At 47.5% G+C, this 57671-nt stretch carries 52 protein-coding genes, 1 tRNA gene and 2 pseudogenes (2 of these 55 running past the window's edge); 39 read left to right on the top strand and 16 right to left on the bottom strand.

Annotated features, from left to right (window positions below):
- Nucleotides 1-844, top strand: the 3' portion of a protein-coding gene (gene hpxK, locus ABU190_RS16910; protein WP_354691909.1) for an allantoate amidohydrolase. The gene continues 401 nt to the left of window position 1, outside the view; only the last 844 of its 1245 coding nucleotides appear in the window; its start codon lies off the left edge, out of view; its stop codon occupies nt 842-844.
- A gap of 296 nt (nt 845-1140) precedes the next feature.
- Here the strand turns inward: hpxK and ABU190_RS16905 are convergent, their stop codons facing one another.
- Together ABU190_RS16905 and fadE are read right to left on the bottom strand one after the other, a co-directional pair.
- Nucleotides 1141-1911, bottom strand: a complete 771-nt coding sequence (locus tag ABU190_RS16905; protein ID WP_041852636.1) for an amidohydrolase — start codon at nt 1909-1911, stop codon at nt 1141-1143.
- A gap of 110 nt (nt 1912-2021) precedes the next feature.
- Nucleotides 2022-4466 carry an acyl-CoA dehydrogenase FadE gene (fadE, locus tag ABU190_RS16900; RefSeq protein WP_354691908.1) on the bottom strand — a complete coding sequence of 815 codons (2445 nt, stop codon included), beginning with the start codon at nt 4464-4466 and terminating at the stop codon, nt 2022-2024.
- 250 nt (nt 4467-4716) lie between these two features.
- On the opposite strand from fadE, the gene lpcA reads away from it, so the two are divergent.
- On the top strand, nt 4717-5298 hold the full coding sequence (lpcA, locus tag ABU190_RS16895) for a D-sedoheptulose 7-phosphate isomerase (protein ID WP_354691907.1): 582 nt from the start codon (nt 4717-4719) through the stop codon (nt 5296-5298).
- Nucleotides 5299-5446: 148 nt separating this feature from the next.
- A complete protein-coding gene (locus ABU190_RS16890; protein WP_041852633.1) occupies nt 5447-6214 on the top strand; it encodes a class II glutamine amidotransferase in 768 nt (255 codons plus the stop codon).
- Here ABU190_RS16890 and dpaA read toward each other — a convergent pair.
- On the bottom strand, nt 6185-6925 hold the full coding sequence (gene dpaA, locus ABU190_RS16885) for a peptidoglycan meso-diaminopimelic acid protein amidase (RefSeq protein ID WP_041852632.1): 741 nt from the start codon (nt 6923-6925) through the stop codon (nt 6185-6187). The genes ABU190_RS16890 and dpaA overlap by 30 nt on opposite strands.
- Before the next feature lie 305 nt (nt 6926-7230).
- Here dpaA and dinB point away from each other — a divergent pair, with 305 nt between their 5' ends.
- Nucleotides 7231-8289: a DNA polymerase IV gene (gene dinB / locus ABU190_RS16880; protein WP_041852631.1), complete on the top strand. Its 1059-nt coding sequence runs from the start codon at nt 7231-7233 to the stop codon at nt 8287-8289.
- Between the two features lie 77 nt (nt 8290-8366).
- Here dinB and pepD read toward each other — a convergent pair whose 3' ends face one another.
- Nucleotides 8367-9824 (bottom strand): cytosol nonspecific dipeptidase, encoded by a 1458-nt coding sequence (gene pepD, locus ABU190_RS16875; RefSeq protein ID WP_110295571.1) that lies wholly within the window; start codon nt 9822-9824, stop codon nt 8367-8369.
- Nucleotides 9825-10082: 258 nt separating this feature from the next.
- Here pepD and gpt point away from each other — a divergent pair, with 258 nt between their 5' ends.
- From gpt to crl, 3 genes are all read left to right on the top strand, one after another.
- On the top strand, nt 10083-10541 hold the full coding sequence (gene gpt / locus ABU190_RS16870; protein ID WP_041852629.1) for a xanthine phosphoribosyltransferase: 459 nt from the start codon (nt 10083-10085) through the stop codon (nt 10539-10541).
- Nucleotides 10542-10649: 108 nt separating this feature from the next.
- Nucleotides 10650-11894 (top strand): esterase FrsA, encoded by a 1245-nt coding sequence (frsA, locus tag ABU190_RS16865; protein ID WP_041852628.1) that lies wholly within the window; start codon nt 10650-10652, stop codon nt 11892-11894.
- Nucleotides 11895-11951: 57 nt separating this feature from the next.
- Entirely contained in the window at nt 11952-12350 is a 399-nt protein-coding gene (gene crl, locus ABU190_RS16860; protein WP_041852627.1) for a sigma factor-binding protein Crl, read from the top strand.
- A gap of 140 nt (nt 12351-12490) precedes the next feature.
- On the opposite strand, the gene ABU190_RS16855 is transcribed toward crl, so the two are convergent.
- On the bottom strand, nt 12491-13243 hold the full coding sequence (locus tag ABU190_RS16855; RefSeq protein WP_071195911.1) for an IclR family transcriptional regulator: 753 nt from the start codon (nt 13241-13243) through the stop codon (nt 12491-12493).
- Nucleotides 13244-13657: 414 nt separating this feature from the next.
- Between ABU190_RS16855 and ABU190_RS16850 the strand changes: the two genes are divergently transcribed.
- The 6 genes from ABU190_RS16850 (at nt 13658) to ABU190_RS16825 (ending at nt 18436) form a co-directional block, all read left to right on the top strand.
- Entirely contained in the window at nt 13658-14050 is a 393-nt protein-coding gene (locus ABU190_RS16850) for a RidA family protein (RefSeq protein WP_047371700.1), read from the top strand.
- 111 nt (nt 14051-14161) lie between these two features.
- A complete protein-coding gene (locus ABU190_RS16845; RefSeq protein WP_354691906.1) occupies nt 14162-14986 on the top strand; it encodes a transporter substrate-binding domain-containing protein in 825 nt (274 codons plus the stop codon).
- 54 nt (nt 14987-15040) lie between these two features.
- Nucleotides 15041-15778: an amino acid ABC transporter permease gene (locus tag ABU190_RS16840; protein WP_110295572.1), complete on the top strand. Its 738-nt coding sequence runs from the start codon at nt 15041-15043 to the stop codon at nt 15776-15778.
- Nucleotides 15775-16419 (top strand): amino acid ABC transporter permease, encoded by a 645-nt coding sequence (locus ABU190_RS16835; protein WP_071195909.1) that lies wholly within the window; start codon nt 15775-15777, stop codon nt 16417-16419. The genes ABU190_RS16840 and ABU190_RS16835 overlap by 4 nt, the downstream gene beginning before the upstream one ends.
- Nucleotides 16416-17153, top strand: coding sequence for an amino acid ABC transporter ATP-binding protein (locus ABU190_RS16830; RefSeq protein WP_071195908.1), 738 nt, complete (start codon nt 16416-16418; stop codon nt 17151-17153). Before ABU190_RS16835 ends, ABU190_RS16830 begins: the two co-directional genes overlap by 4 nt.
- An 11-nt stretch (nt 17154-17164) precedes the next feature.
- The gene (locus ABU190_RS16825) at nt 17165-18436 is read left to right on the top strand and encodes an alanine racemase (RefSeq protein WP_354691905.1); all 1272 of its coding nucleotides are present in this window, start codon (nt 17165-17167) and stop codon (nt 18434-18436) included.
- 165 nt (nt 18437-18601) lie between these two features.
- Here ABU190_RS16825 and ABU190_RS16820 read toward each other — a convergent pair whose 3' ends face one another.
- Nucleotides 18602-19681, bottom strand: coding sequence for a porin (locus tag ABU190_RS16820; protein WP_354691904.1), 1080 nt, complete (start codon nt 19679-19681; stop codon nt 18602-18604).
- A gap of 296 nt (nt 19682-19977) precedes the next feature.
- Here ABU190_RS16820 and proB point away from each other — a divergent pair, with 296 nt between their 5' ends.
- From proB to ABU190_RS16775, 9 genes are all read left to right on the top strand, one after another.
- Complete coding sequence (gene proB / locus ABU190_RS16815) at nt 19978-21081, top strand: glutamate 5-kinase (RefSeq protein ID WP_047371693.1); 1104 nt, start codon at nt 19978-19980, stop codon at nt 21079-21081.
- A gap of 11 nt (nt 21082-21092) precedes the next feature.
- Nucleotides 21093-22346, top strand: coding sequence for a glutamate-5-semialdehyde dehydrogenase (gene proA, locus ABU190_RS16810; RefSeq protein ID WP_169039891.1), 1254 nt, complete (start codon nt 21093-21095; stop codon nt 22344-22346).
- 116 nt (nt 22347-22462) lie between these two features.
- Nucleotides 22463-22538: transfer RNA gene (locus tag ABU190_RS16805), tRNA-Thr, on the top strand.
- A 175-nt stretch (nt 22539-22713) separates the two neighbouring features.
- On the top strand, nt 22714-23928 hold the full coding sequence (locus ABU190_RS16800) for an integrase arm-type DNA-binding domain-containing protein (protein ID WP_354691903.1): 1215 nt from the start codon (nt 22714-22716) through the stop codon (nt 23926-23928).
- A gap of 325 nt (nt 23929-24253) precedes the next feature.
- Nucleotides 24254-24454, top strand: coding sequence for an AlpA family transcriptional regulator (locus ABU190_RS16795; RefSeq protein ID WP_199379298.1), 201 nt, complete (start codon nt 24254-24256; stop codon nt 24452-24454).
- A 149-nt stretch (nt 24455-24603) separates the two neighbouring features.
- Complete coding sequence (locus ABU190_RS16790; protein WP_354691902.1) at nt 24604-24888, top strand: hypothetical protein; 285 nt, start codon at nt 24604-24606, stop codon at nt 24886-24888.
- A 73-nt stretch (nt 24889-24961) separates the two neighbouring features.
- Entirely contained in the window at nt 24962-25264 is a 303-nt protein-coding gene (locus ABU190_RS16785) for a hypothetical protein (protein ID WP_233981293.1), read from the top strand.
- Between the two features lie 90 nt (nt 25265-25354).
- Nucleotides 25355-25606: a DNA-binding protein gene (locus ABU190_RS16780; RefSeq protein ID WP_354691901.1), complete on the top strand. Its 252-nt coding sequence runs from the start codon at nt 25355-25357 to the stop codon at nt 25604-25606.
- Between the two features lie 196 nt (nt 25607-25802).
- On the top strand, nt 25803-27344 hold the full coding sequence (locus ABU190_RS16775) for an RNA-directed DNA polymerase (protein ID WP_354691900.1): 1542 nt from the start codon (nt 25803-25805) through the stop codon (nt 27342-27344).
- 939 nt (nt 27345-28283) lie between these two features.
- On the opposite strand, the gene ABU190_RS16770 is transcribed toward ABU190_RS16775, so the two are convergent.
- Nucleotides 28284-28661, bottom strand: a complete 378-nt coding sequence (locus ABU190_RS16770; RefSeq protein WP_354691899.1) for a hypothetical protein — start codon at nt 28659-28661, stop codon at nt 28284-28286.
- Between the two features lie 633 nt (nt 28662-29294).
- Between ABU190_RS16770 and ABU190_RS16765 the strand changes: the two genes are divergently transcribed.
- Together ABU190_RS16765 and ABU190_RS16760 are read left to right on the top strand one after the other, a co-directional pair.
- On the top strand, nt 29295-29846 hold the full coding sequence (locus ABU190_RS16765; RefSeq protein ID WP_354691898.1) for a DNA-directed RNA polymerase subunit beta: 552 nt from the start codon (nt 29295-29297) through the stop codon (nt 29844-29846).
- A gap of 10 nt (nt 29847-29856) precedes the next feature.
- Nucleotides 29857-30132, top strand: a complete 276-nt coding sequence (locus ABU190_RS16760) for a hypothetical protein (protein WP_049594963.1) — start codon at nt 29857-29859, stop codon at nt 30130-30132.
- A gap of 90 nt (nt 30133-30222) precedes the next feature.
- On the opposite strand, the gene ABU190_RS16755 is transcribed toward ABU190_RS16760, so the two are convergent.
- Together ABU190_RS16755 and mobQ are read right to left on the bottom strand one after the other, a co-directional pair.
- Entirely contained in the window at nt 30223-31035 is an 813-nt protein-coding gene (locus ABU190_RS16755; protein ID WP_354691897.1) for a hypothetical protein, read from the bottom strand.
- Nucleotides 31036-31362: 327 nt separating this feature from the next.
- Nucleotides 31363-32757 carry a MobQ family relaxase gene (gene mobQ, locus ABU190_RS16750; protein ID WP_354691896.1) on the bottom strand — a complete coding sequence of 465 codons (1395 nt, stop codon included), beginning with the start codon at nt 32755-32757 and terminating at the stop codon, nt 31363-31365.
- A 680-nt stretch (nt 32758-33437) separates the two neighbouring features.
- Here mobQ and ABU190_RS16745 point away from each other — a divergent pair.
- The 8 genes and pseudogenes from ABU190_RS16745 to ABU190_RS16710 all read left to right on the top strand — a co-directional run bounded on the left by ABU190_RS16745 (nt 33438) and on the right by ABU190_RS16710 (nt 42276).
- On the top strand, nt 33438-33695 hold the full coding sequence (locus ABU190_RS16745; RefSeq protein WP_354691895.1) for a hypothetical protein: 258 nt from the start codon (nt 33438-33440) through the stop codon (nt 33693-33695).
- Nucleotides 33692-33976: a conjugal transfer protein TraD gene (locus ABU190_RS16740; RefSeq protein WP_354691894.1), complete on the top strand. Its 285-nt coding sequence runs from the start codon at nt 33692-33694 to the stop codon at nt 33974-33976. The genes ABU190_RS16745 and ABU190_RS16740 overlap by 4 nt, the downstream gene beginning before the upstream one ends.
- A gap of 380 nt (nt 33977-34356) precedes the next feature.
- Nucleotides 34357-34595: pseudogene (locus tag ABU190_RS16735) on the top strand (shufflon system plasmid conjugative transfer pilus tip adhesin PilV); the annotation flags it as partial.
- Nucleotides 34596-35227: 632 nt separating this feature from the next.
- Nucleotides 35228-35788: pseudogene (locus ABU190_RS16730) on the top strand (type 4 pilus major pilin).
- 350 nt (nt 35789-36138) lie between these two features.
- On the top strand, nt 36139-37935 hold the full coding sequence (locus ABU190_RS16725) for an AAA family ATPase (protein ID WP_354691893.1): 1797 nt from the start codon (nt 36139-36141) through the stop codon (nt 37933-37935).
- A gap of 13 nt (nt 37936-37948) precedes the next feature.
- Nucleotides 37949-39037, top strand: coding sequence for a DNA cytosine methyltransferase (locus tag ABU190_RS16720; RefSeq protein ID WP_354691892.1), 1089 nt, complete (start codon nt 37949-37951; stop codon nt 39035-39037).
- Nucleotides 39038-40373: 1336 nt separating this feature from the next.
- Nucleotides 40374-41342, top strand: a complete 969-nt coding sequence (locus tag ABU190_RS16715; protein WP_354691891.1) for a retron St85 family effector protein — start codon at nt 40374-40376, stop codon at nt 41340-41342.
- 1 nt (nt 41343) lies between these two features.
- The gene (locus ABU190_RS16710) at nt 41344-42276 is read left to right on the top strand and encodes a retron St85 family RNA-directed DNA polymerase (protein ID WP_354691890.1); all 933 of its coding nucleotides are present in this window, start codon (nt 41344-41346) and stop codon (nt 42274-42276) included.
- A gap of 651 nt (nt 42277-42927) precedes the next feature.
- Here the strand turns inward: ABU190_RS16710 and ABU190_RS16705 are convergent.
- A complete protein-coding gene (locus tag ABU190_RS16705; RefSeq protein ID WP_271851441.1) occupies nt 42928-43416 on the bottom strand; it encodes a MarR family transcriptional regulator in 489 nt (162 codons plus the stop codon).
- A 133-nt stretch (nt 43417-43549) separates the two neighbouring features.
- Between ABU190_RS16705 and ABU190_RS16700 the strand changes: the two genes are divergently transcribed.
- On the top strand, nt 43550-44704 hold the full coding sequence (locus ABU190_RS16700) for an MFS transporter (protein WP_354691889.1): 1155 nt from the start codon (nt 43550-43552) through the stop codon (nt 44702-44704).
- A 213-nt stretch (nt 44705-44917) separates the two neighbouring features.
- Here the strand turns inward: ABU190_RS16700 and ABU190_RS16695 are convergent, their stop codons facing one another.
- On the bottom strand, nt 44918-46561 hold the full coding sequence (locus ABU190_RS16695) for a hypothetical protein (protein ID WP_354691888.1): 1644 nt from the start codon (nt 46559-46561) through the stop codon (nt 44918-44920).
- Between the two features lie 220 nt (nt 46562-46781).
- Here ABU190_RS16695 and ABU190_RS16690 point away from each other — a divergent pair, with 220 nt between their 5' ends.
- On the top strand, nt 46782-46997 hold the full coding sequence (locus ABU190_RS16690) for a hypothetical protein (RefSeq protein WP_354691887.1): 216 nt from the start codon (nt 46782-46784) through the stop codon (nt 46995-46997).
- 158 nt (nt 46998-47155) lie between these two features.
- On the opposite strand, the gene ABU190_RS16685 is transcribed toward ABU190_RS16690, so the two are convergent.
- The gene (locus ABU190_RS16685) at nt 47156-47314 is read right to left on the bottom strand and encodes an STY0301 family protein (RefSeq protein WP_354691917.1); all 159 of its coding nucleotides are present in this window, start codon (nt 47312-47314) and stop codon (nt 47156-47158) included.
- 359 nt (nt 47315-47673) lie between these two features.
- Here ABU190_RS16685 and ABU190_RS16680 point away from each other — a divergent pair, with 359 nt between their 5' ends.
- The 4 genes from ABU190_RS16680 to ABU190_RS16665 all read left to right on the top strand — a co-directional run bounded on the left by ABU190_RS16680 (nt 47674) and on the right by ABU190_RS16665 (nt 50155).
- Nucleotides 47674-48705 (top strand): alpha/beta hydrolase, encoded by a 1032-nt coding sequence (locus ABU190_RS16680; RefSeq protein WP_354691886.1) that lies wholly within the window; start codon nt 47674-47676, stop codon nt 48703-48705.
- Nucleotides 48706-48950: 245 nt separating this feature from the next.
- Nucleotides 48951-49352, top strand: a complete 402-nt coding sequence (locus tag ABU190_RS16675) for a BPSL0067 family protein (protein ID WP_085006185.1) — start codon at nt 48951-48953, stop codon at nt 49350-49352.
- Entirely contained in the window at nt 49339-49701 is a 363-nt protein-coding gene (locus ABU190_RS16670; protein WP_071195890.1) for an STY0301 family protein, read from the top strand. The genes ABU190_RS16675 and ABU190_RS16670 overlap by 14 nt, the downstream gene beginning before the upstream one ends.
- A gap of 88 nt (nt 49702-49789) precedes the next feature.
- Nucleotides 49790-50155, top strand: a complete 366-nt coding sequence (locus ABU190_RS16665) for an STY0301 family protein (RefSeq protein WP_354691885.1) — start codon at nt 49790-49792, stop codon at nt 50153-50155.
- Between the two features lie 111 nt (nt 50156-50266).
- Here ABU190_RS16665 and ABU190_RS16660 read toward each other — a convergent pair whose 3' ends face one another.
- The 4 genes from ABU190_RS16660 to ABU190_RS16645 all read right to left on the bottom strand — a co-directional run bounded on the left by ABU190_RS16660 (nt 50267) and on the right by ABU190_RS16645 (nt 55886).
- Complete coding sequence (locus tag ABU190_RS16660) at nt 50267-53209, bottom strand: two-component regulator propeller domain-containing protein (RefSeq protein ID WP_354691884.1); 2943 nt, start codon at nt 53207-53209, stop codon at nt 50267-50269.
- A 404-nt stretch (nt 53210-53613) separates the two neighbouring features.
- Complete coding sequence (locus ABU190_RS16655; RefSeq protein WP_354691883.1) at nt 53614-54195, bottom strand: histidine phosphatase family protein; 582 nt, start codon at nt 54193-54195, stop codon at nt 53614-53616.
- A 152-nt stretch (nt 54196-54347) separates the two neighbouring features.
- The gene (locus ABU190_RS16650; RefSeq protein ID WP_354691882.1) at nt 54348-55199 is read right to left on the bottom strand and encodes an MBL fold metallo-hydrolase; all 852 of its coding nucleotides are present in this window, start codon (nt 55197-55199) and stop codon (nt 54348-54350) included.
- Nucleotides 55200-55376: 177 nt separating this feature from the next.
- The gene (locus tag ABU190_RS16645) at nt 55377-55886 is read right to left on the bottom strand and encodes a hypothetical protein (protein WP_354691881.1); all 510 of its coding nucleotides are present in this window, start codon (nt 55884-55886) and stop codon (nt 55377-55379) included.
- Nucleotides 55887-56376: 490 nt separating this feature from the next.
- Between ABU190_RS16645 and ABU190_RS16640 the strand changes: the two genes are divergently transcribed.
- Nucleotides 56377-57671: the start of a tetratricopeptide repeat protein gene (locus ABU190_RS16640; protein ID WP_354691880.1), read on the top strand. It continues 2413 nt past the right edge of the window; the window shows 1295 of its 3708 coding nt (coding positions 1-1295); the start codon lies at nt 56377-56379; the stop codon falls past the right edge of the window.

Raw genomic sequence — 57671 nt, 5'->3', positions numbered from 1 at the left:
GCGCTTTAACATCACGCTGTTAGGAAGCCGGGGGCTGACCGGCACCTGGCCGCAGGGCTGGCTGGATTGCGAAGATGCGCAGGGGATAAGCGTGGCGCAGGCGATGGTCAATGCCGGTCTGGAGCCTACACGTATCGCCACGGCGGAACGTGCCCGTGAGGATTTTTCCGCGTATCTGGAGCTGCACATCGAGCAGGGGCCGGTACTTGAGCAAGAAGATCTGCCGCTCGGCGTGGTCACCGCGATCAACGGTGCGCGCAGGTTGACCTGTCGGTTTAGCGGGGAAGCGGGGCATGCGGGCACCGTGCCGATGAGCCATCGTCACGATGCATTGACCGCCGCCGCCCAGTGGATCGGGTTTGTTGAACAAAAAACGCGGGAGTCTGGCCCGGAGCTGGTGGCAACGGTCGGTACGCTGCAGTGTGAGCCCGGTGCGGTGAACGTGATTCCGGGGGCGGTGACGTTGACGCTGGATATCCGCAGCCCGAACGATGATCTGCGGGAGACGCTGTTAAACGCCCTGCTGGATGAGGCCGTGCGCATTGGGCAGGAACGTAGCGTTGGTTTTAGCTACGATATTTTTTACTCCATTGCGGCAACACCTTGTGATACGCATCTGCGTAATGTGCTGGCTGGTGCCGTTGAGGCGGTGCAGGGGCGCGTGCTGTTGCTGCCAAGCGGTGCCGGGCATGATGCCATCGCAATTGCGGAACGCTGGCCATCGGCCATGTTATTTGTGCGTTGTGACAGAGGGATCAGCCATCATCCGGCCGAGAGCGTGCAGCAGCAGGACGTGGCCCACGCGTTGCGGGCATACAGTGAAGCGGTGAGAGCGTTAATGTAATTCACTGTTTCCCAGAAAGAGGGGAAATTATCTTGAAGCCCCGGTAAGCGTCAGCGCCAGCGGGGGTTATTCCCGGATGGCGGCGCAGGCGCCTGATCCGGGCTACGACCGGTTTTCTCCCTCCCCCCGGGGCAGAGGAATCCCCACATAAATGCGAGCACGAACGGTCCCCTCTCCTCTTTGGGGAGAGGGTTAGGGTGAGGGGAAAATGCGGCTCTGATGGTCATTCCGTTCACCTTATGTTCATGGCGACATGTCAACTTCGGACACGTGAACGGGTAAAGGGGAACGTCATATCACCCAAGCGTAAACGGATCGGCGTCCTGCCAGGCGGGAAACTTCTCGCGGTACTCTTTTAATGCGGCCATCGACAACTCGGCATCAATGCGGATAGCCTGATGCGGCTCGGCGGTGGCGATAACCTCGCCCTGCGGGTTAATGACCCGGCTGTCGCCACGATAATGATGCCCGTTGCCATCGGTACCCACACGGTTGCAGCCCGCGACATACGCCAGGTTTTCAATAGCGCGTGCCACCAATAGCGATTGCCAGTGCAGCGAACGCGGCGCAGGCCAGTTGGCGACATACAGCGCCAGATCGTAATCATCGCGATTGCGCGACCAGACCGGGAAGCGCAGGTCGTAACAGACCAGCGGTAAAATACGCCAGCCGCGCCACTCAAACACCACGCGCTCGTTACCGGCTTCGTAATGGTGATGTTCATCGGCCATGCGGAACAGATGGCGCTTATCATAGAAATGAACAGCCCCTTCCGGCTCGACCAGCAGGAAACGGTTAACCGGGCCGCGCTCTGTTTGCAGCGCGGCACTGCCCGCGACCAGCGCGTTCGTCTGGAGCGCTTTGGCCTGCATCCACGCCACAACGTCTTCTTGCGGCATCGACTGCTTCGCCGCTTCCATCGCAAAACCGGTGGTGAACATTTCCGGCAGGACTATCACATCACGCCCGGTGATATCTTCAAGCTGGCGGTCGAAATGGCGCAAATTGGCCGGACCGTCCATCCAGACTAAAGGTTGTTGCAACAGCGTAATTTTTAAACCAGGCACGATTTAAGCTCCCCTTAAACAGCATTTTTACACTTTAGCACGAGAAAAAGGGAATTTGTGGTAATAAAAAACCCCGCACGCAGCGGGGTCAGGGTCTCTCGAAGGGGGCGTTATGCAGCCTGAGGCTTACGCACCTTTTCCGGCGTTTTTACCGGCTGTGTTGCCAGCTCTTCCGGTTCGAAATCGTCGACATTGATACTGCGCAGACGGCTGGTTTCGGCTTTTGTCAGGATCTCAGCTTCATCCTGATTGATAAGCCCGCCGGCCAGCGCCTCTCTTGCCAGCACGTCCAGACGTGTGAACGGCAGGTTTTTACCGAGTTCTTTACAAATGCGCTGATGAATCGGGTCGGCGGCGATCACGTCAAGCAGCGCCTCTTCCAGCAGACCGACCGGGTTATGTTCGCTCGGCGTCAGGTACTGACCACGACCAATACGCGAACGGGTGGCGCACGGCGTTTGCAGAATCTTAGCGACCTGATGATCCAGCTTATCGGACGGTGCCAGGTAGTGACGACCGGTCGGGAAAATCACCACCCGCAGCAGACCCGCGACCACACGGTTCGGGAAGTTGGCCAGCAGATCGTCCATCGCCTGTTCAGCCTGATACAGCGCGTCCTGTACGCCCCAGTGCACCAGCGGCAGATCCATCTCATGGCGGCCTTCATCGTCATAGCGTTTCAGCACCGCAGAGGCGAGGAACACCTGACTTAAGATATCCCCGAGACGTGCCGAGATACGTTCACGACGTTTCAGGCTACCGCCCAGTACCGCCATCGACACATCCGACAGCAGCGCGAGGTTGGCACTTAAGCGATTGATATGCTGATAGTAGCGTTTGGTTGAATCACTGGTCGGGGCCGAACTGGTCAGCCCGCGCGTCAGCCCCAGCCAGAAGCTACGCATCTTATTGCTACCCACATGCCCGATATGTTTAAACAGCAGTTTGTCGAACGCATCCACGTCATTGTTTTGCGCGGCGGCCATTTCATCCAGCACGTACGGATGGCAGCGAATCGCGCCCTGACCGAAGATCATCATGCTGCGGGTCAGAATATTGGCCCCTTCAACGGTGATGGCAATCGGTGCGCCCTGATAGGCGCGAGCCAGGAAGTTACCTTCGCCGAGCATAATGCCTTTACCGCCAGCGATATCCATTGCGTCAATGATTGACTGCTGGCCACGGTGAGTACAGTGATACTTCACAATGGCGGAGAGCACCGCCGGTTTCTCACCGAGCATAATGCCGTACGTAATCAACGCGGCAGCAGCATCCATCACATAGGCGTTACCCGCGATACGTGCCAGTGGTTCTTCGATCCCTTCCATCTTACCGATAGCGACTTTGAACTGACGACGGATATGAGCATAGGCGCCAATACCCAGCGCCACTGATTTCAGGCCGCCCGTGGAGTTGGATGGCAGGGTGATACCACGGCCCACGGACAGACATTCCACCAGCATACGCCAGCCCTGTCCGGCCATTTTCGGACCGCCGATGATGTAATCAATCGGTACGAAGATATCCTGACCACGCGTCGGACCGTTCTGGAACGGGACGTTCAGCGGGAAGTGACGACGACCAATTTCAACGCCCGGGGTGTTGGTGGGGATCAGCGCACAGGTAATACCGAGATCTTCTTCGCTACCCAGCAGTTTTTCCGGGTCAGAGAGTTTAAACGCCAGGCCCAGTACGGTCGCGATAGGCGCCAGCGTGATATAGCGTTTGTTCCAGGTCAGGCGCATACCGAGCACCTGTTCACCCTGCCAGTCGCCCATGCAGACGACGCCGGTGTCCGGGATGGCGCCCGCATCGGAACCGGCTTCCGGGCTGGTCAGTGCGAAGCACGGAATTTCCTGTCCACGCGCCAGACGGGGTAAGTAATGATTTTTCTGCTCTTCGGTGCCGTAATGTTGCAGCAGTTCGCCCGGCCCTAAAGAGTTAGGTACGCCGACGGTGATCGCCAGGATACCGGAAACCCCGGAGAGTTTTTGCAATACGCGGGACTGGGCGTAAGCGGAGAATTCCAGGCCGCCGTACTCTTTTTTAATGATCATCGCGAAGAAGCGATGTTCTTTCAGATATGCCCACAGTTCTGGCGGTAAATCGGCCATTTCATGGGTAATCTGAAAGTCGTTAGCCATACGGCAGGCTTCTTCCACCGGGCCATCAATAAAGGCCTGTTCTTCGGCGGTCAGGCGCGGCTGCGGGTAATTGTGCAGTTTTTTCCAGTCAGGATTACCGCGGAACAGATCGCCTTCCCACCAGGTTGTACCGGCATCGATAGCTTCTTTTTCCGTACGGGACATCGGCGGCATCACCTTACGAAAGCCGCGGAAGACCGGCGCAGAGATCAGCGATTTACGCATCGGCACAAAGTTGAAGGGCACAAGGATAATGGCCAACGGCACCAATACCCAGATGGACCACAGACCTGAAGCGCCAAGCGCGGCAGTCCATGCCAGGAGGATTACGCTGCTGAGCAGCAGACTCACCCGGTGATAGAACAACACGCCGAGTAGTACAACAGTTGCGAGAAGACTCAAAATCATCATAGAGAAAAGCTCCCTTGCTTGTAGGAGGTCTGACCACTTGTGATGATATGGTTGTAGTGGATGTTATTTCTTTTAGCAATGTGTTTACAAAATAATTACAACCTGGTTCACATTGTTGGGGAGGAATGTGGCACGAAAAACGAAAACCCCCGACGATCACCATGGCTTTAGCTTCTCGCTTGCCATGCTATCCGGTAAACTGCGCGCGAGAATTTATATTCATACTGCTTTCATACTGAAGGATATCCTCATGTACCAGGATCTGATTCGTAACGAACTGAACGAAGCAGCGGAAACGCTGGCAAACTTTTTAAAAGACGATGCCAATATTCACGCCATTCAGCGTGCAGCGGTTCTGCTGGCTGACAGCTTCAAAGCCGGCGGTAAGGTATTGTCCTGCGGCAATGGTGGTTCCCACTGTGATGCGATGCACTTTGCCGAAGAGTTAACGGGACGCTATCGTGAAAACCGTCCGGGTTATCCGGGGATTGCGATTTCTGATGTGAGCCATCTCTCCTGCGTCAGTAATGACTTTGGTTACGACCATGTTTTCTCTCGCTATGTTGAAGCCGTTGGCCGTGCAGGGGATGTACTGTTAGGTATTTCTACTTCCGGTAATTCTGGTAATGTCATTAAAGCGATTGACGCGGCGCGCGCGCAGGGCATGAAAATCATCACGCTGACCGGTAAAGATGGCGGCAAAATGGCAGGTACTGCCGACGTTGAAATCCGTGTACCGCACTTTGGTTACGCCGACCGTATTCAGGAAATCCACATCAAAGTGATCCATATCCTGATTATGCTGATCGAAAAAGAGATGGTAAAAGCGTAAGAAGGCTATTTTATTTGCCAGTTTGAACCAGGGCAGTGCTCAGGATCCTCACGTACCCGGTGTACGCTCCGGTTCTTACGCGCTGTTCGTGTTCAAACTGGCTGCAACAATTACGCCTTCTCCATATTTGGGCGTTTGGGGGTGTTGAATGTGCGAACTGCTCGGGATGAGCGCCAATGTGCCAACCGATATTTGCTTTAGTTTCACCGGGCTTGTTCAGCGCGGTGGGGGAACCGGGCCGCATAAAGATGGCTGGGGTATCACCTTTTACGAAGGCAAAGGCTGTCGTACGTTTAAAGACCCGCAACCCAGCTTTAACTCTCCGATTGCCCGTCTGGTGCAGGAGTACCCGATAAAGTCCTGCTCGGTGGTGGCCCATATTCGCCAGGCGAACCGTGGTGAAGTGGCGCTGGAAAACACGCACCCCTTTACCCGTGAACTCTGGGGACGCAACTGGACCTACGCCCATAACGGGCAGTTAACCGGGTATAAATCGCTGGAGACCGGCAACTTTCGTCCTGTCGGGGAAACCGACAGCGAAAAAGCTTTCTGCTGGCTGCTGCACAAACTCACCACGCGCTATCCGCGTACTCCGGGCAATATGGAAGCGGTATTTAAATACATCGCGACGCTGGCGACTGAACTGCGTGGGAAGGGTGTTTTTAATATGCTGCTGTCGGATGGGCGTTATGTCATGGCGTTCTGCTCGACCAATCTGTTCTGCATTACCCGTCGGGCACCGTTTGGCGTGGCGAAACTGCTGGATCAGGATGTGGAAATTGATTTTCAGCGGGAAACCACACCTAACGATGTGGTTACCGTGATTGCTACCCAGCCGCTAACGGGCAATGAAACCTGGCAAAAGATTATGCCAGGCGAATGGGCATTATTTTGTCTCGGGGAGCGTATAGTTTGACGCCAACTGCGGGTGAATAACTTCGTGGCTCAGCGGTTTGCTGACCACGTAGTTCCCGTCAACAACAGAGACCACAGGCGGTTTCTGCGTCTGCTGGAAGAAGTCATAACCCGGTTTTAACTGTTCCCAGAATTTCGCATAGGTCGAATATTTGTGACGCTGCATATTCGCGTCCGTCATACGGAACGGGTAGATGCTCAGTTGCACGCTTTCCTGACCAAACACCAGCGCGGCGGTGACAAACTGGAAAATCTCGTCGATTTGCGAATCGGTCATGGCGTAGCAGCCAATCGACACGCACGCGCCGTGGATCATCAGGTATTTCCCTTCATAACCGTGGGCACGGTCATAGGCGTTAGGAAAACCAATATTGATGGCTTTATAAAAACGGCTATCCGGTTTTAGCTGGCTGCGCTGAATGGAATAGAACCCTTCCGGGCTTTTGAAATCGCCCTGACGCTGTTTCGGACCCAGGCCGCCGGAGTAGTTACAAATTTTGTAACTATTTAGGAGCTGATATTGCTCACCCATTTTGACGTAGAGATCAAGGGTACGCTCTTCTTTGAAGATCTGGATGTATACCGGCGATCCCATCAACTGCTGCTTATATTCTTTGCTGATCGGCGTTGTTGAACCATTGCTGCTTAATAAGCTGGCAAACGAGACGCACGGCATCAGAAGCATCGCAAGAAAAAATGCGATTTTGCGCATACTGCTTGTTTCCTTGATAAAACGGTTACCACATTGCCAGGACGGCAAAAGAATCCCATAAATTCAGATTAATCTGGATTGGGTGCGCCCACAGTAGCATCACGGTAGTTTTTCGCAAGCCCGGATCGCTGAGTTTACAAATTAGTTTTTTGCAGCGGTCCCCCTGTTAAATATTGTCTGATGAAAACCCCAGAAATAACAGCGCTATTGGGCGTTTTTTTCACTGCGAATTCACTTTTTTCCCCTCTCTTCTCATTCTGGGTAATAATGCTGTATACTTATCCAGTATCCGATAAGGTGAGCGTATGCGCAAAATCATACATGTCGATATGGACTGCTTTTTTGCGGCGGTGGAGATGCGTGATAACCCGGCTCTGCGGGATATCCCTATCGCTATCGGCGGCAGCCGGGTTCAGCGCGGCGTTATCAGCACGGCTAATTATCCGGCGCGTAAATATGGCGTGCGCAGCGCCATGCCCACGGCAATGGCGTTAAAGCTCTGCCCGCATCTCACCTTATTACCGGGGCGCTTTGAAGCCTACCGGGAAGCCTCTCACCAGATCCGCGAAATCTTTTCCCGTTATACAAGCCTGATTGAGCCTCTGTCGCTGGATGAAGCGTATCTGGATGTGACCGACAGCCCCCATTGCCACGGTTCGGCAACGTTAATGGCAGAAGAGATTCGGCGGACCATATTCCGCGAAACCCAACTCACCGCATCGGCCGGGATTGCACCGGTGAAGTTCCTGGCGAAAATCGCCTCCGATCTGAATAAACCTGACGGGCAATATGTCATTGCCCCTGCGGATGTACCGGCGTTTTTACGTACGCTGCCACTCAGTAAAATTCCGGGCGTTGGCAAAGTGTCGGCGGCAAAACTGGAAACGCTTGGGTTGCGTACCTGCGAAGATGTGCAGAACAGTGACCTGGCGATGTTGCTAAAACGCTTCGGTAAATTTGGCCGCGTGTTGTGGGAGCGCAGTCAGGGGATTGATGAGCGACATATCAGTAGCGACCGGCTGCGCAAATCGGTTGGCGTAGAGCGTACGCTGATAGAAGATATTCATGAGTGGGAAGAGTGTGAAGCCATTATCAACCAACACCTTTATCCGGAACTGGAACGGCGGCTGGCAAAGATAAAACCCGATCTGTTGATTGCCCGGCAGGGAGTCAAACTCAAGTTTGCCGATTTCCAGCTCACCACCCAGGAACACGTCTGGCCACGCTTAAATAAAGACGATTTGCTGGCGACGGCGCGGAAAACCTGGAATGAGCGGCGTAGCGGTCGCGGCGTGCGTTTAGTGGGTTTGCATGTGACGCTGCTCGATCCGCAATTAGAACGTCAGTTGGTGCTGGGGCTGTGATAAGCGTGAAAATAAGAGCGTAACGGGAAGAGAAAAGGAAAAGCGTCCGCACCAGTAAAAGGTGCGGACGCTACGACTTATTTCGCCGGAATAGCTTTCAGCAGCTCGGTCAGCAGCGTCCAGTAATGGCCCACGCTTTCGATATGTACCTGCTCATCCGGGGAGTGCGGACCGGTGATGGTGGGCCCAATAGAAACCATATCCATATCCGGGTACGGTTTTTTGAACAGACCACATTCCAGACCGGCGTGAATGATCTGAATGTTCGGCGTCTTGTTGAACAGACGCTGATAGGTCTCACGCACCAGATGCATCACCGGCGAGTTCGCATCCGGCTGCCAGCCAGGGTAGCCGCCTTTCGGTGCGGTTTTTGCACCAGCCAGTTTGCCCAGCGATTCCAGCATGCTCACCACATAATCTTTGCCGCTATCGATCAAAGAGCGGATCAGACAGATGATTTCCACGCTGTCGTCCTGCATGGTGACCACGCCAACGTTCAGGGAGGTCTCGACCACGCCTTTGGCAACGTCGGAGTTACGGATCACACCGTTTGGCGTGGCGTTCAGCAATTGAATGAAGCTATCGCGGGAAGCAGCGGTCAGCGCCTGTTTGTCGCTGGAAACGCTATCCAGCAGTACCACCAGGTTTTTCTCTTTCATCGCCAGCTCGTTTTTCAGGATGTCCTGATAAGTTGCTGCCAGTGTTTTCAATTGTTCAGCTTTATCGGCCGGAACGGCAAACGTGGCGAAGGCTTCTCGCGGGATAGCGTTACGCAGGGTACCGCCGTTGAAATCAGCCAGACGCAGGTCCAGCTCGGCCGCGTGGCCTGCCAGGAAGCGCGCCAGCAATTTATTGGCGTTACCAAGACCCAGATGAATATCGCCGCCGGAGTGGCCGCCTTTCAGCCCTTTCAGGGTCAGTTTGAACGTCTGGTAGCCCGCAGGTACCGCTTCGCGGGAGAGCGGCAGAGTGGTGATGAAATCAATACCGCCGGCGCAACCCATGTAGATTTCGCCTTCTTCTTCTGAGTCAGTGTTGATCAGAATATCAGCCTGCAACCAGCCGGGCTGCAAACCAAACGCGCCATCCATGCCGGACTCTTCGGTCATGGTCAGCAGCACTTCCAGCGGACCATGCTCAACGCGGTCATCCGCCAGCACCGCCAGCGCGGACGCCATACCGATACCGTTATCGGCGCCAAGCGTAGTGCCGCGCGCTTTTACCCATTCGCCATCAATGTAGGGCTGAATCGGGTCTTTGGTGAAGTCATGTACGGTGTCGTTGTTTTTCTGCGGCACCATATCCAGGTGCGCCTGCAGCACAACCGGTTTGCGGTTTTCCATACCTGCTGTTGCCGGTTTGCGCAGCAGAATATTGCCAACCTGATCGCGTTCCGCATGTAAGCCTTTTTCTTTCGCCCAGCTCATGATGTGCGCGGCGAGTTCTTCTTCATGGTAAGACGGATGAGGAATAGAACAGATTTTGGCAAAAATATCCCACAGCGGTTGTGGCGATAGTTGAGACAATTCAGACACGATGAGTCTCCTTTAAAAGGCCTGCCAGCATATTTTGCAGGTCCGAGGGTTAAACTACAGAACAATCACAAGGCCGGATTGCGAGATGGTCTTGAGAATACCACTTTATTGTCTCTCTGTTAGTACGCGTCGCGTAAAAAGCGCCAGCCCGGCCCGGTAACACTGGTTTTTAGCGCGACAGATCTCTATAATCTCGCGCAACCTATTTCCCCGTAGAACACTTTTTAAGCCGTATATACACAGGCTGGGACACTTCACATGAGCGAAAAATACGTCGTCACCTGGGACATGTTGCAGATTCATGCACGCAAACTGGCAAACCGCCTGATGCCTTCTGAACAGTGGAAAGGCATTATTGCCGTTAGCCGTGGTGGTCTGGTTCCGGGCGCATTACTGGCACGTGAACTGGGTATTCGCCATGTCGATACCGTTTGCATTTCCAGTTATGACCACGACAACCAGCGCGAAATGAAAATTATCAAACGCGCAGAGGGTGATGGTGAAGGTTTCATCGTTATTGATGATCTGGTCGATACCGGCGGCACCGCGGTGGCTATCCGCGAAATGTACCCAAAAGCGCACTTCGTCACTATTTTCGCTAAACCGGCCGGGCGTCCGCTGGTTGACGATTACGTGATTGATATCCCGCAGGATACCTGGATTGAACAGCCGTGGGATATGGGCGTGGTCTTCGTTCCGCCTATCTCTGGTCGTTAATCCTCTCTTTATGATTATTTACAACGCCTGGCATCGCCGGGCGTTGTTTTTTTTCGCATCCACCAGGTTACAATACCGTCATCGACGTATTCATGGAGGCTGCGCGTAATGCCACAAGCTAACCTCAGCGAAACCCTGTTCAAACCCCGCTTCAAGCACCCGGAAACCTCAACGCTGGTGCGTCGCCTTACCCATAGCAAACAGTCGCCTGTAGAATCCACCCTTGACGGTAACAATGCGCCCCACTGGTATCGGATGATCAACCGACTGATGTGGATCTGGCGTGGCGTTGATCCGAAAGAGATCCTGGACGTACAGGCGCGGATCGCCATGAGCACGGCGGAACATACCGACCCTGAACTTTACGATACGGTGGTCGGGTATCGCGGCGGCAACTGGATCTACGAATGGTCCACTCAGGCTATGCAGTGGCAGCAAAAAGCCAGCCAGGAGCAGGATACCACCCTCAGCGGCCAGCACTGGCTGCATGCGTCAAACCTCTATAGCATCGCCGCTTATCCGCATATTAAAGGGGATGTGCTGGCAGAGCAGGCTCAGGCGCTGGCGAATCGCGCCTATGAAGAAGCAGCGCAGCGTCTGCCGGGCACCATGAAAGAGATGGAATTTGCGATTCCCGGCGGTTCGCCGGTGATTGGCTTCTTGCATATGCCCAAAGGGGAGGGACCTTTTCCCACCGTCCTGATGTGCGGCGGGCTGGATGGCCTGCAAAGCGATTACTACAACCTGTATGAACGCTATTTTGCGCCGAAAGGCATCGCCATGCTGACGCTGGATATGCCTTCTGTGGGATTCTCCTCAAAATGGAAACTTACCCAGGATTCGAGCCTGCTGCATCAACACGTGCTGAAAGCGCTGCCGAACATTCCGTGGGTTGACCATACACGCGTGGCAGCGTTTGGTTTCCGCTTTGGTGCCAACGTGGCGGTCCGCCTTGGTTATCTGGAGTCTCCGCGCCTGAAAGCCGTGGCCTGTCTGGGGCCAGTAGTGCATGCGCTGCTCACTAACCCCCAGCAACTGGGGCGCGTGCCGGAGATGTATATGGACGTGCTCGCCAGTCGGCTTGGTATGCACAATGCGTCGGACGAGTCACTGTATGTTGAGCTGAATCGCTATTCGCTAAAAACGCAGGGGTTACTGGGGCGGCGCTGCCCGACGCCGATGCTGTCTGGCTTCTGGAAAAACGATCCGTTCAGCCCGGAGGAGGAGTCGCGTTTAATCACGTCGTCATCTGCGGATGGTAAATTACTCGAAATCCCGTTTAATCCGGTTTATCGCAATTTTGATAAGGCGCTGCGGGACATTACCGACTGGATCAATGATAGATTGCGTTAATGGATTGCTAATTTCGATTGATTTGGTAAAACAGTTGCATCACATAAGGAGATCGCAATGACGTTACCGAGTGGACATCCCAAGAGCAAACTCATTAAAAGGTTTACCGCGCTAGGCCCGTATATTCGGGAAGAACAGTGTGCCGATAATCGCTTCTTTTTTGATTGCCTGGCCGTATGCGTCAATGTAAAGCCCGCGCCGGAGAAGCGTGAATTTTGGGGCTGGTGGATGGAAATGGAAGCGCACCAAGACCGTTTTACCTATAGCTACCATTTTGGGCTGTACGATAAAGACGGGAACTGGAAAGCAACCGAGATAAAAGATTCAGAAGTGACTGACCGGCTGGAGCATACGCTTCGTGAGTTTCATGGTCGCGCCCGCGAGGTCCTTGCGGCGCTGGAGCTGAAACTGGAGCCTGCGGAAAATTTCTCTGACGAGATTAACCTGACGGTGTAAGCGCAGTAAAAAGATTCCCCGACAAGAGACAATCCGGATTCAGCCCGCTGATTCCGGATTTTTTACGTCTCAACGCAACTGGCTATGTCGTTGTTGATGGCTGCTCTTCCGCCTGCCGGAGCAGGGAAAACATGCCGGACTCAGGTGAAATCCGACAGTTTTTGGCCGGAAACGATCAACTCTTTGAGCAACATTTGACGGCGCTCCTCCGGTGTATCGCGACTCACCATAAAACAGATCGCCGCGACCGCCTGCCCGCTACGAGAACGAATCGGCGCCGCCATACAGCAGGTAAAACTCTCCGACAACCCCTCAGTCAGACAATAGCCCTGCTGTCCGGCACGATGAATATCTTCCAGGAAGGCTTGTTTATCGAGCACTTGCCCGTTTGCCAGACGGTAATCTTCTTCGGGGATAAGGTTGAGAATAGCGCTGTCCGACCAATTACTGAGTAACAGACGGCCAGTCGCCGTCCAGGTGATCGGTACCCGCACGCCGATATCCGACGTGATTTTGAACGGGTGGGCATTACTTTCCGACAGCACGACGGTGTACTTATTCCCCTCCAGCATACAGAGCTGCACCGTCTCGCCATGGCGGGCGACCAGTTCAACCATTAACTGATGTGAGCGGCGAATAAGATCGTTATGTGCCATATAATCTGCACCGTAATAGTGCATTTCGCGGCCAAAGAACACTGCGCCGTCGGCATCCACTTCCAGTAGTCCGGCCTCGCTGAGCAGGCTGACAAGTTCATATACACTGGAGCGCGGCGCGCCGGTGGCCTCGATTAAATCGCGCATCGCCATCGGCTGACGAGCGATATGCAACTGGTGAAAAATGTCGATAACCCGGTCAACACCGCGCGCACGCGATGGCTTCTCGTCCGGCATAAGCAAATTCTCCTGATGCAGTCGGGCGGTCGCGCCAGACAGTAAAGACAATAAAAAAGAAAAGCATGATACACCCAGCGTCGTCGTTAACCCATCCCCGATAATTAAAATTTTACTGCCGGCGTTTATATTTCTTTGTTCTATTTTGGGGCCTCATTTTAGCGCATGGTGCGCAAATTATTTTTTTAAAATTACGACATTGGTAACATTTTCATTCTGCCATACCTCCCATTCATTTTTTATTTTGCGATCGCCACAACACCATAAAAAATTAAATTGATCGGGATATATTGCAAAAATAAAAAACCTGTGCAAATCTTGCTCTATCCGATATTGCAGATAACAGTCCGATATACCAGACAGTTATGATGCGGTATTCATGGCGATTCTCAGAACAAAAAGGAGCAGCATTGCATGACGATTAAGCGTTATGGCATTGAAGGCGGCACTGGCACGGGCGGGCAGAAACTGCCGTTCGCACGCGCCGTTGAGGCTGATGGCTGGCTGTATATCTCAGGCCAGACGCCGATGCGCGAAGGCGAAGTGGTGGAAGGCGGGATCATTGAGCAGACCCGCCTGGCGTTTGATAACTGCCTGTCCATTATGCGCGAGGCGGGGTACAGGGTGGAGGATGTGGTACACGTCACGGCAGTATTAACCGACGCACGTTATTTCAGTTCCTTTAATAAAGTTTTCAGCGAGATATTTACCGGAAACCCACCGGCACGTATTTGTAGCGTGCAAGATTTAGTCGTCGACTGCAAAGTGGAAGTGGATATGAAATGCTTTCGCGCCGACCGAAAATAATATTATTTATCTGATAACACACTGAGATTTTTATTTATTCGCCCACACCAGGGCTGCCCGTTAATAACTGATGCTTTTTATGTCGTCTCCATTTAATAAGCGAGCAAAACAATGAATGCAACTTCGTTAAACATCATCGCCGGAACGCTGGCCCTGCTGGCCGTTGCCGGTTGTACCCCCACGGAAGAGAAGCAAGTGGCGGGTGCGACTCCCCAATCGACGCTGCAAACCGTATTGCAACGCGGCACGTTACGCGTGGGTGATTGCCTGAGTTTCGCTCCTTTCGGTTTTTACGATAAAGACGGCAAACCGGATGGTTACGACGTCGATTTGGCGAAAGCGCTGGCGAAAGAGATGGGCGTGAAACTGGAAATGGTGAACACCACCAGCGCCAACCGCATCCCTAACCTGCAAACCAACAAAGTGGACGTGGTGTTCTGTAACTTCACGCGCAACCTGGAACGCGCCAAAGAGATCGGTTTCACCCACCCGTATGTTGTGGCGAGCGAAGCGATGTTGGTCCGTAAAGAGAGCGGCATCAAATCGGCGCATGATATGGCCGGTAAGACCATCGCTACGGTGAAAGGGTCAACCAACGGAGACGAAGTGCGCAGTATGGGCATTGAGGTCAAAATTCAGGAATACGACTCTTCCCAGGCGGCCATTCTGGCGGTGAAGCAGGGGCAGGCTGATGCAATGATTGAGGATAATAACTTCCTCGCTTATCAGGCCAGGCTTGATCCGACCCTGACGGTCACCAACGAAGCGCTGGTGCCGCTGGAATATAACGCCTTTGGTGTGAAGCAGGGCGACCAGGTATGGCTGAACTACCTCAATGAATTCCTGTTTGAGATCAACGCGTCCGGTGAGAACGCCACGCTCTATCAAAAATGGTTTGGTGATAAGCCGCGTTACCCACTGAATCCGCAATTCTGATTGCCTGCGGTGTAGCGCCCTTTGGTCTGCTACACCGCAGAAAGGAGTCCATGCATGAGTTATCAATGGCTAACCCTGTGGAGTTACGGCGAGACCTTCCTGGCCGCCGCCTGGCTGACGTTACAGGTTACTCTTCTCGCGTTTGTGCTGGCCGTCGCACTCGGCTTGCTGGCCGCGCTGGCGAAAGCCTCGGCTGTAGCGCCGCTACGCTGGCTGAGCCACTGCTATGTGGAATTTATCCGTAACACGCCGGTGTTGCTGCAAATTTTCATCATCTTTTTTGGTCTGCCTTCCCTCGGCATCACTATGAGCGCCTTTACCGCGGGGGTGCTGGCGTTGGGCATTAACGTCGGTGCTTACCTGTCGGAGACCTTTCGCGCCGGAATACAGTCGGTGCCGAAAGGGCAACTGGAAGCCGCGTGGATTTTAGGTATTTCACGCCGCCAGGTCTTTCTGAGTGTGGTGTTGCCCCAGGCCGCGCGCGCCGTGTGGCCGGCCATTATTAACAACCTGATCCAGCTATTGCTCGGCACGTCGCTATTGTCGGCCATTGCACTGCCGGAATTGACCGGCACCGCCACCGTGATAAACGCCCGCACTTTGCTTTATATCCAGACGTTCAGCGTGGTGGCGCTGGTCTATCTGCTGCTGAGTAATCTCTTTTCCTGGCTCGGTAACCTGGTAGGAAGCCGCTTATTTCATCCGCAACTGGTCACGCCGGTAAAAAAGTCCGCCCGGTGGTGGGCAAAAAAATGGCTGACTAACCCACTGAAACGGGAGAATGCGCTATGAGCGATATGGTAATGACCTCGTTGCCGTTGCTACTGGAGGGGCTGTGGATCACCCTGCTGCTTTCGGTCGCGGCCATCATTGGCAGCACGCTGCTTGGCCTGCTCGCCGCCGTGTTGCGTACCAGCCGTGTCCCGGTCGCCAGCCACATTGCCGTGCTTTACACCGAGTTGTTTCGCGGCACGCCGGTGTTGATCACCCTGATGTTTATCTACTTTGGCGTGGCCTATTTTGGCTATGAAATCAATTTGTTTGCCGCCGGTATCCTCGGTTTGAGTATTTACCAGGGGGCCTATATCGCCGAAGTCTTTCGCGCCGGGATCGAAGCGGTACCCAAAGGACAATGGGAAGTGTCGTGGATCCTTGGGTTGTCAAAACGCCAGACCTTTCTTAGCGTGATCTTGCCACAGACGCGCGGCATCGTACTGCCGCCACTGGTGGGGCAGTATCTTTCCCTGATTAAGGATACCTCCATCGTCAGCATGATTGGCATGTCGGAACTGATGCACCAGGGCCAGGCGATCGTTGATCGTATCGGTCAGCCGGTAGTGATTTATGCGCTGGTGGCCGTGCTGTACTTCGTTGTCTGCTTTCCGCTTTCCCGTTGGGTTCAACATCATCAAACCAGGAGCCAGTTCTCATGAGCAATTCCGCCATTACGCTGAGCCGTATTACCAAATCTTTTGGTAGCACCCAGGTGCTGAAAGAGATCAGCCTTGATGTTTCGCCCGGCGAAGTGCTGGTGCTGATTGGCGCATCAGGTTCCGGCAAAAGTACCGTGTTACGCATCATGAGCGGGCTGGAAACGGCCGATGGGGGCGAAATCTGGGTTAACAATGTGCCGCTGCACGACCATAAACGCAGCCGGGAAATTTGTGGTCATGTCGGAATGGTGTTCCAGCAGTTCAATCTGTTTCCCCACAAAACCGCGCTCGGTAACGTGACGCTGGCGCTGATAAAAGCGCAAAAGCTGTCTGAGACTGAGGCCAATAAACGCGGCATGGCGGCCCTGACGCGCGTCGGGCTGGCTGAGCGTGCGCATTATTATCCGGCGCAACTCTCCGGCGGTCAGCAGCAACGCGTGGCGATCGCCAGGGCGCTGGCGGTAGAGCCGAAAATTATGTTTTTTGATGAAGCCACCTCTGCGCTCGATCCCGAACTGGTGGGCGAAGTCATGGAGGTGATGCGCAGCCTGGCGCGTGAAGGGATGACTATGGTGGTGGTCACCCATGAGATGGGCTTTGCGCGCAAAACCGCAGACCGCGTGGTGTTTATGGATCAGGGGGTGATTGCTGAACAAGGATCGCCAGAGCAGATATTCGTTAATCCACAAAATCCGCGCACCCAGCAGTTTTTATCGCGTGTTCTTGAGCATTGATCGGAGGCGTTATGTCGATTCATTTTCCGTTGGTGGCAGACGGTCTGCTGGATGCGCTGCAACCTGCGCCACGCTTTAAATCTGTTGCAGGCCGTGGCGATGCGCCGTTACCTGTGGGGACGCCGGTACTGGCCAGCGATAGCGTGTTTTCTCCACTGATGCTCATGAAGCAATCGGCGCTGGAGAATAATCTGCGGCAATTGGCTGATTTTTGTCGCGAACAGGGTGTGATGCTGGCAGCGCACGGCAAGACGTCAATGTCGCCTGCCATCCTGCGTCGAGCCGTCACCGAAGGTGGTGCCTGGGGATTGAGTGCGGCAACGCCTGCGCAGGTTCGCGCGCTGCGCCAGTTTGGTATCCGTAATGTTTTTCTCGCCAATCAACTGGTCGACCCTGCCGGTATTCGCTGGATAGGTGAGTGGCAAAAGCAGCATCCTGACCATGGCTTCCTTTGCTATGTTGATTCGCTGGAGGGAGTGCGTTTGCTGGAACAGCATCTCGGCGACAGTCGCATTGCGGTTCTGCTGGAGATGTCGGTCAGTGGCGGGCGCACGGGGTGTCGCTCATCCGCGCAAGCACTGGAGATTGCCGCCGCGATAGCGGCAAGCCCGGTCCTGCAACTGGTGGGTGTGGCGGGCTACGAAGGCGCACTGGGTGCGGGGCGTGATGCCGCGGGTATCGCCAGGGTGCGCGATTATTGCCAGATGCTGATCGCGACGGTTGCGCTGTTGGCCGGGGAACAACTGTTCAGCAGCGACACTATTATTCTCAGCGCCGGAGGCGGCGCCTGGTTTGATGTGGTCAGCGCCTGTTTTAGCGGGGCGAGGTTATCACTACCGATCACACCGCTGATTCGTTCGGGTGCCTATATGGCGCACGATAACGGGTTATATGCCCGCATCGCGCCGTTTGCCCAACCGGGAGCCCGTCATCATTTTGAACCCGCGCTGGAGATCTGGGGGAGGGTATTATCGCGCCCTGAGCCAGGCCTGGCGTTTGTTGATTTCGGACGCCGCGATGTGCCCTTTGACCAGGACTTGCCGAATCCGCTGTGGGTGCGAAATGTGGATGGTAGTGCTCCTCGCGCCGCTTCTGGCATGCGCATCAGCGAGGTAAACGATCAACATGCCTATTTGTTGTTGCCGCAAGAGGATGCCTTAAAGCCCGGCGACTGGGTAGGTTGTGGCATTTCACATCCCTGTACCGCGTTTGATAAGTGGCGCTATTTGCCACTGGTGGATGATGACTATTGCGTCACCGATTCACTGGAAACGGCATTCTGAGTCAGGCGTGTGTGCATAACGGCGCGCTGTCGCGCGCTGTTTCACGACGGTTTTTCGATAGCCCTTTCTTGCTTTTTGTTGCATATACTGGCGGAAAAAAGAAAGCACCGACGAGGTTATCGTTCGGTGCTTTATGTTCTTCAGTGAAGTGCGTTTATGCGAAACTTAGAACTGGTAAGTCACGCCAACAGCAACGATGTCGTCGGTAACGTAGCTTGAACCGACGTAAGTTGCGAAATCACCTTTGTCCAGTTGGTTGATTTTGTAATCAACCATCGCAGAGAAGTTTTTGTTGAAGTAGTAGGTAGCGCCTACGTCAACATATTTAACCAGGTCCTGATCGCCCCAACCGTTTTCCAGGTCTTTACCTTTGGTCTGTACGTAACCAATGGACGGACGCAGACCGAAGTCGAACTGGTACTGAGCAACGGCTTCGAAGTTTTCAGATTTGTTAGCAAAACCACGGCTGCCGATTGGCGTCATGTTCTGCGCGATGCTGTACATAGCCGCCAGGTAGATGTTGTTAGCGTCGTATTTCACGCCAGTAATCCACGCTTCCGCGTTAGCGCCTTTACCCAGAGCCTGAGTGTTCTGCAGATCAGTACGGTCTGATTTCGCGTACGCAGCAATCAGAGTAACCGGGCTGCCGCCAAAGTTGTAGGACAGGGAGGTACCGAAGCCGTCGCCATTCTGTTTAGAAGCAGCACGGGAACCTTCGTTTTTACCCTGGTACTGCAGGCCCAGGTTCAGACCATCAACCGCACCGAAGAAGTCGGTGTTACGGTAAGTAGCCACGCCAGTGGTACGTTTGGTCATGAAGTTATCGGTACGGGTCAGAGAGTCACCGCCGAATTCCGGGAACATATCGGTTACAGACGCTGCATCGTACAGGATACCCAGGTTACGACCGTAGTCGATAGAACCGTAGGTTTTTGCTTTCAGGCCAGCGAACGCCAGACGCGTTTTCTGAGTAGAGCTGCTTTCGTCGGTGTTGCCAGCGAATTCAGATTCCCAACGACCGAAACCAGTCAGTTGATCGTTGATCTGCGTTTCGCCTTTGAAGCCCAGACGTACGTAAGTTTTGTCGCCATCCTGAGTGGTATCATCGCTGAAGTAGTGCATGGCTTTGATTTTGCCGTACAGATCCAGTTTGTTACCATTTTTGTTGTAGATTTCCGCAGCGTTGGAAGAAGCAGAAACAACACCAAGGCCGATCATCATTAATGCCAAAGTAGTTTTTTTCATTATGTTTCCTGATTAATTGTAATTAACGCGCTTTAGATCGCTGAACGTCGCCGCTCGAGTGAAAAATTCACGTAGGTTTTAACGTCTGCGAATTAAAGTTTTATGACAATTCTTATTTATTTTTTTACAAAGCAGGTTTTACAGGTAGTGTCATAAAAGCGTCAAGTTTTGTAAGTAGGTTTTCTGATTGGCTTCAAGGATTTTCTTAAGTTGTTAAAACTGCCAGTTGGAAGTTGGCTCTGATCCTGTTACAAAGACTGTTTACTTTTTTTCTTCTACGTTGAACGGCAGAAATCATGAGCGACAGCCAGACGCTGGTAGTGAAACTCGGCACCAGTGTTTTAACGGGCGGATCCCGCCGCCTGAACCGCGCCCACATTGTTGAACTCGTGCGCCAGTGCGCACAGCTACATGCAGCAGGGCATCGTATTGTTATTGTGACTTCTGGCGCTATCGCCGCCGGGCGTGAGCACCTGGGTTACCCGGAGTTGCCTGCCACCATCGCCTCGAAACAACTTCTTGCCGCCGTCGGGCAAAGCCGCCTGATTCAACTGTGGGAACAGTTGTTCTCGATTTACGGCATCCACGTTGGGCAAATGCTGTTAACCCGCGCCGATATGGAAGACCGTGAGCGTTTCCTTAATGCGCGTGACACTCTGCGTGCGCTCCTCGACAACAACATTGTGCCGGTCATCAACGAGAATGACGCCGTTGCGACGGCGGAAATCAAAGTCGGCGACAATGACAATTTATCGGCGCTGGCCGCTATTCTGGCGGGTGCAGACAAACTCCTGCTTCTTACCGATCAGCAAGGTCTCTTTACCGCTGACCCGCGTAACAACCCGGATGCTGAATTGATCAAGGATGTGTACGGTATTGATGACGCGTTGCGCGCGATTGCGGGTGACAGCGTATCGGGCCTGGGTACTGGCGGGATGGGCACCAAATTGCAGGCGGCGGATGTCGCCTGTCGTGCAGGTATCGATACTATTATTGCCGCAGGCAGCAGGCCGGGTGTGATCGGCGATGTGATGGAAGGGGTTCAGGTCGGAACGCTTTTCCATGCGCAGGCTTCACCGCTGGAAAACCGTAAACGCTGGATTTTTGGCGCGCCTCCGGCAGGTGAAATCACCGTTGATGAAGGCGCGACAGCCGCTATCCTGGAACGCGGCAGCTCCTTGCTGCCAAAAGGGATTAAAAGCGTGACAGGCAACTTTTCCCGTGGTGAAGTGATCCGCATCCGTAACCTCGAAGGTCGCGATATTGCACATGGCGTTACCCGCTATAACAGTGACGCGCTGCGTCGCGTTGCCGGTCATCATTCGCAGCAAATTGATTCCATTCTCGGCTATGAATATGGCCCGGTCGCCGTGCATCGCGACGATATGATTATCCGTTAAGGAGCAGATGTATGCTGGAACAGATGGGCATCGCTGCTAAAGCAGCGTCGTACAAGCTGGCATTGCTCTCCAGCCGTGAAAAAAATCGCGTACTGGAAAAAATCGCCGATTACCTGGAAGCACAGTCTGACGAGATTATTCTCGCTAACGAGCAGGACGTTTTGGAGGCTCGCCGTAATGGCCTGAGCGAAGCGCTGCTTGATCGCCTTGCGTTGACGACAGCGCGTTTGAAAGCGATTGCTGACGATGTTCGCCAGGTGTGCAAGCTGGCTGACCCGGTAGGGCAGGTGATCGACGGCGGTCTGCTGGACAGCGGCCTGCGCATTGAGCGTCGCCGTGTGCCGCTCGGCGTAATTGGCGTGATTTATGAAGCGCGTCCGAATGTCACCGTGGATGTGGCTTCCCTGTGCCTGAAAACCGGCAACGCGGCGATTCTGCGCGGCGGTAAAGAGACCTGGCGCACCAATGCGGCAACGGTAAAAGTGATTCAGCAGGCGCTGGAAGAGTGCGGTTTACCCGCCGGCGCGGTACAGGCGATTGAAAGCCCGGACCGCGCGCTGGTCAATGAAATGCTTAAGATGGATAAATACATCGACATGCTGATCCCGCGCGGTGGCGCTGGTCTGCATAAGTTGTGTCGTGAACAGTCCACCATTCCGGTGATTACCGGGGGCATCGGCGTTTGCCATATTTTTGTTGATAACACGGCAGAGATTGCCCCGGCGCTGAACATTATTGTGAATGCGAAAACCCAGCGTCCGAGTACCTGTAACACCGTCGAAACGCTGCTGGTTCATCAGGATATTGCGGGCACTTTCCTGCCTGCGTTGAGCAAGCAGATGGCGGAAAGCGGCGTTACCTTGCATGCGGATGCGCAATCGCTGGCGGCGCTGCAATCGGGTCCGGCGGCGGTTGTACCGGTTAAAGCAGAAGAGTATGACAATGAGTTTTTGTCGCTGGATCTGAACGTGAAAATTGTTGCTGACCTGGACGATGCTATCGCCCATATCCGCGAGCATGGCACGCAGCACTCCGATGCTATCCTGACGCGTACTCTTAGTAATGCGAACCGTTTCGTCAATGAGGTCGACTCTTCTGCTGTTTATGTGAATGCCTCCACGCGTTTCACCGACGGCGGTCAGTTTGGCCTTGGCGCGGAAGTGGCGGTGAGCACGCAAAAATTGCATGCGCGTGGACCGATGGGCCTTGAAGCTCTTACCACCTACAAGTGGATCGGTTTCGGTGACGATACGATTCGTGCGTAAATAATAGCGGGGTGATGCAAAAGTAGCCGTTTGATTCCAAAGGGCATTGACGCATCACCTCGTTAGATCTAACCTTTTGCACCGTGGTTCACCGACGTGAATCCCGTCCTTTCAGGGCCGATATAGCTCAGTTGGTAGAGCAGCGCATTCGTAATGCGAAGGTCGTAGGTTCGACTCCTATTATCGGCACCATCCTACCTATTTTAACGTCTCCCTAAGTCTACTCAAACACCCTTTAAACCCTTATAATACGCGGTTTCACGGCCCTTATTGTCTCTGCTCGTCTACTCACGTTCACAGAAATCTACGGTGAGTTGGGGGTATCAATGGGGGTATTCGCTGTTCGGTCTAGAGGAGATACCCCCAGATGAAGCTCAATGCCAGACAGGTAGAGACTGCCAAGCCCAAAGATAAACCCTACAAGATGGCTGATGGTGGTGGCCTCTACTTATTGGTTAAAACCAACGGGTCACGCTACTGGCGTTTAAAGTATCGTATCGATGGAAAGGAAAAGTTATTGGCACTGGGGGTATATCCCGATGTGTCCTTGGCTGATGCCAGAGCAAAACGTGATGAAGCTAGAAAGGGTATCACTGGGGGTATCGATCCTTTAGCGGTGAAAAAAGAACAAAAAGTTGAGCGTGAAGCGCAGGTCAAAAACACCTTTCAGCAAATTGCGCTCGAATGGCACAACATGAAAGTGAAGAAATGGTCTGCGGGGTATGCCTCTGACATTCTTGAAGCGTTCAACAAAGATGTTTTCCCGTTCATTGGTCAACGCCCTATCGCAGACATCAAGCCGTTGGAACTGCTAAACGTGCTGAAAAAGATGGAAGACCGAGGCGCGACTGAGAAAGCCAAGAAAGTACGCCAACGCTGCGGCGAAGTGTTTCGCTACGCCATCGTGACAGGCAGAGCTGAGTATAATCCCGCGCCAGATCTCACCAGTGCCATGCAAGGGCATGAGTCTACACATTACCCATTCCTGACCACCGAAGAGCTTCCCGCTTTCTTTAAAGCCCTTGCTGGCTACTCTGGCAGTGAATTGATAGTGTTGGCGGCAAGATTGCTGATCATTACTGGCCTGAGAACAGGTGAATTGCGCGGTGCGTTATGGTCGGAAATCGATACTAAGAAAGCGCTATGGGAAATTTCCGCTGAACGCATGAAAATGCGCCGCCCCCATATCATCCCGCTATCTACCCAAGCGTTAGCCATTATCGAACAGATCAGAGCAATGACAGGGCTATTTCCTTTACTGTTTCCGGGACGCAATGATCCAAGTAAGACCATGAGCGAAGCTAGTATCAATCAGGTATTTAAGCGAATTGGCTATACAGGGCGGGTTACGGGTCACGGCTTCCGTCATACCATGAGCACCGTTCTTCATGAACAGGGCTACAACACCGCATGGATTGAAACCCAACTGGCGCATGTTGATAAGAATGCTATCCGTGGCACCTACAACCATGCGCAATATCTTGATGGTAGACGTGAGATGCTGCAATGGTATGCCGACTACATGGTAAGCCTTGAGAACGGAAGCAATGTGGTGCAGGGAGCGTTTAATCGGCGTGGGTAAGGATAACTGCTGATGAAAGAAGGGCTATGTCTTAACGGGCATAGCCCTTTTTCTTGCTAAAGCAGATAAGAATTGAGTCAGAATTTAAACTGACATCGATTAACTAATTGATTAATATGTAAATTATAAAATATCTTAAAACAGGAAAATAAATAGCACTTATTGCTAAATCGCTCTACACCCCGCCAAGTGACAGCTCTCCCACCATTTCATCCTTTTTTGTATGAAAAACACTCAATTCAATTTCAATTCTGATTTTCCGAGGCTTGAACGTCATAAGCGATCTGCAGATACTACATTCATCAAAACAACAACGGAGAAATATATGACAACAAGAAGACTTATTCGCCTGCCGGAAGTGATGAATAAAACAGGATATAGCAAAGCATGGATTTATCGACTTATTAGCAGGGGCGTATTCCCAGAACCGATAAAGATTGGAATAAGAGCCAGAGCTTTTGTTGAAAGTGAAATCGATGAATGGATTGAAAACATTATTCAGTTTTCACGTAAACATGTTGATTAATGAACAATACACTATTAATGCGATGAGGGGGGGTTATGTAAAACGTTAAACGCTGTGTTTTTTACAATATTAAAAAATAAAAAACTAAATATTTTATGCATTAATAATGCAGGGTATTTTACACTATAAACAAAGAAAAGGAAAAATAAATGAATAAGAAAAATAATGGTTTTGATAGGATCGCTACTGAGATGTTTCTACTATCAGCAATGAAAGAGTATTACCGTATCTATTGGGATATAGTCAAAAAAGGGCCCAAAGAGGCATTTAACTTACTTACTGATAATCATCATATGGAAACAGTCTATGACCAAGTAATCGAACGAGCTAAAAAGTGTGTGGCAAAAAATAAGCGCTATCTTATCGATTTCGAAGGGGTGAGAATGGAGGTAATGACGCTGCATACCAAAGCATTAGTGTTAGCCTATATGTAAATCTGTTTGGCCCCTTCTTGGGGCTGAAAATAAACCAAATATTAAATAATCATATAAAAAGTGAGGGTTAATTATGTCTAAAAATAATAAAGTTAAAAATAAATCTACAAAACTGTTCCTTGATCTTGCTAAAAGATCGTTTGAGGCAAGTTGGATCAGTTTACAAAATGATCACGATGGGGATATAAGAGAGTATATTAGTGATCATGACTTTATGAGTGCAACTATCATGTGCGTAATAATGCATATTAAAAATAACTTTGAGAGTTTAACACAGAGAGAAGGAAATAATGTGAATATTGCCGAGGTTGATCTTAAAGTTATCGCTAATCTGTTGGTAAGGCATTCGTATTTATTTGTTCATAAATCTTTGTAGTTTCCTTTGATGATGTATTCGTGTCAAATATACAAATATTTGCCTCGTAAGGGGCAGATAAACAACATTTGTGATAACAGGAGAAATCTGATGATTGATGAGTTCCACGTTATGTTTATGTATAAAAAAATCCAAGCTGAAGCCGCTACTACTGATATCAAAACACTTAATCAGCTTTTGAAGAAGTTCCGAAAAGTGGTAGAGGAGCGGCGTGAGGAGTATTATCAGAGTATTGGTGAAAATAAGGTGCGTAAGCTGAGGATGAAGAGGCTCCTCAAGCTGATGGAAAAGGATAAGGTATCACCAGAGGAACTATGCTCTTTTGGCTCAGGCATGAGCTGAACGTTTGTGGTTGAGTGCTATCCTCAATCTGACAGGCTGGTTAGTTTCGGTAGCAAACAGAACTAACGTCTTCATTATTAACTGGATGTAGTCCACAAAATCATTGATCTTTGACTCATTTTAATGATGCAGCATAAGACATTGAGACAAAAGGAGTGTTTAATATACCCCTGAAAATTATACTTGTGGGGGATATATGACATTAATCACCGAAATGGCGGCAGAGGACGCAAGGGATTTTTTTTTAAAACACAATAGTTATTGCAGTTTTCCACTTCCTGTTTACTTTGATTTTTCGCCTCTTCTGCACGCGGTGAGTGATGCGCTGGATCAGAAGCAAAACGGTATTAATGATATTGGCTACAAAAAAGCATGCAATTATGAAAACGTAAACTATATATTGCAAACAAACAAAGATGGTCACTACTCTTGGCGACCATTCGATTTGATTCATCCTGCCATTTATGCTCACATCGTTCATAAAATAACCGAAGAAGAGTCATGGGATCTCTTGGTCGATAGGTTTGATACTTTTCAAATAAATGAAAAAATAGTGTGCGCAAGTTTGCCAAGAGAATCTGAAGATGATGATATTTCTGATACCGCTGAGACTGTATCGGGATGGTGGCGTGATGTCGAACAAGAATCTATCAATAAATCTCTTCAGTTCAAATATCTGTTCACTACGGATATAGCAAATTTCTATCCATCGATTTATACCCACTCTATTCCTTGGGCAATTCATACTAAAGAAGAAGCGAAGGAGGTAAGAGGGGATAATACAAATCTTGGAAACCGAATAGATCACGCCTTACGACAAATGCGTTGGGGACAGACAAACGGTATTCCTCAGGGTTCTGCACTTATGGATTTTCTTGCTGAAATAGTTCTAGGCTATGCCGATGAATTGCTAGGGGAGAAACTCGAAGAAGAAGATATTGATGACTATCATGTTATTCGATACCGTGATGACTATAGAATATTTACAAATAGTAAAGAGGATTCTGAGGCAATAGCGAGATATCTTACTGTTATTCTGCAAAAATTAGGATTACAGCTTAATGCGTCTAAAACATCTCTTTCTGAAGATATTGTCCTCAGCTCGATGAAACCCGACAAGCAAGAAGCTTTAATACTCTTTGGCAAAAGTGTTAATACTACGACTATTCAAAAGACGCTTTTGAAGCTTGTTATTTTCTCACGTAAATATAAGAATTCAGGTCAGCTTGAAAGATACTTAGCCAAGATAAATAAGCGTTTAGAACGCATGAACAAGCTGAAAGAGGATGTTCGACCGATCGTTAGCATCATTGCTGATATTATGGTTAATAATCCACGGACATTTCCATCTTGTGCATTGGTATTAAGTAATGTACTAAAATTTTTAGAAGATGATGATGAGAAAGTAGAGTTAATTGAACTGATTAAATATAAATTTGAACCTATCTTGGGGACTGGGATTTTAGATATCTGGCTACAACGTATCTCTTATCACATTGATAGCGATATAGAATATAAAGAGACCCTTTGTTCTATCGTATCTGGCGCACACGATAAACCACATGAGCATGTTTGGAATTCGGAGTGGATCACTGACAATAATTTTAAGAACATAGTGATGGCTACCACTTTTATTGATTCTGAAAAGCTTGAAGACTGCGAGCCAGTAATACCTGAAGATGAAGTTGTGCTATACCCTTATGATAGTGACTATGATTATGAGGAAGAAGAAGAGTAGTTTCTTAACGAAAAAAAATTATAGAGATCAGCATCCTATCAAGTAAATTGTGGAATACCCATCATTTACTTGATTTTATTAAAGAGCTTAGAAGCAATAATATTGTCACGCTACATCTATTATTTTAAAAAAATAATAAATATTTTTGACTTTCTCTTGACGAATAATATATATCGGTTAAATAGAATAAAGATACAAAAAAAGTCAGACTATGACGTCTGACTTTCTAAGGACTAAAAAAGTTTTGCCGACTTTTGAAGCCTTGTAATCGAGTTAAGCAAGAACTGATTACAAATATAAACATAGTATTACCCAATCAACTTATATTTGTCAAATCTAAATCGCAACTTTTTACAAACTTCAAATACCATTTCTAAAAGCTTCAGAGTCCTCGAAAGCAATCAAATTAATAGCCTTTGTATCAGGTCTGCATATGTGGAGTCATTGAGCGCGAGCCGCTTACAAGAGTTGTCCGTATGTTTGTTGATTGTAGGTATAGAAGGGGGAGCGACGAAATACCAACTCGAAGCGAAGCTCTAAACAGATAAATGAAGTTGTAATGGAATGGCTATGAGAAAGCCCTACCTTTGCTTAAACGCATAAATAGGGGATAGCAATACATTTTATCTGCATGGGCGAATCTGGGAGTGTCGTAGGGTGTCCTGTGTTGGAAACGATCCAGAACTCTAAGCCAGATCAACTTGGGTGAAGTCATAGATTTTCATCTTGGTTCTCGCCAATCCTGATCGATTTTTGACTTTTTCGTCAGAAATTTCAGGAGGTGAAACCTTGGGTGAAGTCCCCTTTCTGGGGGCACACGCAAGGTAAACACATTTATAATAAGTTATGCTATGAGATAATAAAATAGATAGGTGCCATTTTAAAGGCACCCATAAATTAAAAGTAAAACTAGGAAAAAATATATTTGGCTGTTATTCGTTAATCCAACAATCCTTTCGAAACTTTACTCGCCGTCTGGCTGAAATTATATCGGTCAACAACATTCCCTTTGAACCAGATATCAAGAGAGTTCATGTGAGCCGTGTTGCTGTTCTTCAGTAGGGCCAGACCGGGAATGTACTTCGAGATCTGGCTCTCGCCTGACATGCTGGAGTAGGACCACATTTCCTGTCCATCATTGGTGGCTCGTGTTTGTGGTTCCCCGAATGCGTTAATAACATCTTGCTGGGTAGTTTTCCCTTTAACGATCTTGGTTTTTACGGTTTGTTGCGATTCGTCTTTAAGGGATTTGTTGCCATAGGTGGTGCAAGCGGTAAGAGGCAGGATCACCAACGCAGCGATAAGCAGTTTTCTCATGTTAACTCCATATAAACAGTAAACGTAAAAATAGGCGCAAAGAATCCGGGGCCAGCGTTGTGCCGCATCTGGCTATTAAAATTTGTGTTAATCAATAGTGAAGAAAGCCGCTTATTAAAAGCCTGTGAGTTTTTTTATCTAATCAGCTAGCGGCATCCTTCACTGTTGTTTTCCCTGATGTTGCATTAATAAAACCTACGCTGAGGCTATAGAACAGTGCTGGCTATTGGTCATAGGGTATGACGTTCTATCCCTACCAACCAGCGCATAAACGGTCCAGTGAGCCTTCTGTTCACTTTATCCAGTAACGATTCATCTAGCAAGAAAATGATCGGTAACTCAGATCGATAGATTGATATTGATAGCTTATAACGATTAATAGTGTTTTTTCGATCGGTTAGTTAATTGATTTAATCGATCGATATATATTTAATGATAGTTTTAATCTATCGTTATTTTGATTTTGATCGTTACAAACGATATGACGGGCCACAAAAATAATTTAATCCTATCAATTGGTTAATCAGGTGGTTTTGCTGCGTTATGCCAGTAAGAACAAGCTTTAACGACTACACGTGCGCAGCAGACTACCTCTACATAACAGCATTGTTGTTTATCAGGATGGATAGGAAGATGAAGAAGATTTCGCTCGTCGCTTCTGCAGCTCTTTTGTTGGCGGGATGTGGGGAGAAAGGCGACTTTGAGAAGGCGATTAACGCGAAAATTTCAAAATCAAAGGTGTGCTACTCACTGCAGAACAATGACTTTGATTTCAACAAAGGTTTTCCAGTAAAGGTTAATCATGGTTACCGTTCTGCTGGATACAATGCCAGCGATGAAATCCTGAAAGGTCTTGTTGAACAGGGGCTTCTCATTGTTTCACAACAGTCGAATGGCTTTAGCAGTGTTGATGTTCTGGAAGTAACAGACAAAGGCCAAGAGGTTGAGTTTTGGGACCGTGAGGAAGGTGCCTGTGTCGGTCATCAAGAAGTTTCTGAGATAAAGGACTGGACCGAACCGGGAAACGGTAATCAGAAAGTTGTTCGAGTGTCCTATGCATGGAAACTGGATGGCGTTCCGGGCTGGGTTGATAAAAATGCTTTCTCCAGCGTCAAGGGAATGAATGAACCTGAAGAGAGCATTATTAATCTTGTTAAAACCAGCAATGGCTGGAAAGCGATTTAAGGGGGCTATCATGGAAAAAAATACAATCCAGTGTCCGTTTTGCCTGAAAGAAAGCCAGCGGGGGGTTCATGTCTGCACCGGCTGCATGGCGACTGTTTTATATGGAACCTACCCCGGCTGGTATGCTGTTGTGGTTATCTTACTTACATTCGGCCTGTCTATTCTGATCGGAATGTCTACAGGCATGGCGGGAGCTACTATCAGCCTACCGATAATTGCTGCTGTTGGGTTTGTCGCTGGTAAGGCAATTTTCTCTGATAATGTTGTGTTCAGACGAAGAATGTAGCTTTACTACTATTAGTTAACCTGAACCACATCTGGTTATACAGACGTGGTTTAAATTTGAATTTGAAAACTCATAATTTAATAATGGTTTTTAATTACCTCTACGATTGAATATATCATCAATGAAACTATTTTCATTACTGTTTGTTAATGTTAAGGATTCTTGAAATGGATGCCCAATCATCACTTCTGTGCTTTGGAGTTTAATATTGTTGTCTTTTTTTATAGCATCTTTAAGGTGTTTCCATGTTGTATATGAAATTATATCACTTACAAATGTCAAAGCACTATTTTCAGTTTCTATACTGATGTTTATATCTTCTAGTGTATCAAACGCAGGCTCTTTATTCCCAGACTCATCTTCTTTCATTACAGTAACTTCGCCACGAAGAAATCTTAAAGGGTATGCTATATCTTTTTTGAATTTATTTATAGTGGCGGTTTCAATATGGTCACTAATACATTTAAGAGAAAAGGAATTTATTTTTCTAGATATGGCGAGTTTAATTCCATTTATGAGGAATTTTGTCATTAAATGCTCAAATAGAGTGCTGTGTAATAGCTCTTTATTTTTAGAGGATTTATCAGGTGAACCATTGAATCGATGGTATCCTTTAACGTAGAGCGCAGAATATGACCATTTTATTTTGTAAATTTTAAGGAAGTCTTTTACCCTTAGTATTGCTCTCTCCTTATCATCTTTATTTAATTCTGCCATGTGAAGTTTCCCTTCACTAACAAAGTCATTGAAACTCTCATTGATTATATATCTCATTCTAGATAAATCATTTTCATCTAATAAGAAGCCCGCCATGATTCCGAAATCACCAATGTATTGCTCTGTGTTTTTTGCATAACCTTTCGCTCCGGATTCATCTATTATAATTACATGTTTCAACATCATTTAACTCCTTGTGTTTCTTTGTGTTTTTAAAATCCAAAATTATTCTATACCGGTTGTTAATTATTTAAAATACTATGTTGCGATTTTTTATTTGGCTGTTTAATATAAATTTCACACATGACATGTTCGGTTGATGTTTATTAAACTAAATAGCTACGCGGAATAGTGCTCCACTTTCGACCGTCTCTTGCAAGTAAAGCATCAGGGCTGTGTCCACTACCTGACCGTGCTTAATCGGGCTTGAGATGTGTTGCCCATACACAACATCAGTAAACGGCAGGTGTAGTGGTATTAGGTGCAGCTATTTAGCTATAAGGATTTTAGATGCTATTTCACTCGAATTCTACTCGTATCAAACTTTGGCCCAGATGATTTTTTTCTGGTCGCCGGAGTAGGTCTGTAGTCGAGATCGCTATCAAGTTGAGCTGGTTTAACCGCACGGCTTGGAAAACGCCTTATCTCCTCCTTGGTTGGTTTGTACTCATCGCTGTTAAATCTGCCTCTTCTCTCATGCTCAGCACGTGATACATAGATGCCTTGGACCTCATCGAAGACATAGTTTGCGGCTATACGCTTATCATGTTCAGCATCAACTGAAACAGGGGATGGTTTCTTTCTGGCCCAGATGAATTTTTCTTTTATATACCCGACGACCAACAGCGTGAAACGTTTGAACACGCTATCCTGACGAGGTTTAACCTGCTTTCTCTTACTTTTAACAGGAGCGCGTTTAACCGCTCTGGCAGTTGTAGAAGATGGGGATTTCAGTGTAGTGCGTGTATGAGGTATAGGGGCAACCAGAACAGGCTGTTGTTCTTCGGATGATGACGACTGCGAACCTGTTTCAGGCAATACGATTTCAACAGGCTCAGGCATTTCTGATACGGTGAAGCTTCTAAGGTCAACAACGATCTGCAGATCCAAATCTTTGAAGGTGTTGTATGTGGCCTGAGCTTCCAGTTTCATCTCATCACGAATAGCTTGTTCAGCAGCACGTTTTTCCTGAACGCTTTTGCTGTTCCACTTGGCACGATGAACACGTTGCATAGGGGGACGGCTGGTTAACGTTGCCTCGGCAAGCCAAAGTGCTTTTTCTTCCACGTTTAAGGTGATAGCAGCGTTTTCGAGTGCTTCAGTATGTTGAGCATCAATAGAACGATGATCAATACGTTCATTACTGCCAGCCGCAGTCAGATAGCGATTGGCAATCACTGACCATGATTCACGCCAAATGATTACGTTTTTCTTGTCGTTCCAGCTTCTTTCTTTTTTACCAAAGCCATCAGCGGTGATCGGTTTTAATGTCAACATCACATGTGCATGAGGATTAGTGCCATCGAGATCGTGAAAGGCGATATCGGCAATCATGCCCTTATCGACGAAATTTTTTTGGCAGTATTCAACAACCAGTTTTATCTTGTTTTCATTGTTCAGTTCACAGGGAATAGCCACATCAAAATAACGGGCTGTTTGACCATCTTTCTGACGCTCAACCCTTTCAATTTCATTCCACAGGATGGTTGAGCTTTTGATAATATGAGCAGGTGCTGAAACAGGGGCTAATATCTGATGATGGAATAAATCTGTCCTATGGCTGAAATCATAGGTATTGCCAGTGCGATCATCTGTTATTCTGCAACGCACATGGTAAGCAGCCTTTCTACAGGAAGACATGCCTTCTGAACGTTTCACAATTTTAAACTCCAGATGAAAAATTGCCATATAAAAAATACCCTCAAATATAACTATGCTACTGTTAGTTTTTCGTAAGAAAAACTCTATGTGTTGACCTTGGTTTTTCTTTTAGCCTGCGGCAGGCAACCCCCGGTAGGGCCCACACGCTCACGAAGTGAGTGTATAAGTGGGCATTGTTTTTTCTAACAATGTAAAACCCTCTACTTAATTAATACGAAATATATGAATACCTGTAAAACAAAACGCCGAATTAAGCGGCGCAATCTAGATGAAAGGGCGAAGTATTCCACAATATTACCCCTACGGATTTTAGATGGTGTCCGAAGGATAAGAAGAATCTTAATTTATCCCGCCGTAAGGCGGGAAATCACTAAAACAAGAAAATAGTAGCTTTTATCTGTAGTTTTCCCTGTTTCACGATTAACAGGTTAGTCATATAAATCAGAATGAAAATTTAACATGTGAAATGAAAAACATTAACGAGAAAAATTAAGTAACGTGGTGAGTATTAGACAAAATAGTTAGTGATTACTATCGCATAGTGTTGCTATGAAATAGCATTCATTCCAATGAGCATTAATGCTGTGATGAGGGGTGTTAATATCAGTCTTGTGAGTCTGTATTTTATAAAATAAAATGAGCTGCTTGTATTGATAATTATTTAAATTATGGTAAAGGATAACCTATAACAAACACAAGGAGGTTTAATGTATAAAAATAATGATGAAGCCATTGATTGGGAAGCCAAGCGACTTCTTGATGATGGTATCTATACCGATACAGAACAAGCCTATTTAGAAGCAGAGAAAATAGTAATCAATATTAGGGAACAAGCAAAACAGCGCCAGATAAAGCAACAGTTTAAGATGAAAATAAAATCAATCAAGAAACAAATTGGTAATGGTTATGATTATGCTGACATCCCTTATTCCAACAAGAGAAAACATTGGGGAGATGAACAATGACAACAAAAACGATTAAACAGCAAATTGCTTCAGCACAGGAACGCCTATACTTCTTGGAGGCTAAAAAGAAACAACAAACGAAGAAAGAAAATACTCGTCAGAAAATTATTTTCGGTGCAGAGGTTGCCAAAGTCTTAGGATGTGATATTGGTTATGTAGATAAGGAATTAGTCTTTGGGCTTTTACTTAACATACACAATCTTCATGAGAGTGATGTTCAGGTTTATAGAGCACAAGGCCAAGTCTATATCGAAAATGTTATAAACAAAGCCAAGTCCTAATCATGTTTTTCACGTCCAAACGGTGAACCGGCCTAAAACTCGTTTTAGGTCGGTGAACTGTTGAGTAAGCCCCAGAGGGCGCGGTAGTTATCAAAATAATAGATAATAAATTTGTTTTTAATCCTAACTTAATTATACCATTAATGTATAGCATAGGAGGTATTATTAATGTTGGGTAAAGTAAAACTGTAACGAAGGGAAAGACACGACGGAAGCAATGGAGACTATAGCAAGGAAGATCTGCATCAATTATCCTAAGTATATAAAATCAAACACCACCACAATTATTGATTTTTTGCTGATTTTTTACCTCTTATCTTGAACTCTTTTTATTTTCTGTTAATTGATATTGACGTGAAAGTAAAAAAGGACAAAGAAGAATGAAAATAATAAACAGGAAAGGGTTTTCCTTATTGGAAATAACATTGGTTTTAAGTATTGGCACACCAACGGCTTTCATGAAGTTTCAGGTGAGGTGACTAACCGTTATATCAGTATTCGCTTTGACAAACTTTCACCCCTCGCATCGAGTAGCAGCCAGACCAGTGATCCGGGACCAAGAACCTGTTCGGCTAATGGATGTGAAATTACGTATCAGACGTTGGTTAATGAAGGATTGAGTGCATCAGGCAATATTGCGGGTAGATACATTCAACCCACCTCAATAGCCACTGCCGGGGATACATGCTCACCTAACGGGCGTATCAGAAAGGCCCTCAATGGTTCTCCTGTGTGGTGTGTTGATGGTGTATGGAAGGGCAATGAAGGGAACACGATTGTTTCGTCCGGGAGCATCAACAATAATTCGACGTTTGCCTGCAGAAGTGGCGCTTCTGGTAAAATATTGGTCCACGCATATGCTAATTGGCTTGTAGGTTGGGGAGTATATTGGATGAATGCATCCTTTTATGCCAATGGTGTACTTGTGGAAACAGATAGAACGGCTGCGTTTGAATACGATCACGGCAGAGCATCAGGTTCAAGCGTGACATTATTCCACACCGTAGAAACGTCATCGGGTAGTGATTATACCTTTTCAGTTGCGGCAACAAGCGATAACCTTGTGAAGGTGAGTTATTCTTGTGTGGGTGTGTGAATTAATATTTTTAATGTTTTAATCTTATTGTATCTGAATGTTTTTTTAAGTTTGTTCGTTCATCACGAAAATAACCAACAATTTCCTTTGCGTGCTGATTAATTTTCTCAATGTTTTATCTCTGTATTTATCAATAACAAATATGGAGATATTCAATGAAAATAAATAATGTAAACCAGAAAATCCAGCAGGGGTTCTCTTTGTTAGAACTGCTTCTTGTGCTTGGCACTGTTGCTGCCTTAATTGTTGGCTCATTTATCGTGTATCCGAAGGTTCAGGCGGCACAACGAGCGGAGGCTGAATCTAAGAACATTGCGACTATACAAACAGGGATAAAATCACTCTATTCTGCCACTGCCTCTTATTCTGGTTTAGCAAATGGTAATTCATATAAAGCTGGAATATTCCCTGTCAATATGTATAAACAGTCTGGACGTGGGTTTAACATAGTCAATACTTGGAAAGGATATATCACGGTTGCTTCTGCGGCTACCGGCCCATCAGGAACTGCAGTTAGCGCATTTACTATCACTTATACGGGTGTTCCTGCAGCTGAGTGTTAAAAAATAATCTCAGCGATAGCGGGTAATTTCTATCTGGCACAATTTGGGACAACAACAGTAAAGGATATGGAAAGTAATCCTGATGTTGAAGCAATGATTGAAGCCTGCAGCAATGGTGGAAACAGTAATACGCTTGTTCTGACATCATTATAAAAGGAAAGTGAGCGTAATAATATTTTTTTATAATTCGTTCGGCTAGTAGATTAATGATTTGATACTTAAACTTAGTCAATTTCGTTATCAGGGTTTTGCCTAGAAGATCAGGGAGAATCCAATTGTAGTCGATTATTTTTGACAGCGCGTGATTGATACTGTTATGTGTTTGTATGTAAAACAATGACTTACGGTGATTGGTGGTGTTGAATTTTTTGTTTTTTTATATCAGTTTAAATGATAAACTATTTATATATAGTTACAAATTGTTTTACTACATCATTTTTAACACTATTCACTATTGTTAATGCCAATAATAGCGATTGATAAATAATACTTAGGAACTAAAAGTGGCAAAGAAAAAATCTTTAGATGAATGTAGTATTCTTGAACTGATCTCTGAAATAAATTTAAAAAATAAATATTCCTATTTTAAAGGATATATAGCATATGCTCACTTTCCTAATTTTAAAGGGCTCGAGCCCTCTGCTAGGATAGAATTTAACTTCCCATTTACTGCTGTAGTTGGAGCTAATGGCATAGGGAAAAGCTCAATACTCCATGCCTTATTTGGGATGCCTGATGGTTATAGTACTGCTAAATTTTGGTTTTCTACCGCACTTGATCCCATAATTTCGATTAATAAAAATCCTCCTCGATATATCTATGGCCATTGGCATGAAGAATTTAAAGGTATTGTTGAAACTAGAAAAGCGCTAGTTAAAAGAGATGCACGAAGTTACGAGGTTTGGGAACCTACGAAAGTAAATAAGGGTGATGGAATGGTTGATATGCCTATTGGCAACTATTCCAGAAGGTCTACTGATCGTTGGAATCCAGTACAGAGAACGGTTATTTATTTAAATCTAAAAATGATCATAGGTGCTTTTGATCGGACTATGCATTTAGGTGGAGATTTTGATTCGGTTAAAACTGGTCAAAGCAAAAAAAATGAAGGGATATTAAAAGGCTCGAAAAGATTGCGAAGGGTAGTTGATAAGAAAATTGAGAAATGGTGTTTAGGAGGGGGGCGAGACCGTGTTTTTGAAAATAGAATGTTGGATGGAATAGAATTAAAATATATATCTAATATTCTTGGTAGGGATTATATTTCTGCTCAGTATATACGGCATTGCTTGTATCCAGAACAAGAAAGCGAGGATGTTAGTGTTATTTTCGATCGTGGGATTAAATATTCAGAGGCATACGCTGGAAGCGGGGAACTTTCCATTGTTAGCATTGTTATAAAGCTGCTATCTTGCGATGATTATTCTCTCGTTCTTTTGGATGAACCGGAAACATCTTTACATCCGGGCGCACAAAAAGAACTCTTAAAATTCATTTTGATGTTGGTTATAAAGAAAAAATTACAAGTGGTTGTATCAACTCATTCTATGGATTTAATAGAAGAGCTTCCTCATAATGCAATTAAGGTTTTAGAAAATAACAGCGAGAACAAAACTAGGATAATTAATGGTTGTTCTCCGTATGTGGCACTGCATCGACTTGGAGGAACAGCAACTTCGAAACGAAAGATATATGTAGAAGATCTTATGGCTAAAATTGTGGTTGAAAGAGCAATGAAATTATTAGATGCGGGGGATGCTAGTGTGTTCGAAGTATCCATCGTTGAAGGTGGGGCAGAATCTATTCTAAAATATCATATCCCTGTGCTTATTCAGACTAAAGTAAACGATTTTGTATTTTTAGATGGAGATAAGAAATATGTTCAAGAGTTCATTGATCCGAATGATATTTCTCCGTCGCAATATGATTCATTAGATAACATTCTATCTGATAATGTTGGCTGTGTGCCAATGTTGATTACTAACGGTGGTAATGACTCGGCTGGAATAAAAAAAGATTCTATTCAAAAGAAACTAAATTATTTGCAGTGGATTCGTAATCGATTGGATTATCTTCCATTAATGTGTCCAGATGCGCTCATATTATCTGCGATGGGAATAGATGATTCATACCGTACATCCCAAGAGTATAAAAATAGATTGTATGATGAGTCCGGGGAGGGATTTGACTCGCAACAACTTTCTGGTATTGCTGGGCATTACTTAAATAAAATGGATGACAAAAATCCTAATTTGATTAAAATAGCGGATAAGCTACAAGAATGGTTACTTTTGGTTTAAGCTTGGAGTGAAAATGCAGCTACATTCTAGAAAGATTAATAAAAATTTACACTTCACTGCAATCGATATGTTTAGTGGCTGCGGTGGTTTAAGCCAAGGCCTTGTACAAGCTGGTTTTATCTTGAAGGCAGCCATAGAGATAGATCTTAAAGCGAAAGAAACGTATGAACTAAATCACCCTAACTGTCATATGTATCATGCTGATGTGAGAAGTTTAAGCCCAGAACAAATCCTTCGTGATCTCAATATAGGTCCGGGGGAGTTGACTTTGTTGGCAGGGTGCCCACCATGTCAAGGATTCTCTCGGTTAAGAACAAAAAATAAAATTTCTTCTATTGAGGATAGTCGAAATGATCTGATTTTTGAATTTATACACTTTATTTCAGTTATGAAACCAAAGATGGTGATGTTAGAAAATGTACCAAATCTGGCCTCAGATGAACGGTTTAGTAACTTTTTAGAATTTCTGAGCAATAATGGATATTATTATTCATATGATATTGTGAATGCTGCTAATTACGGAGTGGCACAACGCAGAAAACGATTAATACTTTTAGCCTCAAAAGAGAAAAAACCTGAGATGGCTAAAAGAAATGATAAATCTCTCCATGTTCGGGATGTGATTTTCGATATTGAATCAAAGGTCGATTATCAAGATAGTATTCATTATCTTAAAGATAAGCGTTCTCCTCAAGTCATTGATATAATAAAGAATATTCCTAAAGATGGAGGTAGTCGTAAAGATTTACCTGAGAAATATCATTTAGATTGCCATAAAAAAATATCTGGATTCTTTGACGTTTATGGACGAATGTCATGGGATGATGTTTCACCGACAATAACAAGTGGGTGCAATAACCCATCAAAAGGGCGATTTTTACATCCAGTGGAAGACCGAGTTATTAGTTTAAGAGAGGCCGCAATGTTGCAAGGATTTCCACTTCGCTATAAATTTGATATTAAGCATGGTAAAGGTGCAATTGCTCTGATGATAGGTAATGCATTACCTCCTCCTCTTATTGAAGCCCACGCAAAAAGTCTATTAAATTGCATTGTAAATAATGAATCTGACTCCATTACGGATAAGAATAATTCTTTATGAGTCAGAAAAAATGGACAATAATATTATCTTTATCGCATATCAAAGCGAGTTTCAGGCCCACAGTTGAACGTTTAAGTGATATTGCGGATCGCGGGCAGAAACTGCTGCAAAACGCCTCTGACAAGGATCTGACCGAGTTCACGGAATGAGTATCAGGATTTTCAAGCCAACATTGATCCCGAAGATGATGATAGCCGAAGCCTTCAGGATGAAGCATTAAGTTGGTTAAAAAACACCCGCCTAAACAGGACACAAAATCCATTGGGGGTATCTTTGGGGGTATCACCAAAGATGAAACAGGTAATTTATATTATTAATCATATTAATAGGATATAGGTATTGTTCCTATTATCGCACCATCCCCTGGTATTCTCAAGTCAACTCACCTCAATAAAACCCTTTAAAAACATAGAAGTTAAGCTGTTTTCAGTCGTTTGAAGTCAACCCCTATCTATTGAAATCAACATGCTGTTGGGGGCACAATCGGGGGCATCTACTGTTCGGTTCAGGAAATGTGCCATCAATTATGCTTCATTCCCGCAAGGTTGAAGCTGCTAAAGGACAAGAGAAGAGCTATAAGCTCGCAGATGATGGAGGCGGTCTTTACCACCAGCCCCAGCGCTCTCAAGGGACCCGGAAGTGTGCCCGGCATTGATTATTTGGTCAGAAACTTTTTCAGTCTCTTTTTGTGGTAACTCATTAAATCTACTCTATTTATTATTTTCGCGTTCAGTGCTGTCTCTTCCTGAATCGTGACATAAAATAAAAAATTCCTTCTGAAACAATTACCTGGAAAAATTGCGCAAGTACTGGAATTGCTGAAACTGAAAAAAACTGAAATCCGTTTCAATTTTTTCAGTCTGAGGTTTATGTCAGAGAGCCTGTACTGGCGCGGGCTGGCTTACCCGTTTGTAGAAAAACAAAACTGAAAAATTTTACTGATATGAAAGTGGCAGGCGGGTGCGGTATAGCGCCGTTTTTGCGGCTTTAATGAATTTTGCGTGAGATAACGGTAAGTACCATCGCTTAGATGGGATTGTGATATTTGGGCTGGTTATCCATTGATCATTCTCTTTTTTTTGCTATCCTAATTCTGCCTTTACGCGTGGGATAACAGGTTTATCCTTGTCGGGCGTTTCGCCAGACACTAACTTATTGTGGACATTTAGGGTTGCGCTTTAGCACTTTCAGCAAGATCCTTCATTCCACTGCGTTTCATTTCAGGAGCTTACTGAAAGTCTAAAGCGCATCCTTTAGGTAAAGGGATTGAAGGTGGCTAGTTAGCCACCTTTTCTTTTAGAAGAAGGGGGTCACAGGGGTGAGTGATTCTGCGTACATGAACGCATTACAAGAGCAATTTGGAGATTTGCAATATTCAAACTTCATTGTTCAATTTATGCCGCCAATTATTTTCGTTTGTGGTGGACCGATTAATGCGAAGCCCATTAGTGTACGAGATCACATATTTACCTATGTAGCTGGGCATAACCCTGATTTATCTGATTCTCTTGTTTTGGCCGAAAATTTTCATGATTATTTCAAAGATGGTGCATATTCAGATTTGATGAGTTTTGAGGATGACATTGCAAATATATCAACGCTTGTTGTAATTTGTTTAGAAAGTGCTGGCTCTTTAGTTGAATTAGGTCTTTTTGTTAATAAAAAATCGCTTGCTCAGAAATTACATATTGTAGCTCCACTTGAAGAAATTGAAGGTAACAAGGCAAGGAAGATCCCTCCAAGATCCTCTTTTATATATTTAGGACCCTTGGAGTATCTTAAAAAAATTGATGATGCTTCGGTGTCGGTTTATCCGTGGCCAAAAATAGATAGCATGAAATACGATGAAGCGGAATTAATTTATCACGATATATATTCGCGGCTTAAAAGGGTAAAAAAAACAGAACGATACAATTCTGAAAATACTGGGCATTTGGCTATTTTAATCTATGAAATAATACTACTATCTGAACCTATTAAAAAAACAGAAATAGAGTGGGCGCTATATTGTATGGATATAGATGTACCACAAAAAGTTATATCCCGTTTGCTTTATTTGCTTAGCAAAATGAATTTAACATCTTCATTGTCATATAGCGGTACTGACTATTATTATTCTCGAGGGCGTAGAGAAAGCAAGCTTAAATTTGGTATTAGCGCCAGCGGTAAAATAAAAGATTCTATGAATATCAAGGTCGCAATTCGGCAATCATACCTTAGCATGGACGCAAAAGAGATGGATGAGACAGCTAAAAAAAGAAAGAACGCACTAAATCAAATAAACATTCTACGAGGAGGGGCTTGATATGGAATTATTAAAGTATATTGCTAACGGTCTTTTCCTCAGTGATGAAGAAGCAAAGAGATATATTGTTACGATCCCGAGACGATATAAAAAATACCATATATCTAAACGGAATGGTAAAGATTATAGATTAATAGCTCAACCGGCAAGACAGGTTAAGTCTTTGCAACGCGCTGTCTTAAAGTATATGTCTAGTGAATTAATAGTGCATGAAAGTGCTTTCGCATATGAATCTATGAAAGGTATTAAAGCTAATGCTTTGATTCATTGTTCTAATGATTACTTACTTAAAATGGACTTCAAGAATTTCTTTCTAAGTATTAAACCATTTAATCTTCTGGGAAATTTAAAAGAGTTTGGTATTGAACTAAATCAAACGGATGTATTTGTGATTGAAAATCTTTTCTTCTGGAAACTTAGAAGAAGCAGCCCTCTTAGGCTGAGTATTGGTGCTCCATCATCGCCTAAAATTTCGAATGTGGTTATGTATTTTTTTGATGATAAAATGGCAAAAAAATGTGCAGCATTAGGAGTGGAGTATTCGAGATATGCGGATGATTTGACATTTAGCACTAAAGAAAAGGGGGTGTTATTCAATATGCCTAAGTTAGTGCGAGAAATACTCAATGAAGTTAACTTAAGAAATATAAAAATAAATCATGAAAAGACAGTTTTTTCTTCTAGGAAGTTTAATCGCCATATAACTGGAGTAACTATAACTACTGAGGGGCGTCTTTCTTTGGGGAGAGAAAGAAAGCGACTGTTAAGAAGTAAAATACATCACTACGTTAAAGGCGTATTGTCTTCAAAAGAAATACTTACCCTGAAAGGGGAATTAGGATATGCAAAATTTATTGAGCACAGTTTTTACCAATCGATGATTAGTCGGTATGGCGCGAAAGTGATAGATGCAATCTCTAAATATGAAATCTGATCTAGTGTTTTTTATTGGGAGCAATTTAAGAAGTTATTTTACAAATGTCGGTTCTTAATATGCGGTTACGATACGTCCCTCGATATATTTGCCGACTTATAATCTAACTTAGTCATGTGATCGTAGTTTTCCAATGGGGCATTTTAGGGGGCACATCTCTTAAGTGTTTTTCATTTAATGAATTAAAACAATAACTTAAATGTTGTATCTGTTCCTATTATCGACACCATTTCAAATTCTCCCTATGTTTCCTGAAACCAGTTCAAAGTATGTATACTGTAATTTGCAGCCCGTTTTTTATTTCCTGTTATTAACTGGAATCACGTTCAAGCCTATGGATCTGAACGATATCGTAGCAAAGCACTATTCGGGAGCGCTGCCTGCGAAATAAGAAGTGATGCTTTTATCGACATTGCTATTTTAATCTTAATAGAAGTTATTAAACGAGGTAATCCCTATGGGGTCTTCCGCTAAGCAAACTATCAGTACGCAGTCCCTGTCGAGTTGGCCGTTGTTGTCGAAAATCTGGCAATAGTGAATCGCCTCGAATTCAACAGACACCTCAGAGCCATTTAACGATGGCTTAAAGAGAGGTGCCCATGAGCGGGCCTTTAATTACCCGGCCATTAGATATGAGCGGGAGCCGCAATCTCAGCCCGGAAATGTCAGCAGCAACTCCCTTAATAATGATTCAAGCTGCTCCCGTTTAGCCTGGGAGAGGTTGGCCAGTATCGCGTTTTGCGTTTCAGTGTGGACGAGAAGCGCTTGTTCGATACGCTCTCGCCCATAAGCTGTCAGGCTGACCAGTGTGCTGCGTTTGTCATCGGGATCATGAATTCGCTCAATCAGTCCTTGCTCTTCAAGATGGTTAAGGCGATTCGTCATCGCCCCGGAAGTGACCAGTAGCGATTTATATAACTGTGTTGGAGAAAGACAATAAGGCGCGCCGGCTCGGCGCAAAGTGGCAAGGACGTCAAATTCCCCGTCGCGAAAGCCGAACGGCTCCAGCGCCTGAGCGCGCATCTTCCCCAAATGCTTCATCACCCTCAACATTCGGCCAAAAACTTTCATTGAAGAGGCGTCAAGCTCAGGCATTGCGCTGTCCCACTGGCTGACAACGAAGTCGATATGGTCATGCATTTTCGTACCTTAAATAGGGTTATTTATCGAGTTGTGCGGTCCATCTTACACAAGGAATACATTTATCTTAATGTTAAGATAAATGCTTACGCATTTTTTGCTGGAGCAATCACATGCCTAAAAGGATTACGTTTTGAAACGCATAGCATCTTCGCCCTTTATGTTCGCATTTATCGCTTTTTTGATCGGGTTGAATCTTCGCCCCATCCTGGCTTCCATCGGACCGTTATTTCCGGTTTTACAGCGTGAAGCAGGGCTATCCGCCACGGAATTCAGTCTGCTCACCACTTTGCCTGTCGCCATGATGGGGCTGGTTGCGCTGAGTGGACCATGGCTTTTAGCCAGAACCGGTGCAGTCCGGGGCATTACAGTAGGGCTTTCCATCCTGCTTTTCGCCTGTTTATTCCGGGGCTTTAGCACATCACTCACGGGGCTTATGTGTACAGCTTTAGCGGGTGGCGCGAGTATCGGCATGATCCAGGCGTTAATGCCAGCGCTGATAAAAAAGGAATACGCACAATCGGCCAGCACATTTATGTCTCTGTTCAGCACCGGAATTATGGCCGGTGCGGCGCTGGCTGCCGCCACGGCCGAGCCATTGTTTACCCGGCTTGATTTAAAGCCTACGCTGGCAATAGCCGGTTTGTTAGCGCTTCTTGCCCTGATATTTTGGCTGTCATGGGCCAGACACCGCCAGGTAGAAAAAACGGTGTTTGCAGAGGTGACATTATCGTCATCCAGGACATGGCTGTTATTGCTATTTTTTGGCATCGGGACAGGTGCCTATACCCTGGTACTGGCGTGGCTTCCCCCTCTCTATATCCAGGCGGGCTGGAGCGCACGGAGCAGCGGCTATATGCTGGCCTGGCTTACGTTGACCGAAGTTGTAGCGGGCTTTGCCGTTTCAGCGCTGATAACGCGCTTTCCTGACCGCCGTGTTCCGCTGCTCATCGTGCTGTTGATGTTGCTGGCAGGGTTGATGTGTCTTGTCTTTTCTCCGGGAACCACGCCAGTTGTGTCAACATTGCTGCTTGGTTGCGGTATTGGCGCGCTGTTCCCGCTATCGCTCATCGTGACATTTGATCATGCCCGAACGCCGGCCGAGGCAGGGAAACTGTTGTCACGAGTGCAGGGTGGCGGATATCTGATTGCCGCGCTGATGCCATTAATCGCCGGTATCGTGCGCGACAGCGGTGCGTCACTGACAAACGCGTGGCTCATCATGAGTGCAGGCGTCATCCTGTTGATTGCGATAGCCTTACGCTTTAAGCCTGGTGTGAGTAGGTAAAAATAACGGCCTTATTCCCGCTCTGCCAGTTACCTTCGGTGTTGACCTTACCTTCATTGTCAAACCAGAAGGTATCTGGCAATCAGATGGGCTTATTGGCAAACAATATGTGTCTGTTCTGCGCTACCTTCGAACCATGCTGAGCATTTTTTTGTAGTGCCACGCTAGTGATGAACAACGAAAAAATCACTATGCGTGGCCGTCCAGAGGTGTTTAGCGCTGTCGTCGTATATACAATCGAGTTTCTGAAACGATAATAATTAATAGCATCGCAAGACTAATTAATCCTGGGGTGATGTAAATATTTTTATCATATCCTAGAGCGATGGTATGCATGCCTTTCTCTACGTTCGCGCCTATAAAACCATTATCTAAATATATTGGCTGTGTCTTTTTATTATCAACCATAAGATAATAACCAGAATACATAATATAAGGTAGGGTAAATAGGGATGGTTTTTCTGCTTCAACCTGAAAATAAGGATATCCATTATTAAAACCATTCGGTTTTTCAATAACAAGAGATCCTGCTGTATTGAGGGACTCATGAGTGATTGGGAATTTTATATTGTTATTAACATAATCACGGTATAAAATGTTTGAACTAAATTCCGGCGGTGTGGAAAAAATTGCACCATGGATCGGGAATGTGATTTGCAATGCGATGAGTATCGGTAAAATAAATAGCCAGCTTTTTGTTTTGTTCATCCATTGCAATACAGGCAGTACAGCATAAAGGGAGAGGATTGCAGTGATGCAACTCAATAATCTCCATGAGAACTGAATTAGCTGTAATACAGATATTTTTTCAGGTATCCAGTTCCATGAAAAAGCAGGGCATAGCATTAATGTAAGAATACCAGCGATCAGAAGCATAGATCTTGATGTACGCTCTTTATCAGTGAATAGTGCAATAAAAGATAAAACAATAATTAAAATTCCAGGGCTTAGAAATAAGCTATACCCAATCGTTCCACTTGTGTTTTTAGTTGCAAGTAATACGTGGACAAATTTAACCCTGGTTTGATTTATAAATTCATAAGATTTCTGCATTTTGGTGAATGCAAAGATATCAGAGTAATGCATATGATAGATCAGTGGTAACCAGTAAAAGCTGGAAATTAGTAGACTGACCAGAGCTGATTTTGCCAGAAAAATAATGATTTCACGGGTAATGATTTTTTTGATGTTTATCAGCAAAAATATGAAAAAGAAAATCAATACGACGATGAAACTAGGGATGTTGGCTAATAGTATTAATGTGCAGGATAAAGGAATGAGCTTTCGATCTTTGTCTCCTGTTAATAATGCATTGCATCCTCTAATAAGTAATGGCATAAATGCCATTGCGAGACATTCCCCGACAGCAAACCTTTGGAAGAAATTGCATAAGAAATAACTTGAGCTAATAAAAAGTGTTGCGCTGATATGGCCGGCTGTTGCGGATGAAAACTCCCGTTTAGCTGCATAGTATGCTGAAAATGCTGAGATTAGAATAATTGATCCCAGGGTGAATTTCATCTGTAGCGCATTATTGTCAAAGCCAAATAGAAAAAGTCTGCTTATAAAAAGCAATAAAGTACTCAGAGGGGGATAAAATGCTCCCCACGATAAGCCGTACTGATTTTCTGTCCAGTAGTCAAAAAGGGGAGGGAATTGTTGATGGTCAAGTTGTGCATTGAGAGCTTGCAGCCGTAATACATGTGGCCCCCAATCATCGCCTCCCCATAAGTTATGGTGGAACATTGGAATGAAGAGAGCCACTAAAGTCAAGCCCAGCAAAAAGAACGACCACCGTTGAGTGGTCATTTCATCGCGCATATCTCTTCCCATCGCAGGTTGCAGTTTTACGTCCATAAAGGTCAGGTTCCACACAAATTTTGTGAATTTTGCGGTACTCTAAGGGATCTAATTATTATTTGTACATGATTTTTTCAAAGGTTCATCGACATACTCTCCGTTGCAAGGAGTCGATAACAATGAATTGTTATAAATTAAACCGTCTCACTATTCTTCGACGTATTAGCATGGCTTTTTCGCGTTTTGCTTGTGTTATGATCCCTTTCGGTGGTGTGAGATGAAAATTATCCTGTTTATAGTTGTGCTGATTGTTGCGCTCCTCCTGATCCCTGATCGTTGGGCTAACGATATTTTTATGCGTCATATTTCTGTTACGGGTGACGGCGAAGAGGCAATGAACAATTACGCCTTTACGCTGTTGCTTATCAAGACTGATCTGGCTGCTGTGATTGCTGCTCTGGTGCTATGGGGCTACCGTTTATTTAAACGCTGATTAAATGTTGAGTAGTAAATGTTCTGTATGCGATGAAACACTGCGGAGTGTGAACAATTTACTGTTCACCTCTTATGGATGGTTTATGGCGTATCGCCAGTTCCGCTAAGCGGGCGATATCTGGCAATGCGCAGGTTTATTCACAGGAGGCGTAAAACTCATCTTTGCTGTATCCATACCATTTCTTCGTCTGTATCCGGTAATAATGACGCCCTTTCTTCTGGCGGCCCGATGAAAACATTATCGACATTCATTCGGTATGTTTTATTGCCGTCCTGTAAAACAGGTGGGCAGTTGACTTTTTCGGCAAAAAACAGCGCAGGAAAAGAGAAAAACCGCGCAACCTGAAATTATTTCCTTACTCCACGACATAGTCATTCCCTTCGGTGTTTTTGGGGCGGGAGAATTTTCCTGCTGATCATATCAGTTAGAGGGTCTTAAGGTAGTCCTCAAATAACTTGCCACGCTCATGGCGAAATTTTTGCCCCGTGAAAGCATGGCGTTTGGTTCAGTATGCTACGCGCTTGCCAATGACATCACCCGCGCCAGAGATTTTGTGGTGCGAATCATCGGATTACTGCATCAATTACATCGACTTCTTGCGTTATTCATCGGTTAATTCGAATGATATCCTGCGTCAGGATCGGGAAAAATCCCCCTACACAAGAAGGACATTATGAAATCAACATCCCTTATTCTGGCGGGCTGTATGCTGTTATCGTCCGCTATTTCACAGGCGGTTGCCGCTGCCGATACCTTGCCCGGATCAACCGAGGGCGCAAAGATAATGAAATTCACGCCGTCACAGGATCAGACCGATTTATTCAGCAACGTGATTTACTCGCAGGTCAAAGATGGCGTGGCGCTCAGGCAGCTCAGGATGTCGCTGTTGGTCCCGCGCAATAATGACCTGAAACCGGCCATTATCTATTTCCCAGGCGGCGGTTTTATGACGGCCAATCACGATAAATACATCGCGATGCGTATGGCGCTGGCGAACGCAGGTTATGTGGTTGCCGCCGCGGAATATCGCGTGATTCCGGATAAATTCCCCGCGCCATTGGTCGACGGGAAAACGGCGGTACGTTACCTCAGAGCGCACGCCAAAGAGTACAACATCGATCCTGCCCGCATTGCCGTGTTGGGTGATTCCGCCGGGGGATGGCTGGCGCAAATGCTGGGAACGACCAACGGCGAAAAAGAGTATGACAAGGGGGATTACCCCGAGCAGTCATCTGACGTTCAGGGTGTGGCCACGATTTATGGCATCTCGAATTTGCTCAATATAGGCGAAGGTTTCCCGGAACAGATACAGCAGGTACATCGCTCAGCGGCGGTGACCGAAGCGTTACTGGTCCACGGCGCGGCATTTCGCACCTTTGCCGGGGCAACCATCGACAGCGACCCGAAAAAAGCGCTTGCCGCAAGCCCTATGGGCCATATTACCGGCCATGAACCGCCGTTTTTGATTATGCACGGCAGTGCGGATACGCTGGTTTCTCCTCAGCAAAGCGCGCAGTTATATCAGGCGTTGAAAGCCAAAAAAGACACCGCCGAGTATGTCCTGGTTGAGGGGGCGGAGCATGGCGATATTCACTGGTATCAGCCGCAGGTGATTGACCATGTTGTCGGCTGGTTTAAGCACACGTTAGGCGCGCCGACAAAACAGAACGCGCCCGCGAAAGCGGATAAAAAATCTAATCTGTAATCCCGTCCTGGGATGCTGAGCCTGCCATTAATAGCTCTTTATCAGGGGGAGGGCAGGCTCAGAGTCTTCATTTTCAGCGGTCAACAATCACGGCGCGCTTTTCATATAATCGGTTGATAAATATATAATACATACCTCAGCCAGCCAGGAATTTTCTTAATTTAAAATCCGCCCTTGTCCTCTATTTGCATATCTTTACATTAGATGCAGAATGTCATCACTCAACTTCTACGGGTGTTAACTCCATGGCATATATCGCAAAAACACCGTTAGCGTATGTCGGTCAGTCTGTAGGTAATGGTCAGTGTGTGGCGTACACACAAAAAGCGGCCAATATGCCGCGCACGGTAGCATGGAAACGGGGCGAATTAGTTAAAGGTAATATGACCATTGCTCCCGGTACGGCGATTGCCACGTTTGATGCGGATGGTCGCTATGGCAACCATACTGACGGACGTTCCCACGCCGCTATTTATCTTGGGCAGGATGCGTCGGGCATACAGGTACTGGATCAGTGGATGAACCACCGGACACTTCCTTCTGGTGAACGTGAGGCCACGCCACATTATGTCAGCAAACGCACCATCCGCTTTCATAAGGCACCACGCGCGGAGAACAATGGAGATAATTACTATGTTGTGGAGTAAGACGCTTTTGCTCGGTGCGGGGCTGTTTTTATCTGTTGGTGCGGCTCAGGCAACAACGGTTTGTCCGCAATATCCAACGCAGCAAGATAAAACACACGCCTTAAACGATGCCAGTTTGTTCGTGGGGCCGCCTAAGGATTTAGTCGAACTGATGCCGGATAACGATCGGGAGACGGTATGGACGCTGCCTGATTATCAGGATGAGGCGAAAGAGCATAAAACGTCGCTCTATTTTATATGCCACTATAAGAACACGAAGCAGAGCGTCGAGTTGATTGTTCCTGCTACCGCCAAAAAATGTTCCGTTGCCTATGATAAAAACCGTAAGCTTATAGCTGCTTGCGAATAACGTCTCTCAGCACAGGTATGGATTCGCGGTTTTTGTTCAGAAACCCACTATCAGCATGGGTGTCTGAATGGCAATAACGGAGACAAATATGTCGTGGAGTAACGCATTATTATTGAGCGCCAGCATGTTTTTGTTTTCAGGTATTGCCCAGGCCGAAAAAATAAACTGCCCTGAGACGTTAAAGGAAAATAATAAGACATACACAATGAATTACGTCAGTCTTTTTATGGGGCCTCCCGAAGAGAAAGCGGATGTAATGCCAGACACGCTTGATGCGTGGGTATGGACATTAAAAGATTATCAGGACTATGTGAAAGAACATAACACGTCTTTATTCCTGGTCTGCGGTTATAAAGGGACAGATAAAACCACAACAATTAAAGTCCCTGCCGATGCAAAAAAATGCTCAGCCCACTATGGCAAGAAAGAGGCTGTGTTAGCGACCTGTGAGTGATCCTGGGCGTACACGGGAAAAATGCCGGGATATGGACGCCAAATTGAGTTTTAAACCGTTAATACGCCACAAAACCCGCCTCCCGACGGGTCTCTCATTCCACATCAAACCCTAAATCTGAAAATGACCAGATGCGCTCTCCTCTTCGCCGGACCAGCAAACCACTTTGTTGCGGCCAGTCTGTTTGGCGATATACAGCGCGTGGTCGGCCTGCTTAATTAACGCGTTGCTGTCACTGGCAGAGGACGACTCCGCCAGGCCGAAGCTCGCGGTCACCTGCAGCCCTTCGGCGATATGCCGATAATCCGTCTGCGATAAGGTAACCCGCAGTGATTCGCAAATCGCCGTGGCCTGCGCTATCGGCATATGCGGGAACAGCAGAGTGAACTCTTCACCGCCCCAACGGGCGCTCAGCCTGGCATCCTGCTGTGTATTACGCAGCAGGACCCCGATACTTTGCAGCACCTTATCGCCCACTACATGCGACCAACGGTCATTGATCTGCTTAAAGTGATCAATATCGAAGATTGCCAACGTCAGCGGATAATCATGCGCACGGGCATCGTCGAAGCCGAGCATCAGTTGTTTATCAAAGACCCGACGGTTTGCCAGCCCGGTCAACTGATCCTCTTTGGCCTGTCGTTCAAACTCCTCAGCCTGCTCCTGTAAGGCCAGCGTCTTGGCGGCAACCAGCGTGCGCAGACGCTCTTCGTTACGGCGTGCCTGCCTCAGGCACCAGCAAAAGACCATAAACAGCGCCAACAGAAACAGCAGCACTAACAGCACCTGAAAGAGTGGCCGCTGCCAGAAAAACGGGTTAATGCGCAGATTGATAACCGTGTCCGTGCCATTCCACTCGCCGTTGGGGTAACTGGCGGAAACGTTGAAACGGTAGTTCCCCGGCGGCAGGTTGGTGTATTCCGCTGACGTATTGTTTTCGCGATCGATCCACTGTGGGTCAAAACCCTCCAGACGGGTGCGATAACGAATACGCTCTGGCAGAACATAGCCCAGCCCGGAGTAGTTTATCCGGATGCGTGTTGTTCCGGCAGGAAAGGTGTAGTCATTGTCGAGCGGCGTGGTGTTACTCTCAACCGACTCCACCACCGCAGCTAACCGTGTCTTGCTAAATTCTCCTAATCGTTCAGGGTGAATCATCACGGCACCGCGGGCGGTCGCCACCCAAATACCGCCATCACCGGCGCGCGTGGCAGCAGGCATTGAGCCACCATTGGCCTGCGCGCTGATCATCCCGTCACTTTCACCGAACGTGGTTACGGCAATCTGCCGCTTACGCCCCTCAATAACATCCACGGCTTCGGCTTTGCTTATCCGAATCATGCCGCGGTTCGAGCTAAGCCACAGATACCCCATATTGTCGGGTATCACCTGGAACAGTTTGTCGATGGGCAGACCATTTTTACGTCCCACCATACCGATTGCGCCATCGCTGCTCCGATAGCGGAGCAAGCCCCGGTCGGTTGTCATCCACATATAGCCTGGTTCGCTGTAAAAGCCGAAGGCATATTCGGCATTCTCCATGGCGGAAATATCGATGTGCTCAAATTTTCCGTTATGAAAAACGGAGACCCCCACGCCAGTACCCACCCAAATGCGCTGCTGTTCATCTTCCTGCAGCGCCATAATAAAGCTGGCAGGGAGACCGTCATCTGCCGAGTAGGTATGGAGCGTGCCATTGGCGCGTAAGACGCTCAATCCGGACGCCGTGCCAATCCACAGGTTCTGCTGGTGATCGGTGAGGATGGCGCGAACCTCGTTACCGGGTAGGCCATTAGATTGCTGTAATACCGGGGTTAATTGGCCATTTTTCCAGTGCAGCAGGCCATCGGTATAAGTACCCACCCATACGCTGCCATCCGTGGCTTCGCCGAGGCTCAGTACCGACGGCTGCGTGTGTTGATTCCAGTTAATTTGTTCGACGCGCCCATTCCGAATGCGGTTTAGCCCGGTACTGGTGCCCACCAGGATACTGCCGTCCGAGTGCGTCATCACGGTACGAACATAGTCGCCATTCAGGCCCTGGCGGGTGCTCACGGTGATAAACGGCGCGCGACGCAGGCGGATCAATCCCGAATTAGTACCAATCCAGATACTTTGTTCCCGATCTTCCAGGATGCTTTGTACGCGGTTATGAACGATACCATTATCAATATTCAGGTGTTCCAGCCCTTGTGGACTGAGGCGGAATATGCCGTGGTTAATGGTGCCGAACCAGATATCTCCACGCTTATCCTGCATCATGGTAGAGACCACTTCGTTGGTAAGTTCCGGGTGCAGCGGCTGAAAATCTTCACCGACGCGCTTCCAGACGCCGGCTTCGGTACCCACCAGTAAGGTGTTATCGTCTGTTACCAGTAAACTAAAGGCGCGGACTTGCGGCAAACCGCTGGCTGGCGGCACCGGGGTCGCTTTATTGTCGACCACCTGATACAGACCATTGTCGGTTGCGGCCCAGATAGTGCCATCCGCGTCTTCCACGCTTTTGTTGGCGGTGACGTTATCGAGAATATGCACATCTCGCGTTGCGCCGGTTTCATTGGCGGGGCGCATTAACAGGCCTTTTCCGGGCATGGTCACCCACAGATTGCCTTTACTGTCGCGCATGGCGGAACCAATCATGGTCGGTGCCGCAGCATAGGGTGTCCAGATGCCATCTTTCCAGGAAGAGAGACCGCCGCGAGCGCCTGCAACCAGCAGGCTGCCGTCTGGCCCGGCAACAAACGCCAGCGTTCCGGAGTCGGGCATGGCGCTTTCGCCGCCGCGTTCGAAGACCTGAAAGGTTTTGCCGTTGTAGCGGGCGAACCCTTCCCAGGTACCGAACCATAAATAACCTTCTCGCGTCTGTGCGATGGCGTTGATGCTATTGTGTGGCAGGCCGTCTTTTGTCGACCAGGTTTCAATAAAATATTCGCTTAATGCAATGTGTGGCTCATCTGCCAGTACCGGGCGGCAGAAAAAAAAGAGAAACCCAAAAAAGAAAAGACGCAGGGTATCAGTGAAAGTGTCGATATATTTATGCATTGCTCTGTGCATTAATTAACCACCCTGTCTTTACTGGTTACATTATGAATACAGATAAGACTCAGCGCTAAAGTCGAAAAAGGGATTTTCTGTTTTTGCTTTATTTTTCGATACATTCCAGGTATATATTTCGGTCGCTATTTTTCCTCACGAAATTTACATCGCCTTAAACTAAATCAAGCTTATAAACGTTTTGATATTCGGCACGGGAGACGGGCCATTTTTATGCGCTGATTTAAAGATAATGCGCTGTTGTATCCCGAATTGTCTTCTTGTTTTAAATAGAATTATTAATAGCACTACTCTTCTGCTTTCGCGCATTTTTATCGCACTTTGGTGTTGCTATAAAAGAAACGATGGCATATTAAAAGGAATAACGAGGTTATCCTTTCCCTCGCTATTTCCTTTTACACCGATTATTGCGCCGGGGCAGAACACTGGCTGGAGACGTCATTCAGCCCTTCGGTATCTTTGGTAAAAGATTTAAAATGCTGCTGTGCGTCAAGCTGAACCACATAAATCGAATCAAAGTCCGCTGATGGCCATGAAGGCACCTGCGACGCATCGCCACCCGTCTGGGTAATCAGCGTTTTCGCGGCGGTGACCAGATTTTTATGCTCCCAGGAAATAAACGTCAGCGGCTGGTTTTGCTGCGCCAGCAGTGCGGAAACCAGTTCGCTGGTGTCATCAGCATGGAAACGCAGTACCACCGGTTTGGATACCTGAATCGCCAGCGGCGTGATGGTGGTCAGCGGGCGCAGCGAGCTGCCGGTTTTTTTCTCTTTCGGCGCTGAGGCATACAACGCGTCCGGGTTACCGTAGCGCTTGAGCAGCACCGAGGGGAGACTCAGCGCCCGGTTTAACCCTTTGCAGGTGAGCTGCCCGCTGTTGTTGTCCGGTTTCTCGCCGTGACGAAAGAAGACGTAAGTGCTGTCAGCCGATGCGGCCAGGGGAGAGAGTAGTGCCGCGCTAAGTAACGCTACAAGCCAGCTTTTCATTGTGTTTTTCCCACGTGTCAGAGAGAGATTTTATCAGGGATGAAGACGTGACATCCTTCCATCCCCTGCGCTGTAACATCGAATAACGTTGTCGAAGAATAGGGCGAACCTGCGCGCTTCCCAGCCACCGACACGGGTCACAGGGAAGGACATCATAGTGAGTCAGCCGTCGGGTAGACGAGCCGATAGCCGCCCTCTGTCGGCACAATATGGGCAAAGCCCGGAGACGCGAAGTGCATCCCGGCGACCAGCCATTTTTCGCTGGCGGCTTGCGCGAGGATCGTCTGGCGTGTGGCTACCGCCTGTACCGGATCGAGGTCAAAAGCGATGGTCACATGAGGGTGTGCGCACTGAATATGCGGGAAATGGACAATATCCCCCCAGAAAAGCAAGCTCTCCCCCTTCGAATCAATCCGAAACCCGGTATGGCCCGGCGTATGCCCCGGAAGCCAGACCGGACGGATGCCTGCGATATCGGTGTTTTCATCCAGATAATGAATCTGCTGCGCACAGGCTGCCAGCATACGGCGCGCCAGCGCGAAGTTACGCTGCGCACGTTCGCTGGCCTGCCGGAGCTTGTCATCGTCGAGCCAGTAGTCTGCTTCGAGAGGATGCAGGTATATCGCCGCACGCGGATAAACCAGCCTGCCATCGTCATCAAGCAGGCCGCCAATATGGTCCGGGTGGCAGTGCGTCAATAGCACCGCATCGATCTCATCCGGGCTGATGCCCAGCGCGCGCAGTTTTTCCCCGAATAACCCTTCGACATTGTTCCAGCCACCGGTACCGCTATCCACCAGCAGCGTTTTTCCCTGCCCTCGGATGAGATAACCATTAATGTGAATATTGCCGGGTTCGGTTATACCGGCCTCGCGCTGGATTTGGCCGGCATCTGCGGCAGTAATGCCCTTTAACAGTTCCAGGCTGGCGCTCATATTGCCATCGCTCAGGGCGGTAACCTGAAAATCGCCGATCTGCTGCGAAGCAAAGGAGGGAGGAGTCATTACGCATTCCTTTCAGGACGATGATCAATAATGCATTAATCAGGTAAATATATGCTGATGTTTCATCATGCTACGCGCAGTCGCGCTCCGGCGAAACCAGCAATATTTCATTACCCATTGCCATTTTGTCACTAATGGTAAATATGCTGATGCTTTCTCAGGCCGACAGACGGAGCCTCAGGGGAATGTAGTGGCGTCTATCACCACCATGCCCAACACGTTGGTCCGCTTAATTACCCGCAGAGTTTTATCTGAAAAGAGATTGCCGGAGGGCTCGCAGATGCGGATCTCTTCATCAAGATCGCGGTCATAGACGCTGGCCCCGGAGCAGCTTCGTGAGCCGCCAGAGCTGTAGCGATAAGGGGCGGTATAGGTCGATTCAACGCCGGGCAGCAGCCAGGTGAGCGTGGTGAAGAGCGCGGAAAAAACGAACACCATCCCCAGGGCCATACCGCACCAGGCTTTGAGATATTCCGTTCGTGTGCTGATATTGGCGGCAAAGCGTTTTCGTAGGGCAAAACAGACGACAACCGTCATCGCAAGCGCGGTCATCACCATATATCGAAACGCCGCATGGGACAGGAAGGTAGGGCGATAAATCATGTTGCGCCAGGCGAAAAAGCCAAAAATCGCCGCCACAACGGCAATGGCGAGAGTCAACAAATACGGGTAAGAATACTTTTTCATCTGCGGCTCTCCCTGCGCGGCTGCCTTTATATTTTGTCATTGTCAGATAACAGCGGGCGGGTAACAATCCCTGTTTTCAGGAAGGCGCGTTTCGACCAGTTCTGGGGGGATGACGAACCCGGTCAGAAAGGGCAAAATGCCAGGCTGACAGCCCATCTTGTAGCGGTGACATTGGGGTCCAGATAAATACATGGATAAGTCAGATTGTTCAGAACGGGATTTATCCTCGTTAAGCGCTATCGCTTTATTGTCTCTGCATTCAAAAATACGCTCCCTTTTACATGCGCATGGTGTTCTGCGTACCCAAAATCGCCCGGTGGGTGATGATGCGCGGTGGCGGGTGGCCAATATGGATCGGATTTGGGCATCTCCACGCTGGAGAAAATTCTGGCGTCAGAACGGGTCGATGATTCGGTGAAACGTCAGGCCCGGAACCTTATTCGTCGTTACGGATAAACATGTTACCGACCAACCACATGGAACAGCGCTAATGCCAACGTCAGCCAGTCAGCCTCGCCAGATTCGCCTGTTTTTGTCTTCCACCTTTCGGGATATGGAAAACGAGCGTCATGAATTACTGACCCGCGTTTTTCCCCTGTTTCGACAGCAGTGTCTTGAACGCCAGGTGGTATTTAGCGAGATTGACCTGCGCTGGGGGATTACCGAAGAGGATGCGCACAACGGCCAGACGGTGCAAATCTGCCTCGAAGAGATCGCCCGCTGCCGTGCGCTGGGCATTTCGCCGTTCTTTATTGGCTTTATCGGCGAACGTTACGGTTGGGTACCACAGCGTCACGATCTGGAAAATTACTGGCACCAGGCGGCGCAGGATGAAAACCCCTATGCCCGACGTATCGAAGCGGCGCTGGCGGAAGGTATCAGCGTTACCGAGCTGGAGATGCGCTTTGGGTTTATGGACGATGCGCAGGGGGTCAGCAGGCAGCGGGTCCAGCTCTATTTTCGCCATCAGGATTTAACGGCTTCTCTTGCCGGGAAAGAGTCGGCCACGTTCTATGAAAGCACAGAAGCGGCCCGCGGCAAGCTTGCGGCCCTGAAAAGGGCAATCAGAGAGACGCACGCGGAGTGCATCGGTGTTGATGGCTACCAGGCGATCAGCGAATTTGGTCAGCAGATCCTCGATTTCTTAACTGCCGAACTGGATACCCACTTCCCCCTTGATGAGGTGCCGAATGAGCGGCAACTCAGGTTACATGCGCAACAATGCTATGCGCTTTCCCGGCGCGAGAACTATGTGCCGTTGCCCGCTTTTAAACAGCAGGTTGAGACATGGGCACAGGACCGGCTTGCTGCCATGCTCCCGAATGGAGATCAGGCGCGCGATCCCCTGAACCGTCTGGCGCTGGTCGGCGATTCCGGGCGGGGGAAAAGTGCGTTTATGGCAGACCTGGTGGCCTCTGAAACCTTTAACACGGCGTTGGTGATCGCCCATTTCGTTGGCGCGGACGGCGATAACACGCCGGAAAGCTGGCGTGAGCGGGTGCTCCAGGTGCTTACGCCTTATCTGCCCGCCACGCTTGACGTTCCCACCGAAGATGACGCGCGCTGGGCGGCGTTTGCGGAACTCGTGAGCGCAGCGCAGGTGCAGATGGGCAAGCCCATCATTCTGCTGCTGGATGCCATTAACCAGTTCTCCCCTCAGGAGGCGGGGATGCGCCGCCTCAATGGCCTGCGCTTCTTACCGGGCACATTGCTGGTGGTGACCTCAACGGAACCGCTACCGGACACGTGGCAGACGCTGGCTTTCCCGGAACTGACTGAAGCGCA

Origin of the sequence: Phytobacter sp. RSE-02, assembly GCF_040578655.1 — a bacterium.
GTDB lineage: Bacteria > Pseudomonadota > Gammaproteobacteria > Enterobacterales > Enterobacteriaceae > Phytobacter > Phytobacter diazotrophicus.
This window is presented reverse-complemented; position numbering and strand designations above follow the sequence as displayed.

Coding starts and splice junctions, on each gene's coding strand:
- dpaA (WP_041852632.1), bottom strand. CDS start 6,925: ATGCGCAAAATCGCATTTTTTCTTGCGATGCTTCTGATGCCGTGCGTC.
- ABU190_RS16755 (WP_354691897.1), bottom strand. CDS start 31,035: ATGATGTTGAAACATGTAATTATAATAGATGAATCCGGAGCGAAAGGT.
- ABU190_RS16770 (WP_354691899.1), bottom strand. CDS start 28,661: ATGAGAAAACTGCTTATCGCTGCGTTGGTGATCCTGCCTCTTACCGCT.
- ABU190_RS16760 (WP_049594963.1), top strand. CDS start 29,857: ATGGAAAAAAATACAATCCAGTGTCCGTTTTGCCTGAAAGAAAGCCAG.
- ABU190_RS16840 (WP_110295572.1), top strand. CDS start 15,041: ATGAGTTATCAATGGCTAACCCTGTGGAGTTACGGCGAGACCTTCCTG.
- ABU190_RS16795 (WP_199379298.1), top strand. CDS start 24,254: ATGACAACAAGAAGACTTATTCGCCTGCCGGAAGTGATGAATAAAACA.
- ABU190_RS16720 (WP_354691892.1), top strand. CDS start 37,949: ATGCAGCTACATTCTAGAAAGATTAATAAAAATTTACACTTCACTGCA.
- lpcA (WP_354691907.1), top strand. CDS start 4,717: ATGTACCAGGATCTGATTCGTAACGAACTGAACGAAGCAGCGGAAACG.
- fadE (WP_354691908.1), bottom strand. CDS start 4,466: ATGATGATTTTGAGTCTTCTCGCAACTGTTGTACTACTCGGCGTGTTG.
- ABU190_RS16665 (WP_354691885.1), top strand. CDS start 49,790: ATGTCGTGGAGTAACGCATTATTATTGAGCGCCAGCATGTTTTTGTTT.
- ABU190_RS16780 (WP_354691901.1), top strand. CDS start 25,355: ATGATTGATGAGTTCCACGTTATGTTTATGTATAAAAAAATCCAAGCT.
- ABU190_RS16775 (WP_354691900.1), top strand. CDS start 25,803: ATGACATTAATCACCGAAATGGCGGCAGAGGACGCAAGGGATTTTTTT.
- ABU190_RS16655 (WP_354691883.1), bottom strand. CDS start 54,195: ATGAAAAGCTGGCTTGTAGCGTTACTTAGCGCGGCACTACTCTCTCCC.
- proB (WP_047371693.1), top strand. CDS start 19,978: ATGAGCGACAGCCAGACGCTGGTAGTGAAACTCGGCACCAGTGTTTTA.
- ABU190_RS16855 (WP_071195911.1), bottom strand. CDS start 13,243: ATGCCGGACGAGAAGCCATCGCGTGCGCGCGGTGTTGACCGGGTTATC.
- ABU190_RS16835 (WP_071195909.1), top strand. CDS start 15,775: ATGAGCGATATGGTAATGACCTCGTTGCCGTTGCTACTGGAGGGGCTG.
- ABU190_RS16820 (WP_354691904.1), bottom strand. CDS start 19,681: ATGAAAAAAACTACTTTGGCATTAATGATGATCGGCCTTGGTGTTGTT.
- ABU190_RS16710 (WP_354691890.1), top strand. CDS start 41,344: ATGGAATTATTAAAGTATATTGCTAACGGTCTTTTCCTCAGTGATGAA.
- dinB (WP_041852631.1), top strand. CDS start 7,231: ATGCGCAAAATCATACATGTCGATATGGACTGCTTTTTTGCGGCGGTG.
- ABU190_RS16825 (WP_354691905.1), top strand. CDS start 17,165: ATGTCGATTCATTTTCCGTTGGTGGCAGACGGTCTGCTGGATGCGCTG.
- ABU190_RS16830 (WP_071195908.1), top strand. CDS start 16,416: ATGAGCAATTCCGCCATTACGCTGAGCCGTATTACCAAATCTTTTGGT.
- ABU190_RS16745 (WP_354691895.1), top strand. CDS start 33,438: ATGTATAAAAATAATGATGAAGCCATTGATTGGGAAGCCAAGCGACTT.
- ABU190_RS16890 (WP_041852633.1), top strand. CDS start 5,447: ATGTGCGAACTGCTCGGGATGAGCGCCAATGTGCCAACCGATATTTGC.
- ABU190_RS16660 (WP_354691884.1), bottom strand. CDS start 53,209: ATGCACAGAGCAATGCATAAATATATCGACACTTTCACTGATACCCTG.
- ABU190_RS16650 (WP_354691882.1), bottom strand. CDS start 55,199: ATGACTCCTCCCTCCTTTGCTTCGCAGCAGATCGGCGATTTTCAGGTT.
- proA (WP_169039891.1), top strand. CDS start 21,093: ATGCTGGAACAGATGGGCATCGCTGCTAAAGCAGCGTCGTACAAGCTG.
- mobQ (WP_354691896.1), bottom strand. CDS start 32,757: ATGGCAATTTTTCATCTGGAGTTTAAAATTGTGAAACGTTCAGAAGGC.
- ABU190_RS16765 (WP_354691898.1), top strand. CDS start 29,295: ATGAAGAAGATTTCGCTCGTCGCTTCTGCAGCTCTTTTGTTGGCGGGA.
- ABU190_RS16715 (WP_354691891.1), top strand. CDS start 40,374: ATGAACGCATTACAAGAGCAATTTGGAGATTTGCAATATTCAAACTTC.
- ABU190_RS16675 (WP_085006185.1), top strand. CDS start 48,951: ATGGCATATATCGCAAAAACACCGTTAGCGTATGTCGGTCAGTCTGTA.
- ABU190_RS16680 (WP_354691886.1), top strand. CDS start 47,674: ATGAAATCAACATCCCTTATTCTGGCGGGCTGTATGCTGTTATCGTCC.
- gpt (WP_041852629.1), top strand. CDS start 10,083: ATGAGCGAAAAATACGTCGTCACCTGGGACATGTTGCAGATTCATGCA.
- ABU190_RS16850 (WP_047371700.1), top strand. CDS start 13,658: ATGACGATTAAGCGTTATGGCATTGAAGGCGGCACTGGCACGGGCGGG.
- ABU190_RS16690 (WP_354691887.1), top strand. CDS start 46,782: ATGAAAATTATCCTGTTTATAGTTGTGCTGATTGTTGCGCTCCTCCTG.
- ABU190_RS16740 (WP_354691894.1), top strand. CDS start 33,692: ATGACAACAAAAACGATTAAACAGCAAATTGCTTCAGCACAGGAACGC.
- ABU190_RS16785 (WP_233981293.1), top strand. CDS start 24,962: ATGTCTAAAAATAATAAAGTTAAAAATAAATCTACAAAACTGTTCCTT.
- ABU190_RS16800 (WP_354691903.1), top strand. CDS start 22,714: ATGAAGCTCAATGCCAGACAGGTAGAGACTGCCAAGCCCAAAGATAAA.
- ABU190_RS16670 (WP_071195890.1), top strand. CDS start 49,339: ATGTTGTGGAGTAAGACGCTTTTGCTCGGTGCGGGGCTGTTTTTATCT.
- ABU190_RS16695 (WP_354691888.1), bottom strand. CDS start 46,561: ATGGACGTAAAACTGCAACCTGCGATGGGAAGAGATATGCGCGATGAA.
- ABU190_RS16645 (WP_354691881.1), bottom strand. CDS start 55,886: ATGAAAAAGTATTCTTACCCGTATTTGTTGACTCTCGCCATTGCCGTT.
- frsA (WP_041852628.1), top strand. CDS start 10,650: ATGCCACAAGCTAACCTCAGCGAAACCCTGTTCAAACCCCGCTTCAAG.
- crl (WP_041852627.1), top strand. CDS start 11,952: ATGACGTTACCGAGTGGACATCCCAAGAGCAAACTCATTAAAAGGTTT.
- ABU190_RS16845 (WP_354691906.1), top strand. CDS start 14,162: ATGAATGCAACTTCGTTAAACATCATCGCCGGAACGCTGGCCCTGCTG.
- ABU190_RS16790 (WP_354691902.1), top strand. CDS start 24,604: ATGAATAAGAAAAATAATGGTTTTGATAGGATCGCTACTGAGATGTTT.
- ABU190_RS16705 (WP_271851441.1), bottom strand. CDS start 43,416: ATGCATGACCATATCGACTTCGTTGTCAGCCAGTGGGACAGCGCAATG.